Source organism: Antiquaquibacter oligotrophicus, assembly GCF_020535405.1.
Classification (GTDB): domain Bacteria; phylum Actinomycetota; class Actinomycetes; order Actinomycetales; family Microbacteriaceae; genus Rhodoglobus; species Rhodoglobus oligotrophicus.
Map to the genome: position 1 here is coordinate 1,764,983 of NZ_CP085036.1, position 57,671 is coordinate 1,822,653.

The window sequence follows — 57,671 nt, forward strand, 5'->3', positions numbered from 1 at the left end:
CCCTCGGCCCGACGATGGCGCTGCCGATTGCGATTCCGGGCGAGCGTGGCGGGGTGCTCACGGTCTCTCGCGCCGCGGGTCGACCGCGGTTCGCGACGAGTGATCTCACGCTCGCCGCGGATTTTGCCGCGCAAGCGAGTGTGGGGCTTCGGCTTGCGAGCGCGCAGGCCGACCGCCGCACGATCGCGATGCTCGAGGACCGTTCGCGCATCGCGCGCGATCTCCACGACAACGTCATTCAGCGCCTCTTTGCTGCCGGACTTTCGCTACAGGCGCTCGCCGGGAGTGTCGACGGCGCGACTCGCGCGCGACTCGCCGAGCAAGTGGATGCCCTCGATGCCGCTATTGCCGACATCCGCACGGCGATCTTCACCATGACCTCGAGCAACGCCGACGAGCGTCCGTCGCTGCGCCACCGCGTCATCGACCTCATGGGGGAGTTGGGGGAGGCCTTTCCCGAATCACCGCGTCTGACGTTCTCCGGTGCGGTTGATCTTCTGGTCACGCAGGACCTCGCAGACGATATGGTCGCCGTTCTGCGGGAAGCGCTGAGCAATGCGGCGCGCCACGCAGAGGCGAACGACGTGTGGGTGCGTATCTCTGCCCTCGATGGCGTCGCGAGTGTTGTGGTCGAGGACGACGGAGTTGGAATACCCGCGACCTTGCAACGTTCCAGCGGTACGGCGAACCTCGATGCTCGTGCGCGTTCGCGCGGCGGAGAGTTCACGCTGGGCACGCGGGAGCCGCGCGGTAGCGTGGTGCGATGGGCAGTCCCCCTGGAGGGCGAATGATTCGTGTGTTCCTCGTCGACGATCACGAGATCGTGCGTCGCGGTGTCGCCGACCTCATCAACGCAGGGAACGACCTCGAGGTGGTTGGCGAGGCCTCGACCGTGCGCGAGGCGAAGGGGCGGATCGCGGCGACAAGGCCCGACGTCGCCGTTCTCGATGTGCAGCTCCCCGACGGCAACGGGGTCGACCTCTGCCGAGACGTCCGTTCGGCAGACCCGACCGTGCAGTGCCTCATGCTCACAGCCTTTGCCGACGACGAAGCGAGCCGCACCGCCGTCCTTGCCGGTGCTGCTGGCTACGTTTTGAAGGACATCCGAGGTCAGGGTCTTCTCGATGGCATCAGGCGTGTCGCTCGAGGCGAACGTCTCGTGACGGCGGCGACCACCAAACGTGTTGTCGAGCACGCGACCGAGAAGGCGGCGGCGACAACGGTCGATCTCAGTTTGCGCGAACAGCAGGTGCTCCGGCTCATCGCCGATGGCCTCACCAACCGGCAGATCGGCGAGCGGCTGGAGTTGGCGGAGAAAACCGTCAAGAACTACGTGTCGGGGCTCCTCGCCAAGCTGGGGATGGAGCGCCGCACCCAGGCCGCCGTCTACGGTGCACGGCAGCGCAGCGACGACGCACGGTAACCGTGGTCGCTCGGCACTAGCATTCGAGCATGACGAGCGAATCGGCGTGGGCCCGCACCCCCATTCAGCCGCAATCCGTTGACGCACCGCTCTCCCGTTCGGCGGTCTTCCTCACCCTCACGCTGAGTGGCCACCCCGACGCGGCGGCACGGGCGCGTTCCGTGCTCGGCGATCTCGGCGGACTCGTGCGCGCGGTGGGATTCCGTGATCTCGGGGCGCACTTGTCGTGCGTCGCAGCGATCGGCTCGGAGGTGTGGGATGCCGTCACCGGCCTGCCTCGGCCGGTGCAGCTTCATCCGTTCCCCGCCGTCGTTGGGCCAGCCCACACGGCACCATCGACCCCCGGCGACCTCTTTTTTCACATCCGGGCCGAGCGCGACGACTTCTGTTTCGAACTCGAGCGCCTCATCCTCGACAAACTCGGTAATGCCGTACAGGTCGCCGACGAGACGGTGGGTTTTCGCTACTTCGACTCGCGCGACCTTCTCGGTTTCGTCGACGGTACCGAAAACCCCACGGGCTCGGGCATGCGCGAGTGGGCGCTCGTCGCCGACGGCGACCCGGATCACGCGGGCGGAAGCTACGTTGTCGTGCAGAAATACCTCCACGACCTGGCCGCGTGGAACGCGCTCAGTACCGAGACGCAGGAGAAGATCATCGGGCGCACGAAGGCCGACAACGTGGAGCTCGACGACCTCCCGCGCAAGTCGCACAAGGACCTCGCGACGATCGTCGATGACGATGGCGTCGAGCACGACATCCTGCGCGACAACATGCCGTTCGGCAGGCCGGGTGCCGGCGAGTTCGGCACCTACTTCATCGGCTACTCGAAGGACGTGTGGGTGACGGAGCGGATGATCAGCGCGATGTTCCTCGGTGACCCTCCCGGTTCGTACGATCGCATCCTCGATGTCTCGCACGCCGTCACGGGTGCGACTTTTTTCGCACCGTCGAACGACGTCCTGGAGTCCTTCGGCGACTAGTTCGCGGCTGCCCTGGTGAGGTGCTCGACCTCGACGGGAGCCGTCGAGAACGCCTTCGCCGCGGCGATGAGCTCATCGTCGGCCTCGGTCGATCGCACATCGTGCTGCGCGAGGTGTTCCCGCCAGCTGCCAAGCCAGAACGCCTCGACCACAACACCGGGTCGTTCTCGGTCGTCGAACGCCTGCCATTGCCTGGCTCCCGTCCGTCGCCTGCTGCGTCCCAGGCGTTCGAGCGCGGAGAAGAACTCCCGGCGCGAGGCGGCGGGCACCGTGTAGCGCACGAGAACGAGGGTCGGGGCATCCTCGTCGATCGGCTCCTGATCGACCATGGGCACGTCGGTGAGCGGCAGGGGCACCGATGCCCTGCCCTTGTCTGCGGTGGAGAGGAACGGCCAGAACACCTGGCTGAGCGCAACCAGCAGCACGAGACCACCCGCGACGAGGGACGCCGTCGTCACCCCGATGAGAGCCGCCCCGGCACCCGCGAGCGCAGACCCCGCTGCCGTCGACCCAAAGAGCACGATCTGGTAGATCGAGAGTCCTCGAGTACGCACCCACACCGGGAGGAAGGACTGCACCGCGCCGTTGAGGCTCGCGAGCACGGCGATCCACGCGAGACCCATGATGACGAGCACCACCACCGTGATAGCCAGCACGTCCACCGCGGCGATCGCCGCGAGGCCGAGTCCGAAGACGACGGATGCCACGAGCACGGTGCTGTTTATGCCTATCCGCCGCACCACCGGCGTGAGCACAAATGCACCAGCGATCGATCCGCCACCGATCGCGGTCAGAAGCAGGCCGTACCCACCGGAGTCGAGGCCCAGCGGTCCACTCGCGATGAGCGGAAGGAGGGCGAACAACGCCGAGGCGGGCACGATGAACAGTCCGAGTCTCAGGAGGATGCGCCGCACCACCCCCGAGTTCGCCACATACCGCAGTCCCGCCCGGAGGCCATCGACGAACGGCTCGACCCGCTGCTCCGGCGGATGGTAGCCACGCCAGAACACAACAACGAGCAGGAAAAAGGCAAACGTAGCGGCGTTCAGTGCGAAGACGAAGGGAACACCGAGACCAGCGATGGCGACGCCCGCAATGGCGGGACCGAGAGCCCGCGCGATGTTGACGGAGATCGAGCTGAGGCTCGCGGCCTGCGGGATGAGGGCACGCGGCACGATGTCCGGCACGATCGCCTGATACGCGGGCAGCTGCACCGCAGACGCGGCGCCGAGAAGAAAGGTGAGCCCCAAGAGCAGAGCGGGTGTCATCGCGCCCGTGGCGGTGAGCACGGTGAGCACGAGACCGATCACCACCTGCGCGGCCTGGACGACGATGAGCAGACTGCGGCGGTTCACGAACTCCCCGAGCACACCGGCAGGGATGCCGAGCAAGAGGATGGGAGCCGCGGACGCGCTCTGAACGAGTGCGATCACGATCGGCGAACTGTTGTTCTCGACGAGGAACCATTGCGCTCCGACCGTCTGCATCCAACTGCCGATGTTGGAGACAAGTGCCGCGATCCACAGGGCTCGGAACGCCGAGACACGCAGCGGAGCGAACGCCGAACCGGCCTGCTCGGAGCTCGTGCTCGTCATCGTCCCAGTATGCGCGATGGGGGGTTCGTGGCGCGGGCCTGACGCCCAGGCGTCGGCACCTAGCATGGGGGGATGACCACCCCCTTCCTCCTCTCCGACGAGGTGTCCGCAGCCCTCGACGCCGGCCGACCGGTCGTGGCACTCGAATCGACGATCATCTCGCACGGCCTGCCGCGCCCGCGCAACCACGAGGCCGCCATCGAGTTTGAAAACATCCTCCGTGAGGCGGATGTCACACCAGCGACGATCGCGGTGCTCGACGGGGTTCCCCGCATCGGCCTCGACGCCGTCGGTGTCCGCCGCATCGCGGAGGAGGAACTCGCCAAGGCGAGTGTGCGCGACCTGCCCATCATCGCGGCGGCGCGCTCGAGTGCCGCCACGACGGTGGCTGCCACCTCCCACCTGGCCTCGCTCGCGGGCATCCGTGTCTTCGCAACGGGAGGGCTCGGCGGTGTTCACCGTGGCGCGTCGGAGAGCTTCGACGAGTCGGCCGATATCTCCACCCTCGCGGTGACCCCCATCACGGTCGTGAGTGCGGGGGTGAAATCGGTGCTCGATATCGCCGCGACACTCGAGCGCCTCGAAACCCTGAGTGTCCCCGTGATCGGATTCGGCACACGGATCTTCCCGAGCTTCTGGTTGCGAGAGTCCGAGTTCGAACTGGACTGGGCGGTCAACGATGCAGCAGAGGTTGCCGCGATCATGAAAGCGCAGGATGAGCTCGGCCACGGTCAGGGCATCGTTGTCGCCAACCCGATCCCGCTCGACCAGCAGTGGGACCCGGCAGAGCACGACCGTATCCTCGCGGACGCCCTCGCCCTCGCCGACGAGGCAGGTGTCACGGGCAAGGCGGTGACCCCGTTCCTCCTGTTGAAGATCGTGGAACTCTCGGAGGGTCGCAGCCTCGAGGTCAACCTCGATCTCGCCCGCAACAACGTGCGGGTCGCCGGTCAGATCGCCACGGCCTGGTCCGCGCTCCGCTGACATGGCAACCCGTTCGCGGATCATCTGCTTCGGCGATGTGATCGACGATGTCGTGGTGATCCCGAACGGTGCGCTGCGCGAAGACACCGACACACCGTCGACCATTCGTTTTGTGGCTGGCGGTTCAGCGGCGAACACGGCGGCGTGGCTCGGCGAACTCGGAGCAGACGTCGACCTCGTCGCGAGTGTCGGCGAGGGCGACGCGGCCCGCCACGCTGCCGCACTGGGCGGAGTGAGAACTCATCTCACCGAGCGGGCGGGGCTTCCCACGGGCACCATCGTTGTGCTCGTCGACGGGGAACGGCGTCACATGCTCACCGAGCGGGGAGCCAATACCGCCCTCGATCCCGCGACGGTCACGGATGCCCTCCTCGACGACGCGGCTGTGCTCCACATCACCGGCCACACCCTCCTCAATCCGCTCGCCCTCGGCGACCTCGTGGACCGCGCGGGTCGCGCCGGCGTCGCGGTCTCGGTGTCACCCGGTTCTGCCGGGTTTCTTCAGGACATCGGGGTGGCGCGGTTTCTCGAGGCGTTTGCCGGAGCATCCATCGTGTTCGCGAGCCTCGATGAGGGTCGCGTCATCACCGGACTCGTGGAGCCGGCCGAGGTCGCTGCGGCACTCCCGTTCCCTCACGTCGTGCTGACCCTCGGCAGGGACGGGGTTCTGGCAGGGGTCGACGAGCACCTCCGAGTGCCGGCGGTGCGGGCATCCGCCGTCGACCCGACGGGCGCCGGTGACGCATTTTGCGCCGGGTACCTCGCCGAGTGGGTCGCGTCGGGGAATGTGCACGCTGCGGCGATCGCGGGTACACAAACGGCGGCTCGAGCCGTCGAGACGGTGGGGGCGAGGCCGCTCAGTTCGCGGCCTTGACCGCCTCGTAGGCCGCAAGCGCGTCCTTGCGGCTCTCCTTCAGATCCACGATGGGATCCGGGTAGTCCGGTGTGCCGTATTCCGGCACCCAGCGGCGAATGTAGTCGGCATCCGGGTCGAACTTGGCGGCCTGGAGTTCGGGATTGAACACGCGGAAATACGGCGCGGCATCCGCGCCAGACCCCGCAACCCACTGCCAGCTCCCCGGGTTGTTGGCCTCGTCGGCGTCGACGAGGGTGTCCCAGAACCACTCCTCACCGATGCGCCAATCGACGAGCAGATTCTTGATGAGCAGGCTCGCGGCGACCATCCGGACACGGTTGTGCATATAGCCGGTGTGCCAGAGTTCGCGCATACCGGCGTCGACGAGCGGGATGCCCGTCCTGCCGTGATGCCACGCGTCGAGGGTCTCGTCGTCGGGCTCCGACCACCCGAAGGCGTCGAACGCTGGCCGGAAATTCTTCGTCGCGAGGTCTGGCCAGTGGTACAGGAGGTTCCAGTTGAACTCGCGCCAACCGACCTCGCGCAGATACCCGGCCGACTTCGGGGAGCGACCCTTCACGCTGTGCCACAACTGGTAGGGGCTGATCTCCCCGAAGCGAAGGTGCGGCGAGAGCCGACTCGTCGCGGGAACGGCGGGTTCGTCACGTCGGTCGTACTGATCGAGGCCGTTCTCGAGGAAGTCGGCGAGGCGCGCCTGGGCACCGAGCTCACCGGGCGTCCAGGTCTCGCGTAGACCGCCGGCCCAATCGGGACGGGTCGGGAGCAGGCGCCATTCGTCGAGGTCCTCAGACAGGATGCCGAGACCGACGTCGGCGGGTCCCCTGATCGCGCTCAGATCGGGCTCGGGGAGGGGCATCCTCACGTCCCGTTCCAGACTCGCGCGCCAGAACGGCGTGAAGACGCGGTAGGGGGAGCCGTCCGAGGTCGTGATCGTCCACGGCTCGACGAGGAGATTCGCGGCGAAGCTCGTCGCCTCGCGACCGCCCTCGCGGAGTCGGGCCTTGAGGCGGGCATCCACCTCCCTGCTGGAGGAATAGCGCCGGTTCCAGAAGACGGCTTCCGCATCGACCTCGTCGGCGAGTGTCGCGAGAACCTCGTCTCCGGCTCCGCGTCGCAACACGAGTGAACCGCCAAGGCGCTCGTTGATGGCAGCAAGAGAATGGTGCAACCACCATGTGCTGGCGGCCCCGAGGGTGCGGACTTCGGGGCTGACCTCGTCCAAGACGTACACCACGATGACGTCGCCGCCGTGGCCGACCGCGGCGTCGAGCGCGGGGTTGTCGGCGAGCCGAAGGTCGTCACGTAGCCAGACGATCGAGGTGCCCGTCACGAGGGGGCGCCCCCGTTGCGGAGCTTGTCGCACAGCTGTGTGAGCGTCTCGAGTTCGTCGGACGAGAGTGAACTGCCCACCCGGCGCTGGATGGAGTCGGCATGCTGGACGGCCACCGAGAGGAAGAGCTCATATCCCGCGTCCGTGAGATGTGCCACCGTCCCGCGGCCGTCGCCCGGATCGGATTCCTTGCTCACGAGGCCGCGCGCCGCGAGGCGGTCGACCAGTCGGCTGACGCTCGGCTGGGAGAGGAGCAGATGTTTGTTGAGATCACGGATGCGCAACCGGCGTCCCGGCCACCGGCTCAGGTTGAACAGTACGTCGTACTCGGTGAACGAGATTTCATCGGACGGAAACTCGGCGTTCAGTTCACGTAGCACCGCGACTTGCGCGCGGAAGAGCGCTTCCCACGCAGCGACGGATGCGGCTCGTTCGCTCACCCTCACCACTCTAGATTGCGCCGGTGTCACTGGAGTAGACAGCTCGCGCTAAAGTATTCATGTTTTCGGCCGTAGGGGACGCGGTCACCGCCATCAAGGGGGTGATATGCGTCTGCGCCCGCAGAACGAGTACATGGCACGACCCGAGCTCGACGCGGTCTTCGACCGGGTGAAGTCCTTCGCGGTCCTGGAAGCGTCCCGCGGGAGTGGCAAGACCGCCGCCATCCGCGAGTGGACATCGCGTCGACCGGACCACGTGTTCGTCGAGGATGCCGCGGATCAGGCTGTCGCACTTCGTGCCGAACGAGCGCTCTCGAACGGCGCGACCATCGTCATCGATCAATTCGAGCGAGCTCCGCTGGGCCTCGCTCACGAGCTGCTTGACCTCCGCGCGCGCCATCCGCGAGGGCGAGTTATCGTCGCGGGGCGGTCCGTCGGTGTACTCGCGGATCGTGTCATCCGGGTCCGACACGGCATCGAACGCATCCCGCCAGAAGTCCTCGATCTCACCGATGCTCAGATCGAGGTGATCGTGGGCTTGCGTCCGGCGGCCGCTCAGGCGGACGCTCTTCGGCTTCCCCTCGTCTGCCTCACCGCTGGCAGTCTCGTGGCCGAAGAGGGAATGGACATCCTCGAGGCGACCGATCTCGCAACCGACGCCGCCCTGCGTGAAGCGCTCGACGGGTTCGGCGCCGTCGTGCAGCGCGCCGTCGAGCGAGCGGCAATCCCCGTCGAACTCCCCGAGCAACCGCAGCACCCGCCAGGAGGATTCGACTTCGCCGACTATCGCGAACTCATCAACGAACTCACGCGACGTGGCCTCGGCACGCGACAGGATGCCACGTTCCGTTTCGCGCCGGCCTGGCGTAGGGCGCTCAACACGCGCCTGCGCCGTGCCGCGCCCGTTGAGTTCCGTCGTGCTCATGCCGCTGCGGCCACCTCCGTCGCTTCCGCGCATCCTCTCCGCGCTCTCGACCACTACCTCGCGGCTGGGCAACTCGAGGAAGCGGCAGCGCACGCGCGTGAGCATTGGCTGGAACTCTCTGTTCTTCGCCCCATCGACACACTCGGTGTGCTGGACGGCGCGGCGCGACCGGCCGTCCTGCGCTCGACAACACTCGCAGCGCTCGCCGCGAGTGCCACAGAAGCCAGCGGCGACCACCCCGGGGCGGAAGCGTGGTGGCGGGCGGCTATCCAGCTCGGAGGCCGAGCGAAGCCGCCGGGCACTCGCCGTGGATCCCGCCGAGACCGAGCGTGGGCGATATTCGTCCGGGCGAGAGCGCTGCGCGGGCTCTCCGCATTCTCGGCCGCCGCGACGGCGGCGCGCGAGGGGATGACACTACTGGACCCCTCGCGATTGCTTCCGTCGCGGGGCTCCACGGCTGCAGTGATGATGACCGAATTCGCGCTCGCGCTTCTTCACGATGGCCACGTCGATGCGGCCCGCTCTTCACTGCATCTCGCAGCCACCCTCGCTCCAACGGGCTCTGCTGGCTGGTACTCGGCCCGAGCTCTCGGAGCGGCCCTCGTTGCCTTCTGCGGCGACACCCGACGCGCACGCCGTGACCTTGATGAGATCGATAGTCATCTGATCGACCGCACACTGTCGACGACGTCCATCGGTGGTTGGGAGAGATTCGCGCGAGCCGTGATGCTCGCTGACGACGGAGATCGCGAGGCCGCTCTGGTCGAGATGGCGCGCGCTCGCGCGTTGGCGACACCCGATGCGGCTGCCTTCATCGAGGTCGGTCGAATGCTCGTGCAGTACGTGAGCGGGCATCCCGAACACGCCACCGACATCGGATCCGCGGAAAGGTTCCGTTCTGATTTCGTGGAGGCGGCCTATCGCTGGAATCGAGCCTGGGCCTTCCTCGCTACCGGCCGCGTGAGACTCGCCCGGGCCATGATCGACGGATTCGACCCTCGACTGGTGTCCACCGTTCTCCTTCGCGCGGTCGACCTGAGGATCGCCGGGCGTGATGGTGACGCACTCGCGCGCCTGACTCCGCTGCTCACTCAGCCTCAGGACGAGATGCTGCTTCGCCCCCTTGCTGCGGGCCTTGCGCTCCTCGTTGCGGTCGCTGTCGATCTCGACGAGGAGGACGTGGCAGCCAGCGCTCTGAATCGACTCGACGAACTCCACACCGTATTCGGTTCTGGCGTGCCCGGCCATCTGCTTCGCGAGCGGGATGTACACGCCGTCACGGCGCGGATTCCGCGGAGCCGGAGCATTCTCGAACGTATGCTCCCGGCTGGAGCGCGACCGGTCTCGGTGATCGTCGCGCCGGCGGCCCTCACCACCGCCCAAGAACGCGTTCTGAGTGCGCTCGCCGAGGAGTCTTCTGTGCCCGAGATCGCCTCACGCCTTTCCCTCTCCCGCAACACCGTGAAGTCTCATTTGCGCGCGATCTATCGATCCCTCGGCGCACGCGATCGTCAGGATGCCCTGAGACGCGCAGCACGAATCGGCCTTCTCACGCTTCCCGTCGACTGATTTGCCAAAACTTCACCCCGGCTTTCACCCCGGGTGGCGTCGGTCGCGACGTACCGCGAACATCCCCGTCACTTCGCGGAATTTTGCCACCCCGTTACCACCTAACACCCCGCACCACGCAGCCTGGTTCCCCCGACTGGGGGGTTTCAAAGTCGTCTCCCAGGCATCGCCCACTGACGCCTGCTTGAGGTTCATTCGCATCCCCCGGACACTTCTCACGTCCGCACCCGACAAGCGGACCGACCTCGCGCGATCCGACGCGCAGCGAGGCGTGTGAGGAGTTCACCATGTCCAGACAATCCGCCAACTTGAGCCGCCGCGTTCGTGTGCGCGCCGCCGTCGCAACGATCGTGTCGGCCGCGCTCGTCTTCGCTGTGCCAAGCGTCGCCAGCGCCGATCCGGTCATCACGAGTCTGTCCGGCACCGTGACCCTCGACACCAACGCGAACGGCGCCATAGACGCGACAACCGCCGAGGGCACCGCCGAGCCTGGCCTCGGTGGAGTGCAGATCGATGTCGTGTGCGTTGCGACCGGCACGAGCATCCTCACGACGACGTCGGATGCCGCGGGCGCGTGGTCTTTCGCTGACATCGACCTCGGCCCCACGTGCGCCGATGGCAATGTGCGCGTGAAGGCGGAGGTCGCGGACACTCGCTACTCCATCACCGACGCTGCGGGCAGCAACCAGACACCACGCACGGCCGACGAGCAGGTCGGCCTCTCCGCGCCGATGACCCTCGCATCCGGCAGCACAACCGTGGTCGACACCCTTGTGCGCCCCGATTGGTACCTGAACCTCACACTCCCCGCCGACTCCGCACTGGGCGGCCCCGCCGTCTACACCGGCACAACCCCGTTCGACTCGGTATGTCCCCAGGCCGGCAACGACTGCGCCATCGATGACGACGTCGTGCGTACGGCCGACCTCGTGACCTTCACGTGGGCAGTGGCGGGTTCCAGTCTCGATGACCTGTCGGAGAACCTCGAGGCGGTCATCCTCGAGCAGACCATCGAGCTGCACGACGGCGCCCTCGCCAACTTCGTCCGTATCCCCGCACGCTGCAAGCCCGCCGGTGGCGGTGGCGCGTCACCCGTGAGTGTCATCATCGATCAGGACGGCACCGTCATCCCCGAGGGCCAGCCAGCCCCCGCAGGCACGACCTCGGTGACCCTCCGTTGCAACCTCGGCGAGTGGACCCAGACTGGGGACGCCGTCACGATCCAGCCGGTCGTCAAGATCTCCGCGGAGTCGCCCAACGGCTCCTCCTTCGACACGATCGCGCGCGCCTACGCGGTCGACCCCGAGGCAACGGATGTCCCGACCGCCGTTCCCACGGCCGAGTACCCGTACGGACCCATCGACATCACCGCCGCCCCGGCGTACGAGATCGAGAAGAAGGGCTTCTTCAACCAGGACGAGGGCACCGGAGATATTGGTCGCGGGCCAGAGCCCGGCTACTACACGTATGCGGTCATCCAGATCAAGACCAACAAACGCGTGGGAGTCGAGGCGTTCGAGCAGCCGGTCACCATGACCGAGGATGTTTTCGCGCTCCTCGGCGACGGCATCAATCCGTACCCCGGATTCGAATACGCCATCACGAACTGCATGCCCAACCCGAACGGGTGGTACGGCACGGTGGGCGGCAATGCCCCGTCGTGGGGTGACTTCGGCCCCGGCTGGACTGTCTCGAACTCGGGCTCCTGCACCATGGCCCGCACGGACCCGTCCGACCTTACGAGCGACTACTCGATGACGCTCGACAACATCGACCTCAGCGGCACGACCTACCCTCAGTGGGCTGCCGGCAACATCGATCTGTCGGCGGGGCCGTACTACGTGGCCTCCTATCGCATCCAGATCTTCATCCCCCTCGCCTCCATCGAGAACGCGGACGGCGACCCGGACAACGAGTCCGGGAGCCTTGCCCTCTTCAATCGTGTCGGCGACTTCGATCCCGACGGCATCTCGGGAGCGAGCAACTTCGGCGACGGACGCGAACCGGGATGGTGCGAACCGGAGTCGGTGGATGGCATCGCGATCACCGATCCCGAGATGCCCTTCTGCGACCCGTCCGGGACGAACACGTCGACGCCGACCAAGTCTGACAACGTCATCGGCCCGACGTACTTCCAAAAGCTGCCACCGGGCTACGGCTTCACGAAGTATTTCCTCAACCACAGCGACCTTTATGCACCGCAGTGGAATCTCCTTCCCGGATTGACGTCGCCGCACGCGGGCGACGCGCAGATGCAGCCGGGGCAAGTGGTCGACACCCACTTTGACTTCGTGCCAACGCAGGGACTTGCCCCCGCTACGAACGGCCGCATGTGCGACGTTTTCGACAACTCGATGGCCGTCCTGGTGCCCTCGGAGGAGACCGTCAACGGAGGAACGGGAGACATTTGGGCTTGGCTCTCGCCCGATGATGGAAAGGTTCCGGACCGCGCGGCCTGGAATGCCAAGTGGATCATCGAGTTCGCACACTTCGACATTGCCACCGACGATCCTCTTTCCGGCGGTTTCGATTCGACTACGGGCCGCTACGTCGGAAACTGGGCCGCTCAGGCCGCCGTTCGCTGCGACGACGACGCACCGGAAGACGGATGGTTCGTCGACCCCACCGCCGTTCCTGGCGGCATCGACGAGGTAAACGCGATTCGAGTGCGCCCCGGAATCGACCCGGACACGGGCGAAGAGACGCTGCTCCCTGTCGGCTTCAACAACCGCCTGGACTTCGGTATCCGTATCCGATCGCAGTTCCACGGGGGTCCGAACGACGGAGAAGACCTCCCGTCGGGTGCTGTTCTCGCGAACTTCGGCGCCGTCCGTTCTGACGAAGTGAACGGAGGGGCCTGGACTGGCAGGGCTTACTCGCCGTCACCGGAGAACGGCCACGGGGACGGGGATCGCGTCACCATTTCGCGGGCGACCCTCGCCTTGCAGAAGCAGACCATCACGGTCGACGGCATCGGCGACGGAGCCGCAGCGGCTGGCAACACGGGCAACGCGGTCGCTGGCAATCCGATCGTGTGGGAGATCCTCGCGAGCGTCAACGGCACGAGCGAAGAGCCTGCACCCGTCGACAACCTCCAGATCGTCGATGTGTTACCGAACTACGCTGACTACGACCCCGATTGCACTGCGGACATCGCCGGGGGAACTCCCGCGGATATCGTCCAGTACGACACCCCGTCGGCCGGTCAGACCACACTCACCTGGAACCTCGGCGAGTGGCTCCCGAATACCCCCGTGCCGAACCGTCGCATTTGCACGGTGAGCGATCCGCTGGCACCGCAAGGCACCGCTCTCGTGAACACCGCGACCATCCAGTACCAGGGGTCTCCGACGCGACCGAGCGACCAGCACACGGTCACACTCGAGCAGACCGGCGAGCTCAAGCTGCGCAAGACGGTGGATGCCCCGCTCGACGTTCTCAACGACGATCAGCGCTACACGATGTCGCTGCAGAACTTCAGCCAGACGCTCACGGTGGGCGCACCGACGTTCATCGAGGTCTTCCCGTTCAACGGTGACGCCACCCCGCTCGGTGGGGTGAACCGCTCGCCGGCCTCCGACTTCGAAGGCTCGCTCGAGCTCATCGAGGCGCCGACGGCGGAGAACATGACGGGCGGTGCCTACTCCGGCACGTTCTACTACTCGATCCAGAACCCGGCGACCATTCACCAGGATCTGAACCAGGATGCCCAGAACACCTGGCTCACCGAAGGTGAACTGCTCGGCGACTTCTCGAATGTCACCGCGATCAAGTTCGTCGGCGACGCGGACCTCACCCCGATCTCGGGGCTTGCCACGAGCGGCGTCACGATCAGGTTCGGGCTGCAGGCCGGCGACACGAGTAACCCGTTCTCGGAGGATGCGAACGCCGCCGGTGATCTCTACTCCGACCGCTTCACAGCGTTCACCGAAAGCTTCCAGTCGGCGGGTGGCGACTACCAGATCCTCGCCTCGAACCGCGTGACCGTTCGTACGGTCTCGCATTCGGTGGGCGACCTCGTTTTCGAGGATCGCGACGGTGACGGCGCGTACACGGAGGAGCGCGATCGACTCGTGCCCGACGGCGTCACGGTGAACCTCTACTACGAGGGAATGGACGGTGACGTGCTCGTGGCCACAACGACCACGACCGACGGCACGTACCTCTTCACCGAGCTTCCCCCGGGCGATTACCACGTCGAGATCCCGGCAAGCGAGTTTGGTGCCGGAGGCCTCCTCGAGGGCTACTCGATCACGAGTGCCCCTGCCGCTGGTGCTGGCGAAGTCGCAGTCGATGAGAACGACGACGTCTCGCACGACGCTATCGGAGGTCCGGGAGGCTCGATCGTCTCGAACACGTTCACGCTCTCGGCATCCGTCGATCCGCAGACGTCCGCCGTTAGCGGGGACGAACCGACGGGCGAGAACATCCACGGCATCGTCGACCCGACGACAACCGACCCGTTCTCTAACCTCTCCATCGATCTCGCCCTCCAGCAGGCGCCGGGCATCGACATCGAGAAAGAGGTATGCACCCTGGCCGACAACTCGTGCGACCCGGAAGCAGCACTCGGCGAGGGCGGCTGGTCGGTCGACGGCGTCGCAGGCGTCGGGCCGGACACGGAGACGACCCAGCGCCCCTACGGTTCGGCCGTGCTCTGGCGCATCATCGTCACCAACACGGGAGACCAGTACCTCGAGGGTGTCGAAGTCACGGACGAAGTGACGCCGGAGTGCGCGGCGACGGAGGAGGATGTCGCGGCCTTCGCGGACTTCGCCCCCGGAGCATCCGAGAGTTGGACGTGCGAGACCGCGTCAATCACGGCCAACATCACGCCCAACACCGCGACCGTGGAAGGCACTCCGACCGGCGGTGGTACAACCCTCACCGATGTCGACACCGCCAACGCGACCACAGCGGGATCGCTCGTGATCAACAAGGTCGTCACCGGCCCGGGTCTCGAGGAGTTCGGTTCCGGACCGTTCACATTTGACGTGGTCTGCACGTTCAACGGCGGCACCGTCTACGACGATCAACTCACGCTCTCGCTCGAGGGGGAGGCGACAACCGTCACGAGCGACCCGATCACGGGTCTGCCGCTCGGCTCCTCGTGTGTGGTCACCGAGACGGACAACGGCGGTGCGGATGCCACTCCTGCGCCGGTGACCGTGGAGATCGTCGACAACGACCAGCAGAACACGGTGATCGCCGAGCTCACGAACGCCTTCTCCGTTGGCTACCTCGAGCTCGCCAAGGTGCTCGACGGCACGGCGGCCGAATGGGATTACGTCGCGGACCTCGAGTTCGAGGTTCTCGTCACGTGCCAACTCGAGTCGACCGACGATGAAGGGGAACCGGTGCTCGGCACCGTCCACTCGGGCACCGTGGTCATCCGGGGCGGCGAGACCATCGCCATCGAGGATGCCGAGGGTAATCCGATTCCGCTTCCCATCGGCACGCACTGTTTCGCCGAGGAGACCTCGACGGGTGGTGCGACGGAGGTGAACGTCGATGCTGATTCCTACGAGAGTGCTGTTGTCGTCGGCGCGAGTGAAGACGAGCAGCAGCTCGAGATCACGGCAACCAACACCTTCGACATCGCCGAGATCCGAGTGACCAAGCGCGTGACCGGCAACGGAGCTGCTGGACCGTACTCGTTCGAGCTCACCTGCCTCACGGCTGACGGGGAACCGTTCCCGCTCGATCCGGCGGATGCGGAGTTCACGCTGTCCCACGGTCAGACGCGGGTCATCGAGGTCTTGCACGGCGTCGAGTGCATGGCGGCGGAGCTGGACGCGCCGACGGATGCCACGGTCATCCTGCACGACACGGATGCCGAGAGCTCGGGCGGCGACAGCGACGGAATCGTCCTCGCCGATTCGGAGAAGCCCCACGAGATCACGATCACCAACCGCTTCCCGGCGTTGTCGGCCGATGGCCCCCAGCACGAGCTGGGCCACACCGGTGGGGGAGTGAACCCGACGCTCCTCCTGGGGGGTGTCGCGCTTCTTCTCGGTGCGCTCATCGTGTTCATCGGAAGGCGTCGTCGCGGGGAGGTCGGCGGTATGCGGAACTAGCCGACCAGGCGGGCCGTTCGATTATCGGGATCGGACGGCCCGCTGTTCCGTTCAGCCGGCGGCAACCGGCCCAGGGTTGGACGCCGCACGAGCTCGTGATGCCGCGTTGAGGATCATCCGCTCGGAGAGCGGCAGCAGGGCGAGGAGTCGTGCCATGGCCCGGTTCCTTGGGCCGGAGATGGCCACGAGCGGCGTGCGGCGTCGATCGAGCGCGGTCAGGGCCGTCGCCACAACATCCGCCGGGGTCTCGAAGGACGTTCCGGTCTCGACCATCCCCGCCGTCTGCCAGAACTCGGTGCGTGTTGCCCCCGGCACGAGGGTGAGCACCTTGACGGGTTCGTCGCGCACCTCGTAGGCAATCGCCGACGTGAAACGGTGCACGAAGGTTTTCGATGCTGCGTAGACGGCAAGGCCGGGGATGGGCTGCAGAGCTGCCATACTCGCCACGTTCACGAGCACCCCGTTGCCGGAGGCGATGAGGTCGGGGAGGAACTCGCGCGTGAGGTCTACGAGCGCGCTGATGTTGACGGCGATCTGATCGTGGACAACATCCGGGGCGGCAGAGAGCAGTGATGAGCTAGACCCGAGTCCGGCGTTGTTGACAAGCATGGTGATGCGGATGCCGCGCTCCTCGAGAGCGCGACGCAGCGCCGCAGCGGGGTGCGGTTCGGCCAGGTCGAGCGGCACGATCGTGACCTTGCTCCCGTGGTCGCTCTCCAGTCGATGGCGGAGTTCCTCGAGTCGATCGTGACGTCGGGCAACGAGCACGAGATCTGCTCCCCGCGCGGCAAGGTCGACGGCGAACTGGGCCCCTACTCCTGAACTCGCCCCCGTGATCAGGGCGGTCGATGTGCTGTAGTCCATAGGTCTCCTCGTATCTGGTCGATTGGTGAACACATGTTAACCACACCTGGTTAACATGTGTCAACCGGGGGTACGATGGGGGTGATGAATGCAACAGCGGGTCAGGCTGCCCGCCGTGAGGGCGACCAGCTACGCGGTGAGTTGCTCGCCGCGGCGGCGGCGCTCGCATCCGGCCCCCATCCCGTCGCGATCCCCTCGCTGAGAGCGGTGGCTCGGGCGTGTTCGGTCTCGGCGGCTGCCGTCTATCGGCACTTTCCCTCTCAGCACGCGCTCATGCACGCGGTGCTGCAGGAAGAGTACGGACGATTCGAGCGGGTTGTTCTCGCGCAGGACGACCCCAACGGGAGCCCCCGCGCGCGGTTGAGAGCACTGTCTCTCGCGTACGTGCGGTGGGGCCTAGACAATCCCGGCATGTACCAGCTGCTCTTCGAGAGCGCGGACCAGTTGCCCCCAGAAGCGGCGTTCCACAGTGCTTCCACAGAACTCTACGATCGGATGTTCGCGCTCATCGATGCGCTTGACCTGAGCATCCGGACCGCACACAGGACGCCCCGCGATGTCGCGGTTGATCGCCTCGCGATCGGCCTCCACGGGATTGTGTCGCTCGCCATTCACAAGGCGGGCACACGCTGGACGGTGCCGATCGAGGAGCTGGTGGAGGACTTTCTCCCGGCGTCATAGGCCCCGGACGGATGCGGAGCCGTTAACAGGATTGAGGGTCGGTTTCCGAGGCGGGAAACCGACCCTCTCCCTTGCACCAAGAGTGTCCTGCAATCACATTCCGCTGAAGCTGCCACAGCAAACAACTTCTGCTCTATGAATGTATAACGGAACGGTAACGCTGTCTAGTTACCATTCCGTTATTTTTCCTGCGAGTTCGCCGAGTGGCTGACTCGCGAAATTTTTCCTCGCATATCGCGTCATGGATCGCGCTTCTATGCCTCTCATCTCTGTCCCCACTTTTGCGGACTCGAGTACCGACCGCTACGGAAGCACCTCATGAACATCACCTCTCTCACAACCATTTCTCCCTCGCGATGGGCCGCCGCGCTCCTCTCCCTTGCCCTCGCCACCGGCTTCGTAGCGGCTACGGCCGCTCCCGTTTCGGCCGCCACGGGCTCCGTCGACAGCCCGTCGATAACAGTGGCTTCGGACGGCGACAAGACGGTGTCGCCCGTCCTCGACAACGACCTCCACAACGGCATCGTCGGCACAAACGACTCCGTGTGCTTCACGTGGGCAGTCTCGTCGGCGGGGCTCACGGACGGTACGTTCGCGCAGGCCCTTCCCGCGGGCTGGGCCTGGACCGAGGCATCCCTCGTCACACTCGTGAGCGACAGCGACCTCTACACGAGTAGCTATGCGATCACCGGTGACGTGGCCACGGGGCAGACCCTCACCGCCACGATCACGATCCCGCCGGGTTCGACCATCCTTCAGCTGGGACCGTTGTGTGCTGTGCCGACATCCAATGCGACGGTCGGAAACTACACGCCCACCCTCGTGGTGACCGACGGGGTGGGAGAGACGACGGTGACGGCGGACCCGATCGAGGTCGTCGGCACGCCGAAGATGGATGTGTCGAAGTTCCTCTATCGCAGCCAGGGCAACGCCCAACACGACTTCGGCTCGGGTCAAGAACTCGGGTCGTACATCGACTTCCGCATCGTCATCCAACAGCCGCTCGGGGCGCCGAGCTACGGCTCCCTTGCGACGGACTTTCCGGATCCCTTCACGATCAACGACGATTTCACGCTCTCCCTCCCGCTCTCAGCTCCGCACATCGAGCTGATCGAGGCGACGAACGGCACACCGACGCTCTCGGGCACCGACATCGTGGTGACCGGTGCCACCGGTGTGGGTGACGTGCCGTGGGGTGTCACGGTCCGCATGTGGTTCCGCGCCTCCGAGCTTCCCGCGCCCACCGATGAGCCGGCCTTCGTGAGCGTCGACAACACGGCGTCGGTTGATGAAGGATTCACCGACGAAGATCCATCGAACAACACGGGCACGGGAAGCCTTCAGGAGCCGATTGTCGGTGGTATCAACGCGACGACCGGCAAGGAAATCTACGTCGCGCTCGACGCCGACAATCCCGTCCTCGGTGTTGACCCTTCCGGCTCGGCTGCGCATGCGAACGTGACGAGCGGAATCGTGAGCCCCGGAGCTGTGATCTTCTCGCGGTCCTACCTCCAGCTCACGACGCGCCTCACCGGCGAGGTTGTTCCCGCCACCAACGCGATCAACTACGACTTCTGGGATCCGACCCAGCAGCAGCTCCACGGAACCGACGGCGACATCTACGTCGGCGGTGCCGGGGGCCCGGAGCTTCCGGCATCCGAGGTCGAGATCACCTACACCACGCAGGATGGAACCTCCGTGGATCCCGCCACACTGACATGGTTCTCACGAAGCGACCCCGCCTTCGACGTCACGACCGTGCGGGGCATTCGGATTCGATACATCGGTGACGGCACGAGTCACCAGTACACCCAGCCCTGGTATGTGGCGAGTGTCCCCTTCGATGTTGTGGAGTTGCCGAATCGAACGGTGCCCGACACGGCGAAGTTCTACGCCGACGAGGCGGAGAACCCGCCATTCTGGACCCGCTTCGTGACGACCTCCACCAATGTGTTGAGCCTCGCGAAGTCGGTCGACAAGCCGGCGATCGCTTCCGGCAGCTCCCTGACCTACACAATGAACCCTGCGGTCAACACTCCCCTCGGGGGCCAGCCGTCCGAGGTCACGGGGCTTATCGTCACCGACACACTGCCCACGTCGATCGTGTCCGTCGACGTCTCCGGCGTTGACCCCGACTGGAGTGTTTCGCAGACGCCCGGCGACCCAGGGCCCGATGGCATCCCCGGCACGAGCGACGACGTCTCGGGCATTGTTCTCGTCTTCAGCTACCTCCCCGGCGGCGGCGCGGTCACCACGGGCCAGTCCCTCGCACCGATCGTGTTCTCGGCGACGAGCTCGGCGCTTCGTCCCGCGTCCGGCACGATCATCAACTCCGCGGTGATCTTCGCGAACGAGACAGCTCAGGCCGAGATCGCTCGTACCGCCACCGCCGTCACGACGGTCGGCCAGGCAGATGTGCTCGGTAAATCGAAGGTCGCCGACGACCCGCAGATCGAGGTTCGCGACCCGCAGGTCTCGTGGACGAACTCGTGGTTCAACTTCCAGTCAGAGGCGCAGGGTCTCACCCACTTTGTTGACGTTCTGCCGTACAACGGCGATGGACGCGGCACCTCGTTCACGGGGACGGCGACACTCGCAAGCGCCACGATCCTCGGAGCCGACGCGGCGAGCTACACCCTCGAGTACACAACCGACGCGCCGGGCTCGATCGGTGCGGCACCCGCAACCGGGACCACGTGGCTCCCGGCACCGGCTGGCGGTGATTTCAGCGGAATCTCGGGCGTGACTGCGCTCCGAGCGAGTGTTCCGGTGTTCCTCAACGGTGAAGCCGGTCTCGGCGGCATGCGCGTTGTTCTTGACGTCGTAGGTCAGTCCGACGGCGACATCTACGCCAATACCCTCACCGGGCGCGTGAACATCGACCTGGCGGACCCCGTCGCGGGCAACCCGTTCCCGGAGGGCAACCCGGTGATCGTTGAGGTGGTCGCGAGCGACATCTCGGGAACGGTGTGGAGCGACGAGAACGGCAACGGCGCGGATGACGGCGAGCCCGGCATCCCCGGTGTGACGGTCTCGCTTCTCAACGCCGACGGCACTCCCGTTCTCGCCGCCGACGGCACCACCCCGGTCACGACCGTGACAGACGCGAATGGCTACTACGTCTTCGAGGACTACCACTCCGGCCAGTACCGCGTTGTAGTGCAGCCGCCGACCGGGGGCACCAACACCTACGACCTCGACGGCACTCTCGACAGCGACTCGGGTGATGTCGAACTCGGAGTCGACACCGTGCTCACCGACGTCGACTTCGGGTACCAGTTCTTCGGTGGTCTCGTCATCAACAAGGTGATTGCTGGGCCAGGAGGCGAGGCGTTCGGCGCCGGGCCCTTCGTGTTCGAGGTGGTGTGCACCTTCGACGGTGAGATCGTTCTCACCGACACAGTCACCCTGACACCCGCCGAGGGTGCCGCCGCGGTGACGAGCGAGATCATCGACGGCCTTCCGGCCGGCGCGAGCTGCACGGTCACCGAGACCGACAACGGCGGAGCGGATGCGACCCCAGCCCCTGTCATCGTCGAGATCGGGGCGACGAGCACCGTGACCGCAGAACTCACCAACCACTTCTCGCAGGGAATCGTCGAGGTCACCAAGGTCCTCGAGGGGGATGCTGCGGAATCGGATGCCGTGGCAGACCTCGAGTTCGAGGTGCTCGTCACCTGTCAGATCGAGACCACGAACGACGGCGGTGAGACGATCATCGGAACGCTGTACTCCGGCACGGCAACCCTTCGAGGTGGAGAGACGGTGCCCGTCGTTGATGCCGACGGTGACCCGGTCCTCCTGCCGCTCGGCGCGCACTGCTTCGGCGAGGAGACCGAGACACGCGGGGCAGACAGTGCCGTTGTCGATTACACGTCCTTCGATGACGCGGCGATCGTCGGGTCGAGTGACACCGAGCAGACCCTCACGATCACGGCGACCAACACGTTCGACTTCGTCGACATCACCGTTCGCAAGATCGTGAAGGGCGCCGGTTTGCCCGGACCGTTCACGTTCGAACTCGACTGCACGCGGGAAGGTGACCCCTATCCGTTGGCTGCGGATGACGCGGCGTTCACACTCTCGCACGGTCAGTCACGCACCATCCAGGTCCTCGCGGGCACCGTGTGTGCGGTGACGGAGACCAATGTGCCGTCGGGAGTCATCGTTACGACCGTGGACACCGACGACACCACGACCGGCGGAACCACCGACGGTGTTGTCATCGCGAACCCCCAGGGGCACACGATCACCGTCACCAACACCTACCCGGTCGTGTCCGGAACCGGCGGCAACGGTCTCGCGTTCACGGGAAGCTCACTCATCGTCGGGCCGCTCGTCATTGGCGGCATCGTCATGGTTGTCGGCACTGCGCTGGTGTTGCTCGCTCTGAGAGGGCGTCGAGCGCGCGACGCGCAGTAGCGACCGCGGGAGGGTAATCCCGCGCACCGGGGTCGACCTCCATCGGGGTGAGGTCGATCCCGGTGTCGTGTCGCGCGGGCGACATTCGCGCTGAGCGGGAAGAATCGAGCGTCATGGGCAAGCACGTCATAGCGGTCCCCGACGGGGGGATGCGGGAGCGTCTCAGCGCCGTCGACTCGAGCGCGACCTACATCGTGTGGGAGGCGGGGGGCGAGCAGCCACCGACGACTCCGGACCTCCTCGTGCTGCCCTACCTCATCACCGCCGACTACCTGTCCAGACTCGATGGCGCAGGGGTCGCCCTCGTCCAGTCCCAGATGCTCGGCTTCGACGGAATCGCCTCGTACCTTCCGCCGGGAGTCACCTACTGCAACGCCGTGGGGGTGCACGAGGCATCCACGGCGGAACTCGCGCTCGCACTCGTGCTTGCGGCGCAGCGCGGGATCCCCGAGGCCCTCTCCGACCAGTCGGACGGCCTCTGGAACCACGTTCGCACCCCGGGTCTGGCGGGCAAATCCGTTGTACTCGTCGGCGTGGGTGGTGTCGGCCGCGCGATCACGACGCGACTCGCACCGTTCGACCCGGAGTTGCACCGCTTCGCCCGCACCGAACGCACGGACGAGTTCGGCCTCGTGCAGCCCATGGGCAAGCTGCCGGATGCCCTCGCCTCCGCTGACATCGTCATCCTCGCCATGCCCCTCGACGACACGACCCGGGGTCTCGCCGATGCGGCGTTCCTTGCGCGGATGAAGGATGGGGCGCTACTCGTCAACGTCTCCCGCGGCCCCGTCGTCGTGACCGACGACCTCGTGCGCGAGACCTCGGAGGGCAGGTTGCGGGCGGCGCTCGACGTTGTTGATCCCGAGCCACTTCCTGTCGGGCATCCATTGTGGGCATCCCCGGGTGTCATCATCACTCCGCATGGCGGCGGCGACACCGACGCCATGACGGCGCGAATAGACCGCGTGGTGCTCGAGCAATCACGACGCCTCGCCGCCGGTGAACCTCCGGCGAACGCAGTGCTCGGCCCAGGGGCCGAACACGCGCGGCGAGCCTAGAAGAAGTCGGGACTCGGAGTGGAGGCCTGACGGATCGACACGTCCGCGTGGCGGTCGAAGCGGTATCCGACCCCGCGAACGGTGCGCACGATGTCTTCGTAGTCGCCGAGCTTCGCGCGGAGGCGACGAACGTGGACGTCGATCGTGCGCTCGTTGGGGATCTCGTCGTCGCCGACAGCCCAGAGCGAGGAGATGAGCTCCGAGCGGTCGATCGTACGACCTTCGCGCAGCACGAGGTACTGCAGAAGCTCGAACTCCTTGTAGGTGAGGGCAGCGACGTCCCCGTCGAGCACAACACGCTTGCGGGAGATGTCGATGACAACTCCTGTGCGGTGCTTGGGACTCGGTGCCTCTTCCTCCGTGTGGCGGTGGCGTGCGAGCGCGGCCGGGTCGTGGAGGGCGAGCCGAACGACATCGACGTCGCGACCACCGGCACCGACGGGTGCGAGGGCGACGGCGGCGTGCGTCTCGATCGTGGGGACGGCCTCGTGGAGGACCCCCTTGATCTTCTCGACGAGGGCGCCGAGCGAGGTTCCGGCAGCTGCTGCCGTCGCCTCGTCGATGCCGACGTAGACGACGAAGCCTCGTGCCTCGGTGCCGGAGGGCACGGCGCGCAGTCGGGGTGCGGCAGGCACGGTGGGGGTGGTGATCGCCTCGGGGGCGCGGTCAATGGTGGCAATAGACATGTGCTTGTGATCCTTGAGCTGGAGGTGAAGGGCCCCTGATGATGGGGTTGTGATCCTTCGGGGTACTGCGGGTGGAGCTACAGGTCTGGCCGTGATGAGGGCGCAGACCCGGGAGTCACGTCGATGGTGACTCGGCGGCGGGCTTTTTTAAGCCCCAGAGCCGATTACGCACACATTCGACAACACATGGACGCGCTGAAACCCATCACCTCGGAGGTGGTCAGGGCATACGCGCGAACAGTCATGCAGAGAACTATTGCACAGAGTCGCCGCTAGAACAAGAATCAGACGGTGCCGTAGAGGCGGTCTCCTGCATCCCCGAGCCCCGGCACGATGTATCCGACCTCGTTGAGCTTCTCGTCGAGTGCTCCGAGAACGATCGTGACATCGCGACCTTCTGTGGCTTTCTCGACAGCGGCGAGGCCCTCGGGGGCTCCGAGCAGGCAGACGGCCGTGACATCCACCGCGCCACGCTCGAAGAGGTACTCGATCGCGGCAATGAGTGAGCCGCCCGTCGCGAGCATGGGATCGAGCACGAAGCACTGACGGTTCGAGAGGTCATCGGGGAGTCGCTCGGCGTAGATGTCAGGTTGGAGGGTCTCCTCGTTGCGCACCATCCCGAGGAATCCGACCTCGGCTGTCGGGATGAGCTTCACCATTCCCTCGAGCATGCCGAGCCCGGCGCGAAGGATGGGGACGACGAGCGGGCGGGGGTCGCTGATGGCGAGACCCGTGGTCTGAGCCACGGGTGTCTGGATCGTCACCTCCGTGGTGCGCACACCGCGCGTCGCCTCGTAGGCGAGGAGGGTGACGAGTTCCTCCGCGAGAGCACGGAAGGTAGGCGACGGCGTGGTTCGATCCCGCAGCACCGTGAGCTTGTGCGTGATGAGCGGGTGGTCGGCAACGTGGACTCGCATAGGCTCAATCTACTGTGAACGCGCTCTACGCCGACTGGATGGGCCTCGCCATCGCCGAGGCGGAACTCACGCGCGGCACCGGGGACGTGCCCGTCGGGGCTGTTGTGGTGGATGCCGCGGGCACCGTGCTCGGCGCGGGTCGCAACAGACGCGAACTCGACGCCGACCCCACAGCGCACGCCGAACTCGTTGCGATTCGTGCCGCGGCAGCGCGACTCGGTTCCTGGCGGCTCGACGAGGCAACCCTTGTTGTCACGCTCGAGCCGTGCACCATGTGCGCGGGAGCGATTCTCCAGTCACGCATCCCGCGAGTGGTGTTCGGCGCGTGGGACGAGAAGGCGGGTGCTGCCGGCAGCACCTACGACCTCCTGAGGGACCGCCGCCTACCGCACCGTGTCGAGGTGGTGCCGGGCATCCGTGCCGCCGAGGCCGCCGACCTGCTCGCGACGTTTTTCGAGGAGCGCCGTTAGACGGACGCCGGATGCTCGGCGCGCTCCGTGACCTCCGGGTGGATGTGTCGGATGAGGGGAACCGCTCGCTCGACAACGCGCTCCACACGCTCGCGCAACGAATCGCTTGCGATGCGGTAGTCGACAAAGTCGCTCTCCACGCCGTACACACCGAGTGGCAGGGTCACCGCCTGGAAGAACGAGAACAGCGGTCGCAGGTGGTGCTCAAGGATGAGGGAATGGCGTTCACTGCCGCCCGTGGCGGCGAGAAGCACGGGTGTGCCCTCGAGCGCTCGCTGGTCGACGAGATCGAACAGGTGCTTGAACAGGCCGGAGAACGCCGCACGGTAGACCGGACTCACAACGACCAGCAGCTCGGCCGATTCGATCTCGCGCAGAGCGGTCTCGAGCTGTGGGCCAACGGTGGATCGCGACAGCGATCCGGCGAGCGTCGGTGCCAGATCGGTGAGGGAGATCGAGGTCGTGGTGATGTCGAGCTTCTCGCCGAGCTCCTCGACGATGGCGTCGAGGAGCGCCTGCGACTTCGACGGCAGCTGCAGGCTGCCGCACACCGCGACAACTTTGAGTGGTCTGGCGCTCATCGTGGTGTGTCGCTCGCGACGAGATCCGATTCGCCCTGCAGCTGTGCGAGGACATCGTCCTCGGCGGCGAAGGGTGATGGGAGGCTCCCGGTCGCCGCCGAGGCGCCGTCTGTGTGCGCGCCGCGGTACTGGGCTGCGGGATGGTCATCGGCGACGAGTCCCGTCGGAGCGCCCGAGAGGTGCGAACGCAGCGTGCCATCCGACTCGACGGGGTAGTCGTCCCACACCCGTCCCCGGCGTTGCAGCTCCGGCACGACGTACTCGACAAAGTCCTCGAAGGTGCCGGGCGTGATGGCGTAGGCGAGGTTGAAGCCGTCGAGACCGCCCACCTCGATCCAGCGCTCGAGCTCGTCGGCGATCGTTTCGGGTCCCCCCACGATCACCTTGCCGAGCCCGCCGATCGCGAGATACGCCGCGACGTCGCGCGGCGTCCACTTCTTGTCGGGGTCTGCCGTAGTGAACATGGCGAGCACGCTGCGCAGCGAGTCGTTGTCCACGTACTCGAGCGGAACGTCGGGGTCGAGCGTCGAGAAGTCGATACCCGTCCACCCGCCCGCGAGGGCAAGGCCCCCCTCGAGGCTCGCGTAGGAAGCCAACTCGTCGTACTTGGCCCGAGCCGCGTCATCCGTCTCCGCCGTGACGACCGTGAGCAGGGTGAGGATCTTGACCGAATCGCGCGAGCGGCCCTGCGCCTCCGCGCGGTCCCGGATGTCATCGGTGATCGGCCGCGCCTGCTCCGGGCTCGTCGCGATGATAAAGAGCGCCTCGCCGTGTTTGGCGGCGAAATCACGGCCGCGGCTCGACGCACCCGCCTGGTAGATGACCGGCGTGCGTTGCGGCGACGGTTCGCTCAGATGGATGCCCGGCACGGTGAAGTACTCCCCGTCGTGCTGGATCGGGTGCACCTTGGTGGGGTCGGTGTAGACGCCGCGCTCGCGGTCCTTAACAACGGCGCCGTCCTCCCACGATCCCTCCCATAGCTTGTAGGTCACGTCGAGGAACTCGTCGGCGAGGCCGTAACGGTCATCGTGTTTGATCTGCTTCTGCAGGCCGAGGTTGCGTGCGGCGCTGTCGAGGTAACTCGTCACGACGTTGATACCGACTCGCCCTCCCGTGAGCTGATCGAGGGTGCTGAACTTGCGCGCGAGGAGGTAGGGCTGCTCGTAGGTGACGGCGACCGTGACGCCGAATCCGAGTCTGTTCGTGACGGCCGCCATCGCTGGCACCTGGAACAGCGGGTCGTTCACGGGAACCTGATCCGCGTCGATGAACGACGCTGCCGCCGTGCCGCGGTAAAGGTCGTAGAGCCCGACGACGTCGGCGATGAACACGGCGTCGAACTTGCCGCGCTCGAGCGTGCGTGCGAGGTCCTGCCAGTAGCCGAGCGTGTTGTACTGGTCGGCACGATTGTCGGGGTGGCGCCAGAGCCCCGGATTCTGGTGTGTAACGCACGTCATGTCGAATGCGTTGAGAACGATGCGCGAAGAAGTCATGCGACCACTGTCGGCGCGGGCATCCGCACCCGCAAGGTCTCCCGTCACACAGCAACACGGGGCGTCATCGTGTTACGACAAGCGACGAAGTGTTACCCCCAGAACACGGCAACAAGCACGTTGATGAGTGCGAGCCCTCCTGCGGCGTGGAAGAACGGCTTGACCCGCCTACCGCGCTTCTGAGCCCGATAGGCGAGGATCGCCGCGACGAGAACGGCGAGTGCGATGACGAGCTTGACGGCGATCTTCACGTACACGAGCTCGAAGTTTCGGTCGACGCCGTAGTACGGGATGAAGCCGGCCAGAGCGATACCGGAAACGAGTTGCACGATCGCGCCGACGAGCACGGGCACGACAGCGAAGTCCGAGTTCTTACGCATCTGCACGAGGAACGTGCCGACGATGACCGCCATGCCCAGAAGGTGTGCGGTCAGGAGGATCGAGTGGAGGATGTCCATACCCCCATGGTGCCCGCTCGTGGGGCCGCGCCGCCAGGGGCTTTAGTCGATGCCCTTGATGACGATCGCGTCCGTCGACGGGTTGCCCTCGCCGGGGGCGTGGTAGACGTCCGGCTCGAGGTAGATGACGCGGGCGACGGGAACCGCGGAGCGGATGGCCGTCTCCAGGTCGTCGATGGCGTGCGCGACGTCACTGAGTCGATCCTTGGGCGAGAAGGCGATCTTCGCGGCGACCATGAGCTCGTCGGGTCCGAGGTAGAGCGTCTTCATGTGGATGAGTGACTCCACGCGGGAGTCGGAGTTGATGACCTCGCGGATGCGGGTGTCGTCCTCCGGGTTCGCGCCCTCGCCGACCAGGAGACTCTTCGTCTCGATGCCGAGGATGATCGCGACCGCGACCAGCAGAGCACCAATTGCCAGCGTGCCGATGGCGTCCCACGTGCCGTCGCCCGTGAGGATCGTCAACCCGACGCCGATGAACGCGAAGGTCAGACCGAGGAGGGCAGCGACATCCTCGAGCAGCACAACGGGGAGTTCCGGTTGTTTCGCGCGTCGTACGAACTGCACCCAGCTCTGCCGTCCGCGAGTGCGGTTGGACTCACGAACGGCGGTGCGGAGGGAGAAGGACTCGAGCACGATCGCGATCGAGAGCACGAGGATGGGCAGCCACGGCACCTCTAGCGGGTGCGGATGCTGAAGCTTCTCGATTCCCTCGTAAATAGAGAACACACCACCGACCGAGAAGAGGATGATCGCGACGACGAACGCGTAGACGTACCGCTCACGCCCGTAGCCGAAGGGGTGCTCTTTGTCGGCGCGGCGCCGCGACTGACGGCCGCCGAGGAGGAGAAGCAACTGGTTGCCTGAGTCGGCGACGGAGTGGACACCCTCTGCGAGCATGGCGCTCGAGCCGGAGAAGGCGAACGCGACAAATTTGGTGATCGCGATGCCCGTGTTGGCCAGTAGCGCGGCGATGACTGCGCGTGTTCCGCCTTCGGTGCTCATGCCCCTGATCCCGTCATGAGCCAATCCTAGGATGGTGCCATGAGCTCTCTCCCCTCGATCGCGATTATCGGTGCAGGTTCGATGGGGGGCGCCATTCTCGGTGGACTTGTCGCCCCGACGGTGACGGTGGACGGCGGCATCCGGGTGACCAATCGTACCGAGGCGAAAGCGGCGACCGTGCGCCACGAGGGTGTTGAGTCGTTTGCGCTCGAGACGGATGCCGACGCCAACCTCCGGGCCGTGCGCGGGGCACGCGTGGTGCTTGTCGGGGTGAAGCCCGCGATGGTGCGCGACACCCTCATCGAGATCGCTCCGGCTCTCGAGCCCGACGCGATCGTGGTGAGTGTCGCGGCGGGGGTGACGACGGCGACGATGGAGTCGGTTGTGCCTGGCTCGGTTATCAGAGCGATGCCGAACACGCCGGCCCTCGTTGGGCGGGCCGTGACCGGGCTCTCACACGGCTCACGGTCGTCCGACGACGATATGGCTCTCGTGCGGGCCGTTTTTGAGACGGTCGGCACCGTGGTGGAAGTGCCGGAGGCGAAGATCGACGCGCTCAGCACGGTGTCTGGGTCTGGGCCGGCCTACGTGTTCCTGCTCGTGGAGGAGTTCACGCGCGCGGCGGAGGGGCTCGGGTTCTCCCCGGAACAGGCATCACTCCTGGTGAGCGAAACTTTCCTCGGAGCGATGCAGCTGCTCGCCGCGTCGGATGACACCCCCGAGGAGCTGCGTCGCAAGGTGACGAGCCCGAAGGGCACAACCGAGCGCGCCATCGCCGTGCTGCAGGAGGCGGACCTCGAGTCGTTGTTCGCTCGCGCCACGGCGGCAGCCCTCGCTCGCGCCAAAGAACTCGCTGCGAGCTAGCCGCGACCGGGCCCGGCTAGCTCGATTGCGAGGCGAACTTCTCGATCTGCGCCGACTGCCCGCTCACGATGATGAGGTCGTGGTTGGAGACGATCGTGTCGGGTGTCGCGTACGTGAAGTCCTGCCCGGGCGATTTCACGCCGACGACCGTAATACCGAACTTCTTGCGCACGTGTGACTCGGCGAGGCTCATGCCGCGGATTGACTTCGGCGGGTACATCTTGACGATCGCGAAGTCGTTTTCGAACTCGATGAAGTCGAGCATCCGGCCGCTGACAAGGTGCGCGACGCGCTCGCCGGCCTCCGCTTCGGGGTAGATGACGTGGTTCGCTCCGATGCGGGCGAGGATCTTGCCGTGTGACTGGCTGATCGCCTTCGCCCAGATCTGCGGGATCTTGAGATCGACGAGGTTCGCGGTGATGAGCACACTCGCCTCGACGGACGATCCGACCGCGACAACGGCGATCGCGAAATCCTGCGCACCCACCTGACGGAGGGCGTCGATGCTCCTGGCGTCCGTTTGGACGGCGTGTGTCACACGTTCTGACCACTTCTGCACGAGACCCAGGTCCTCATCGATGGCGAGGACCTCTCGATCCAGCCGCTGCAGTTGGCCCGCTGTCGCAGCGCCGAAACGTCCGAGTCCGATGACGAGCACCGGTGCGTCGTGGGGGATCTTCTCAACCAACGATGGGCCTCTCTTCCGGTCGTCTGAACAACCTCGGGTGCTGGCTCGCGGCAAGCGCCGCGGCCAGAGTCACGGTGCCGATGCGACCGAAAAACATGGTCGCGGCTAGGATGTACTGCGCTGAATCCGTCGTCGACGCTGTGAACCCGGTCGTGAGACCACACGTAGCGAACGCGCTGATCACGTCGAAGAGCACATAGTCGAGGGTCGAGTCGGTGAGCAGCAGGATGAGGATGCACGATGCCGCAACGGTCGTCGCACCCCACAGCACAACACTCACCGCGAGTCGTAGCACGTCGCCCGGAATGCGGCGGTCGTACGCCTCCATGTCGCTGTGTCCGCGAGCTTCGGCGAAAGCGGCGAGGAAGAGTATCGCGAGGGTTGTGACCTTGATGCCGCCTGCCGTGGAGGCAGACCCTCCGCCGATGAACATGAGCATGTCGGTGACGAGAAGGCTTGCGGAGTCGAGTTGAGCGATGTCGACGGTGGAGAAACCGCCGGATCTGGCCATCGATGACAGGAAGAAGCTCTGGAGCACCCGTTGGCCCGGGTCCATCGGCCCAAACGTTCTCGGGTTGTTGTACTCCAGTACGAAGTAGGCGAAGGCGCCGAGCACGAGCAGCAACGCGAAGGTAAGGATGGTGATCTTGACGTGGAGGGACCAACGCCGGGGGTGGCGCAGGTTTTTGGTCAGAACGTAGATCACCGGGAATCCGATCGCGCCGAGAACCACGCCGAGCATCAGAACGGTCAGAAACCACGGGTCATCGGCGTAGGGCGTGAGACCGTCCGATGTCGGCAGGAAGCCCGTATTCGTGAACGCCATCGCCGACAGGTACACGGACTGCCACGCCGCGTCGAGCACGGGGACACCCTGGATGAGCATCCGAGGGAACAGGAGGAGCGCGACGGCTAGCTCGATGATGAGCGCGCTCACGGCGACCGTGAGGAGGAGGCTGCCGGTCTCGCCGAGTCGCACCGCCTGGCCCTCAGAGATCGGCCCCTTGTGAATCCGGAGGGGGTTCGCGTCCCCCGCGGCGAGCAACTTCTGTCGCAGGCCCAAGCGGCGGCTGATCACGAGACCGAGGATGCTCGCGAGCGTGAGAACACCGATGCCACCGATCTCCACGCCAATGAAGACGAGAACGTGGCCGAAGGGGGACCAGTATGTCGCCATGTCGACCGTCGAGAGTCCCGTGACGCAAATAACGGACACGGCCGTGAAGAGAGCGTCAACGAGGGGAGCGGGGCGCCCCGTGCTCGTCGCGATCGGAAGTGAGAAGAGGAGAGTGAAGATGAGCACGAAGCTCGTGAAGATTGTGATGGCGAAGCGTGCAGGGGTCGCGGCGGCGAACGAATCGATGCCGTCGCGAAGGCGCGCATAGATGCTCGTCCGCATCGCGGGCTCAACTCGCATGTCGGTGCCCTTCTCGCACGAGTGGCAATGGTACTCGCGTGAGTGCGCCGCTAGCCTGATCCAATGGCGGATATCTTCGACGTGATTTCGGATGCGACCAGACGCGACATCCTCGGAGCGCTTCTCGCGCGCTACGTCTCGAGCGATTCGGAGACGGGTGAGATCAGTGTCGGCGATCTCGTCGAGGTGCTGGGTCTCAGCCAACCCACGGTGTCCAAGCACCTCAAAGTCTTGCGCGACCACGGACTGGTGTCAGTGCGGGAAGAAGGACAGCACCGCTACTACCGCCTTGACTCCACTCCTCTCGAGATCGTCGAAGACTGGCTCATCCCCTATTTGAGCGCCGACTTCGACGACGAGATCGACGCGGAGGAGCTCGGTGCTGCGACCGCCTACACGGCATGGGCGGGGTCCGAAGTGGGGTCAACACTCGGTCGCCGGGCCGCCGAGGGGGCTCATCGTGCACGCCAGGTCGTTGATCAGGTCGGCAAGCGCCTTCCCGCGCCTCCGTGGCGCGGCCGCGATCGCGCCTGAAAACGGCTCAGGCGTGGGGTGGACAGCGGGTAACACCAGCCCCTAGTGTTACCGATTAGCACTCCAGTCACACGGGGCGCAGGAGTCAGAAGGATCACAGCCGATGTCACAGGACCTGTCCGACGTGCGTTTTCTCACGGTCGCCGAGGTGGCCGAGATGATGCGCGTCTCGAACATGACCGTGTACCGGCTCGTTCACGCCGGCGAACTGCCAGCTGTGCGTTTCGGTCGGTCCTTCCGCATCCCGGAGTCTGCTGTCGCCGCGGCGATCGAAACGCCCATAGCCGACGTCGGCTGAACGGCCCGGGCACTCCCACCGGCGAAACCCGGTACACTAAACGCTTGTCCTGTCCACGGTTCTGAAGCGAACCGTCACAAGTTCACTCAGAACGGTAGAGGTTCCTTATGGGTTCAGTCATCAAGAAGCGCCGCAAGCGGATGGCCAAGAAGAAGCACCGCAAGCTGCTGCGCAAGACGCGTCACCAGCGTCGCAACAAGAAGTAATTCAGCGGCTCTGCCGCTTCACGTAACGTTTCGCCTCTCGGATGCTCGACCGCTTGAGCGGCAGCACCTCCCAGCCCTTCTCGCGCGCGTGCGCAAGGAGCTTCGCGTCCGCGTTGATGACGATGCGATTACCGACCGCCGTGAGCAAGGGAATGTCGTTGCTCGAATCCGAGTAGGCCCAACAGAGTTCGAGGTCGGCACCCCGGGCATCCGCGAAGGCCGTCGCTACGACCGCCTTCTCTTCGCCGTGAAGGACATGGCCGTCGAGGTCCCCCGTGAAGACGCCATCGAGCGCTTCGACCTTGGTGCCGATCGCGCCGGTCAACCCCAAGCGTGACGCAATCACGTCGGCGACCAACTGCGGAGTCGCCGTGATGAGCCACACCTCGTGGCCCTTGGCGAGATGCTCACGCGCGAGCGCGACGGTCTCCGGCCAGAGCTTGGGGGCGATGTCGCGATCGTAAATATCGTGGGCGAGGGTGACGAGTCCCTCCTCGGTGTGACCCGTCACCAGACCGAGCGCCCGCTCCTTCGCCGTGACGAGATGATTCCGGTTCTCTCCGACGGCGAGAAAGCGGAACTGATGCCACGCGAATACGGCGATGTCACGCCACGAGATGAGACCGCGCCGCCACGCCTCACGGCCGACGTAGAAGACACTCGCGCCCCTCATGAGTGTGTTGTCGACGTCGAAGAATGCGATCACAGGGGTGTCGCTGGCGTCGTTGTCGGCGAGATCGGGCATCCCTACCAGTCTGACAGATGGGGGCGGGTGCGCCCGCGCCGCGGCTAGGGTTGAGGTCGTGCCCGTACGTGTGACGCTGCTCTCCAAGCCCGGTTGTCACCTGTGCGATGCGGCCCGGGATGCCGTGAACGAGGTCATCGCGCGGGCGGGGGTCGAGGCATCCGTCGACGAGGTCAACATCCTCGACGACGCGGCACTCAACCAACGTTATTGGGACGAGATCCCCGTGGTTCTCATCGAGGATCGCGTGCACACCATTTGGCGAGTGGACCCCGATCGCTTCGCCGCAGCACTCAAGGAGCACTCAGAATGATCAAGCACATCGTCGTGTGGAAGCTCGCCGCAACCGATGACTCGGCCAAAGCCGAAGCGACCGAGGAAATCCGCGCTGTTCTCACCCCACTCGTCGACGTCATCGAGGGACTGCGGACGCTCACGGTGCACGCCAACGAGGCCTACTTCGACATGAACTGGGACGTCGTGCTGCTCTCGGAGTTCGACTCCTTCGAGGCGCTCGCCGAATACCAGGTTCACCCGCAGCACGTGGCTGCGGCAGCGGTTGTGCACAGCCACACGACGCAGCGCGCCGGCGTCGATATCGAGGTCTGAGGCTCAGCTCGCGATGTCGATGGGGCCGGTGAGCCGGTTCTTGAGGGCGTCGCGCTCCGCAGCCAGCGACGCGATCGTCGAGGCCTCGAGCGTTTCCATACCCGTGAACGGGTTGGGCATCCCGCTCTTTTCGAGCACGGCGGCCGCGTAAGCGTCCGCTGCCGCCGCCACCTTCGCGCTTGCTCGCTGCGACTTCTTGAGTGAGACCGCGGGACCCCCGACGACCTCGGCGTGCTTCTTCAGAGCCTTCTTGAGCTCTTTGAGTGCCGAATCGATCTTCTTGGACATGCGCCCATCATGCACCACCCGAGTGAACGACCACGAGGGTGAACTTTCAGGTGCGTGCCCTAACTTTCGTCGACGACCTCGGCGGAGGCAGCTGCGGTGCGAACGGCATCAATGCCGCCCATGGCGCTCGCCTTCGCCGTGTAGCCCTCGGACGTTGCGATGACCTCGCCGTTGCCGGCCTTGAGAACGAAGCGGAACTCGCCCCGAGCGTCCTTCGAAATCACAAACTTTGCGGCCATGATGGATCCCTTTCACCTGCGGATGGTGCCGCCAGGCTAGGGTTGCCGGAGTCCCGAAATCTACGGGTGAGTGTCCTCTATTTCGCGGGTTCGTCCGCCATGATCGCGAGGATCTGCGACGCGTCGCCCCACACGCCGGGGGAGTCGTACGGGCGGTCGGGGAAGGCACCGTACTCGAGGGTGATCGGCAGATTGTTGTCGGTGATGAAAGTCTCCACCCGCTCGGCGAGGGTGAGCGGTACGCCGCTACTGCAGTTGATGATTCCCGTGACGTCCGAACGCGCGCTCACGGTCGCGATCTGATCGCCCAACTCGCTCACGTCGATGAAGTCGTAGCGGTTTTTGCCCGTGGTGAAGGGGAAAGTTGTTTTGCCCTCCGCAGCGGCCGTGAGGATGCGCGTGAAGATCGACTGGTTGTTGAGGTCGTCCCCGAGGATGTAGTAGCAGCGCAACCACTGCAGCGGTACGCGCGGGGCGAGGTGCACGAAGCTCGCCCGGCGGAGGGCATCCTTGGCGATGCCGTACAGCGAGAGAGGGTTGGTGGGGGTGTCGGCGTCGATAGCGCCCTCCCAGTAACCGACCTCGTGCATCGTTCCGAGGACGGCGAGACGCCCGACGCCCCAGTCGGTGAGGGCCTCGAGAAAGCGGAAGTGCGACGACAGCTGCTCCATGTGCGACGGAGCGTTGTGGGCGAACCCGTCCTGCCATGCCAGATGCACAACCCCGTCGAACGGGGTGTCGCTGAGCGTGTTTACGTCGAAGTCGGGAGCGAGGATGTCCGCCGCGACGATCGTCGCGCGGAGGTCGACCTCGGCCCGCGACGATGGACGCACCGTAGCGACTACCTCGTGGCCCCGGTCGAGGAGGGATCGGACGACGTGTCGGCCGACATAACCGCCGGCACCGGTGACGAGAACACGATCAGGCATGGCCGCAATCCTACGGGCAGGGAACATCCAGGCCGGGCAGGGGCGGGCGCACCTATAATTGCAAGGCTTGCTGTCGACGAGAGGGCGTAGTGGAACAGTCCAACGAGCAGCGCGCACTAGCCGCGGGGGCACGACGCGCGATCTTCTACCTCTTCTACGATCCGAGGGGGATCGTCGACGACTACATCCCGTACAAGTTGGAGCGGCTGCGCCCGCACGCCGATCACATCACGGTGATCGTCAACGGCGCGCTCGACGAGGCAGGCCGAGTCGCCCTCGAAGCCGTGTCCGACGACGTGTGGCAGCGCGAAAACATCGGTTTCGACGTCGAGGGTTACAAGGACGCCATCGAACGTTTCGGGGAGCGTGCCAGCGAGTTCGACGAACTCCTGCTCATGAACTACACGTTCTTCGGGCCGATCGGAGACTTCGCCCCGCTCTTTGAGCGGATGGATGCCGCCAACGTCGACTTCTGGGGAATGACCGACCACACCGAGGTCACCCCCAACCCGATCACGCTCGACGGCACCATGCCCCGGCACCTGCAATCGCACTGGATTGCGGTTCGACGACCCGTCTTCGAGTCGGAGGCGTGGCGCGACTACTGGCGTCAGATGCCCCCCATCCGCTCCTACTCCGACTCGATCCTCAACCACGAGTCGCGCTTCACCAGCCACTTCGAGTCCCTCGGCTTTGTCTCGGCTGCGGCCTACCCGCACGAGAACTACCCCGGAACACCGCATCCGGCCTTCGAACGAGCCCAGCAGCTGTTGGAGGACGGATGCCCGGTGCTCAAGCGCCGCCCGTTCTTCCACGATCCGCTCTACCTCGACCGCGAGGGTGTCATCGGCAGGTACCTCCTCGACGAGGTGGAGCAGCGCGGTTACCCCGTCGAGTTTGTGCTGCGCAACATGTCGCGCACGTCGATGCCGCGTGTTCTCAATACCGCGGCTTCCCTTCTCGAGATCCTTCCCGACCAGCAGGTCGGTTACGACCCCGAGAAGCCGTTCCGCATCCTGGCGGCGGTCCACATCTTCTACGAAGACCTCACCGACGAACTGCTCGACAGGCTCGAATCATTGCCGAATTCCTACGACCTGGTCGCCACCACCACCGATGAGGCCAAGGCCGAGTACATCCGCGAACGTATTGCCGCACGGTCGGATGCCCGGCTCGCCGCCTCGGAAGTGCGTGTGCTGCCGTCTAACCGCGGCCGCGACCTGAGCGCATTTTTTGTCGCAACACGCGACAAGCTCGTGAGCGACGAGTACGACCTCGTCGTCAAGGTTCACTCGAAGAAGACGGTGCAGCAGGGTGCCGCGGTCGGCACACTCTTCAAACGCCAGCAGCTCGACAACCTCCTCGGAACGCCCGGCTATACGGCCAACGTCATTGGGCTCTTCCAGAAGGAACCGACCCTGGGTGCCGTCTACCCACCCACCGTTCACATCGGTTTCCCGACGATGGGTGGCGCCTGGTTCACGAATAAAGAACCCACCAAGAAGCTCGCCGATCGGCTCGGCATCCGTGTTCCGCTCGACGACCTGTCGCCCCTGGCTCCGCTCGGAGCAATGTGGATCGCGCGCCCGGAGGCTATGCGTCTGCTCTTCGAGATCGAGTACGACTACACCGACTACTCTCCGGAGACCGACCACAGCGACGGAAGTCTCGCCCACGTGCAGGAGCGCATCATCCCGTACGCGGCCGGTGAGCTCGGGTACCACGTCAAGACCGTTGCCAACACGGAGTACGCGGCCATCAGCCACACGTTCCTCGAGTACAAGCTCGACCAGCTCAGTCGCACCGTGCAGGGTTACGCGATCGAGGAGGTCGGTGTGCTCCAGCAGTGGGCCGCGACGGTCTCGCGCGTCGACTCCGGAGTGCTAGGCACGATTCGTGCCTACTTCGGGCGCCATCATCCGGGGCTTCGCGATCGCCTCTCGCCCGCGTACCACGGACTGCGTAAGGTGCTCGGACGCGCCCCCGCCAACCCCGAACAGTAGGCTGTCGGGGTGAAGGTGACCGTCGCGAGCGCATTTAACCCGCGCGCGAACAGCATTGGGTTCGTCCGATGGCTCATGGCCTTCATGGTGATCTTCTCGCACGCCGGCCCACTCGCGGGTTTCTACGGCGGCAAGGACCTCGGAACGCAGTTCAGCACCGAGCAGTCCGTCGGTGGAGTGGCCGTTGCCGGATTCTTTTTCCTCTCCGGCTTCCTCATCACCCAGAGCCGGCTCGGTAAGTCATCGACAGCCCGGTTCTTCTGGCGCCGTGTCGTTCGCATCATGCCCGCGTTCTGGCTCACGCTCATCGTGACCGCGTTTGTGCTCGCCCCCATCGCGTGGATGCGCGAGGCGGGCAGCATCAACGGGTACTTCACGGCCCCCGTCGACAGCCCGCTGACGTACTTCGTCAACAACATGTTCCTGGTCATGAACCAGCCGAGCATCGCCGAGATGGGCACAACGATCCCCTTCTACACGATGCACGGTGGCTTCGAGTGGAACGGTTCGGCCTGGACGCTCGGCTTCGAGTTCGCGGCCTACATCCTGGTGGGCATCCTCGGGATGATCGGCGCTCTGCGCAATCGCATCGTCGCTACCGCCGTCGCCCTCTTCATCATCTTTATGGCCACGCTCCAGTGGCTGTACATCTCCCTCGAGCAGGCCGGCCCGACCTTCACTGACTACCGGGTGCTCCTGCTGCTCGCGCCGTTCGCCTTTGGAATCCTGTTCGCTCTGTGGGGGGAGAAGATCCCGCTCGACGATCGCCTGGCGATCGCCGCGATCACGGTTGCGGCCTACACCTACGTGCGGGGCGGCTGGCTGGTTGTCGGCCAGTACCTCTTCCTGTACTTCCTCATGTGGTTCGCCATCAGGGTCACCCTCCTCAAACGGTGGGAGCGTTTCGGGGACTTCTCGTACGGCATCTACATCATTGCGTGGCCCCTGATGCAGTTCGCCGCCTACTTCAACCTGCAGGCCTACGGGTGGCTGGTCTACCACGCGGTGATCGTCGTCGGCTGCCACATCTACGCGTTCCTCAGCTGGCATCTCATAGAGAAGCCCGCTATGAGCCTCAAGAACTGGACACCTCGGTGGCTCGCCTGGACGATGCGCAAGATCGATCCGCTCTTCGAACCCGGGCGTAGGCTCCTCGCGCGTATCAACTTCCCCACCGGAACCGCACCGAGCGAGATCCCGTCGCTGCCGCTGCGACAGGGGCCGGGAGGTACGTCGTGAGCTTGCGGGAGCTGCCCCCGGAGCAGACGATCAGCAGCCGGTGGACACACCTGCGGTACGTGCCGCTCGTCATCCTCGTTGTCCTCGTTGTGGTTGCCACCGGTGTCGGCCTGTGGGCCCGGTCGAATCAGGCGGCCCCGCCGACTCCCGACCCGGCCGGCACCCCCGCGGCGCCCGTGGCCCAGCGTCTCCCCGATGTGTGCCGCACCCCGACCGAGGTGCCGAGCGCCGCACCGTGGTCGGCGGACAACGCCGGTGCATCCGAGGCGGTGTGGAACGAGCACGCCGAGGAGACCGCCAACGTCGTTCTCGGCCAGGATCGTTGGGTGTTCTGGGGTGACCTGCAGAACAACAACTTCTCGCAGGCCCTCGGTCGACGCACACTCTCAGCCGAAGAACTCGAGTCGTGGCGCTCCTACATCGCGAACCTCGACACCACACTCACCGAAGCGGGCATCGAGTTCTACGTTGTCATCGCACCGGCCAAGTGGGCGATCTACCCGGAGGAACTGCCCACGTGGGCGGAGAGCATCCGGGGCCCGGGGCCCCTCGACCAGTTGATGGCGGCGGGAGGGGATCTCCCGCTCATCGACCTCCGCGAGAGCCTGCGCGAAGCATCCGCCGAAACCCAGACCTTCAGCAGGTACAACAGTCACTGGACGTCGTTCGGGGCGCTCACCGGGTGGAACACCATCGCCGAATGCCTGAACGCCAACGAAGCGGACCTCGCGATCACCCCCAACCCCATCGACGGCGTCACCCTCGTCGAGGACTACAACGAGTTCGGCAACTACGGAGTCGAACTCGAGGAAGCGGACTGGACCGAACCCGTATTCACCCCGCCACTGGCCCCCATCGAACTCACGATCGCGGGAGGCGACCCGAGCACGATCGAGGGCAACCGCTGGACGACCTTCGACGACATGCCAGCCCTCAGTCGCAACGAGTCCGCGGCCACGGATGCCTCGGTGCTCTTCGCGGGCGACTCCTTCGGTATCATCATGTCGCCGTACTACCAGCAGGCGTTCCGCGAGGTGCGCACTCTCCGGCACAACCTCGACGCCGACCCGAGTGAACGCCCCGACATCGCCGAGCTGGCGCTCGCCACCCGCCCGGACATCGTGATCCTCGAGATCGCCCAGCGACACCTCAATCGCCCCCCGACCCCATGACCGAGGCCCGCGCAGGGCGCTTCCTGCCCGAGATCCAAGCCCTGCGCGCGCTTGCCGTGGTGCTCGTTGTGCTGTACCACGTGTGGCCCGAGAGGCTCCCGGGCGGCTTCATCGGTGTCGACGTATTTTTTGTGATCTCGGGTTACCTCATCACCGATCACCTCGTCCGTGAGTACGAGGGCCGCGGCACCATTTCGCTCACACGCTTCTGGGCGCGTCGCATCCGCCGGCTCCTCCCCGCAGCGTTTGTTGTGCTCGCGGCGTGTGTGGTGCTCGTGTTTATTGTGCTCCCGGAGGTGGTGCGCCAGGAGACGTTGCGGCAGATCGCCGCGGCATCCGGCTACGTGCTCAACTGGGTGCTCGCCTTCGACGCCGTCGACTATCTCGCCGCGGGCAACGAGCCGACCGTGGTCCAGCACTACTGGACACTCTCGGTCGAGGAGCAGTTCTACCTGGGGTGGCCACTGCTTCTCGTGATAGTCGGTGCCGTGCTGCTGCGGGTACGCCGACACCGCGTGTCGGCGACGGCCCTCGCGGGGTGGAGCGCCCTCGCGGTCATCGTCGTCTCGTTCGGGTTCTCGGTCTACCTCACGTGGTTCACGCCAAAACTCGCGTTTTTTGCCACCACAACCCGCGCGTGGGAGTTCGCCGCGGGAGGCCTGCTCGCCGTGATCGTGGTGCGCTGGCCGTCGTTGGTCGAGCGCCTTCGGTCGCAGCGTCTCGTCGCGAGCACCTCGGCGCTGACGGTGCTCGGGGTTGCACTCATCGTCGCGGCATCCTTCCTCCTCGACGGCGACTCGGCCTTCCCCGGGTGGATCGCGGCCGTCCCGGTGCTCGGTGCTCTTCTCGTCATCCTCGGCGGCCGCCCACGCGCGCTCGGGCTCGGGCCGATCGTCTCGTGGCGACCCATTCAGTACCTCGGTGATATCTCCTACTCCGTGTACCTGTGGCACTGGCCGATTCTGCTGACACTCGTGGTGCTCACGGCGCGACGGCCCACCCTCCTCGAGGGTGTTGCGATCGTGGCTGCGACCCTCGTGCTCGCAGCTCTCACCAAACACTTTGTGGAGGACCCGGGTCGACGCTCGGCGCTACTGACGCGTCGCCGCGGAGCCTTCGCGCTCGCCGCGATCGGTGTTGTCGCATTCGTCGGTGTGTGGGTCGGGACGGGCGCCGTTGCCGCGAGCCAAGCGCAAGCGGATCGCGCCGCCCTCGAACGCGCAATTGCCGATACCGAAGGATGTTTCGGTGCCAACGCATTACTCGGCTCAGGCGAGTGCGCTGATCCCTTCCTGCTGACGCCCGACGTGGACCTCGCTGCCGCCGCCAACGATCTCGCCTACGAGGACTGGTGCCTCACGTGGTACGACGAGGAGTGGGTCTCGTGCGAGATCGGGGCGACGGATGGTGCCGAGACCTGGGCGCTCGTCGGGGACTCCCACGCGGCATCCATGGTCGAAGCCTTCGACGACTACTTCGCCGATCGTGACGTGACGATCGTCACGTACATGCGCTACGGCTGCGATGGTTACCGACTTCCAAATGGCGTCGAGGCGCTGACCGACGACGAGCGTCAGGACGCCGACTGCCGTGAGTGGGCCGAGCGGGTGCAACGGGAACTCGCGTCGCGCGACGACATCAGCACCGTCATGTTCCTCAATCGCACGAGCCTGTACGCGAGCGAGGGCAGGCCGGACGACCGCCGACTCACCGTCGAGAACATCACCGCAACGTGGGAGCCCCTCATCGGGGGTGGCAAACGGGTTGTCGCGATCAAGGACTGGCCGGTCACGGAGGGTGACAGCATCCCCGTATGCCTCTCGGCGCATGTAGGCGAGCAGGGGCCGTGTAGCGTGCCGCGAGATGTCGGTATGCCCTACGACCCCCAGGACGATGCCGCGGCAGAGACCGGGGCCGAGTTGATCGACCTCACCGATGCCTTCTGCGATGACGAACGCTGCTACTCCGTGATCGGAGGGGTCGTCGTCTACCCCGATCACAACCACATCACCGGCACGTACTCACGCACCCTCATGCCGTACCTCGGGTCACTTCTGACGGGCCGCTAGCGCGCGCACGGCCAGCCTTGCGCCTTCGATAGGCTCGGTGCGTGAGCGATGAAGAGACGCCGCAGTCCTTCGACCCGAATCCGCGCATCGTCGACGAGTACACGGCACTCGTTGAGGGACGGTACGCCGACGGGTCTCTCGGTCGACTCCTCATCGTCGTCTCGACGGCCGATCTCGGGATGTCACGGGGCGACCTGTACGTCGCGATGGGGCTCGCCAAATACCTACGCCGACGGGGCTGGGGCATCACCCTGTGGCCGACCGAACGCTGGACCGAGCAGACCCCGGAGGGTTACCACGCCGCGATCGTCATGATCGAGACGTTCGTTCCCGGGCTCATTCACCCCGACACTCACGTCATCGCCTGGGTGCGCAACTGGACCGAGCGTTGGGCTGCGCTTCCCTACCTCGACACTTTCTCGCAAGTGTGGTGCAGCTCCCCGGCCTCGGCCGACCGCATCAGAGAGGTCTACCGGGGTCGAGTCGAGGTGGTGCCGCTGGCAACCGACCACGAACTCTTCTCGCCCCAACCGGTCGAGCGAGCCGATGCCGTGGTGACCACCGCGAACTTCTGGGGTGTCAATCGTGGGCTGGGGGATGCCCTCGCGCGCATCGCCGAACACGAGACGGTCACCTGGTATGGCAAAAATGCGCGCTTCCTCGACCTGCCGGAGGGCATCGACCACCGGCACACCATGGACTACTTTGCACTGCCCTGGGTGTACTCCGCGTGGCGCTTTGTTGTGGACGACGTCATCGAAGCGGCATCCGTTTACGGAACCCTCAACAGCCGGCTTTTTGACGCGCTCGCGTGCGGCGCGATCGTGGTCACCAACACTCGATCGGGCCTCGCCGAACTGGGTCTCGATGAGGTGCCGGTCTACGAGAACGCCGACGACCTCGTGGGTCTCATCGCCCGGCTTCGCGAGGATGCCGACGCCGGGGTTGCGCTCAGCGAGAGGCTTCGCGCTATCGTCCTGGAGCGCCACACGTACGAGCTTCGTGCAGAGGCGGTATCCGCGTACCTGGAGGAGTGTGTTCCCGGCGCCGACCGGACGGCGCTCCTCGCGTGGTCGACGGAACTTCGTGAGGCGTTCCGTTCCGAAGAATTCGAGCATGCGCGACTCCGCACCGCCTACCACGACCTGTACGACGAGGTGCTACACCGCCGTAAGCACATCGAGCAGCTCGAGGCCGCAGTGCACGCGTACCAGAACAGTCGGGTACGCCGGTACTGGGGGTACGTGCGGCGTGTGTTCGGCCGCTGACTCGGGTTGCCGCTGAGCGTCACCGGCCGCTGAACGTTACGGGCCCGCTGAGCCTTACGGCGTCAGGCGCGTCGGTCCGCGGAAGAGGTACGTTGCCTCGCGGATGTTCGGCAGGTGCAGCATGAGCATGACAACACGCGACAACCCCATACCGAAACCGCCGTGCGGGGGTACTCCGTAGCGGAAGAAGTCGAGGTAGAAGTCGAGCTCCTCCGGGTCGAGGCCCTTGTCCTTCGCCTGCTCGATGAGCACGTCGACGCGGTGCTCACGCTGTGCTCCGGTGGAGATCTCAACGCCGTTAAAGATGAGGTCGTAGCTGTTCGTCAGGCCCGCGTCATCCGCGTGCCGCATGTGGTAGAACGGCCGGATGCTGGAGGCGTAGTCGGTGAGGAACACGAACTCACTGCCGTACTTCTCGAGTGCGTACGCCGCGATTTGGCGTTCGCCCTCCGGGTCCATGTCGGCGTCGGTGCGCGGCACCGTGTAGCCGCGCTCGGCGACGATCTGCTTCGCCTCCGCGAGCGGGATGCGCGGGAACGGGGCCGTCGGCACCGTGATGTCGAGGTCGAAGAGTGCCTTGATCTCCTCGCCGTGCTTGTCCTTGACGGCCTGGAAACCGGCGATGAGGAGCTCCTCGTGGAGCTTCATGACATCCTCGTGCGAATCGATCCAGCTGATCTCCGCGTCAACACTCGTGAACTCGGTCGCGTGGCGGCTCGTGAAGCTCGGGTCGGCACGGAAAGCCGGGCCGATTTCGAAGATCTTGCCGAAGCCGGCAGGCTGCGCCATTTGCTTGAAGAACTGCGGGCTCTGTGCGAGATACGCCTTGCCCTCGAAGTACTCGACCTCGAAAAGCTCGGCCTTCGATTCGCTCGCGCTCGCCATGAGCTTGGGGGTGTGCAGCTCGATGAAGTCGTTCTCGACCCAGTAGGTGCGCCAAGCGTGCTCGAGGGTCGTCTGGATGCGGAAGATCAGGTTGTTCTTCGGCTGGCGGAGGTCGAGGAAGCGCCAGTCCATGCGCTTGTCGACACCCGTGTCATCCGCGATCGGAGTCTCCGGGATGGCCGCTGCCGCAATGTCCATGCCCTCGAGCTTGATCTCGACACCGCCGAGCTTGACACGCTCGTCGTGCTTGAGCTCGCCCGTTGCGGTGAGGAACGTGCCCTGGGCGAGGCCCGAGATGGCGTCGGCGAGGGCATCCTCGGCGGGTGTTCCGTCTTCGGCGAACGCTCGCGGGTGCACCAGTTGCACGGCGCCGGACTCATCGCGCAGCACAACGAACTGCACCTTCTTCTGATCGCGCACCGTATCAACCCACCCGGAGACGGACACCGGTCCGTCGGTAGCAGCGGCGAGGTTCTTGATGAGGGTGCGTTCGGTCACCGTACGAGTGTAGTTCTGCCCGGGGGACGCGTACGCCGCGGGAAGGCCCCGTCGTGCGCTCAGCCGCGCAGGGACGCAACGAGCGGTGCCACAAAGAGGAGGGCGGGCGGCACGAGCACGAGGGCCGCGGCGAGGGCGAGAACCGCCGTCTCCGCGGGGCGCGGGAGCGGGGGTTCGGCGAGCCTCGCGAGGCGTGTGGTGAGGGCATCCGTGGGGGTCGCCTCGTCATCGATCGAGGTGACGGATGCCCCGGCCCCCACTCGCACGATGGCGTCGGCGAGTACCTCGTCGTCGACCACACGGCGCGCTTCGTCATCGGCGAGCAGCTCGATGAGCAGGCCAACCTCTTCTTGCGCGCGGTAGGCGATGGGAAACCAGGGCAGGGACGCGCGCCAGGCGCGGAAAAACACCAGGACGATGTCGTGCCGTTGTTTGACGTGGGCGCGCTCGTGTTCGATGACGGCGAGCATCTGTTGTTCGTCGAGGAGCTCGATGAGTCCCGCCGAGACGACGGTGACCGACGAGATCGCGCCGGGGAGGCAATAGGCGACCGGGGCCGGGGTGTCGATGAGTCGCGTGCCCGAGTCATGGGGCTGGCTGAGCAGCATGAGTAGGCCCGCGTGACGACGGCGCTGGCGCTCGGCTCGCACGACGGTCACGAGCAGGTTGAGGAGGAGGTGCCCGGTGAGGAGGGCGGCACCGGCGAGGGCGAGCACGTTCCAGAACTCGAGCGGGCGGAGTGGGGCTTCGCCGAGGAGCACACCCGGGAGGGCGAGTGCGCCAGCGAGGAGGTTATCTCCGAAGGGCAACAGGCCGAAGGTCAGCAGTGCACCGATCATGGAGAGCCCACCGGCGACGGCGATCGCCTGCCACAACACGAGGGCGGTGGCAGGGCTCCGTCGTGTCCAGCGCGCTCCCGCGAGTAACAGCGGTACCGGCCATGCGAGGGCCAGCGCGAGCGCGGCGAGAAGCGCGGGTGCGACGAGGGCTCCCGTCATCCGTCACCACCCCACCCTTGGTAATTCACTCTTCTCCGGAGGTTTTGCCTGACACGCCGGGCAACCACGTAACCAGTGTGACTCAACACCAAAAGCTCCGGAAAAGTGCGCGAGAACACACTCCGGGGAGAGTGGCCAGGTTCTAGCGCCCGGCGAGGAGTCGCCGCAGTGCTTCGGCGTCTTCCGGGCCTACCTGGCCGACGAAGCGCTCGAGCACGGCAGTGCGGTTGGATGCCCCACCCAGAACTTCGTGCATGAGGTCGGCCATATGGTCCTCGCGGCTCGCCGCTGCACGGTAGCGGTGCGGGCGGACCGACCGCTCGCGCTGCACAAACCCTTTGGCCTCCAACCGCGACAGAACGGTGAGGACGGTGGTGGCGGCGAGAGCTTTGCTTCCGTCGGTCTGTTCGGCGAGGGTCGCCTGAATGTCGTAGGCCGAAAGGGTGTCGTCGGTTGCCCACAGGAGGTCCATGACCTGCCGCTCGAGCTCTCCCAGTGTCGCCATGTCCAGAATTCTACCCCCGAGTAGAAATAACTTCTACAGAGGTGTAGAAATGAGTTCTACGACAAGTAGAAAAGACCGGCGGGACCTTCGACCTTAGGGGCGGGGCATCCGATCTGGCCAACTTGGCGAGGGGCGCCGACCGACGACCCGACACAGCCGCGCGAGAGCGCCGTCCCAGAAGGGGCCACCGTGGATCCGCTTGAGATTGCCCGCTGGCAGTTCGGCATCACAACCGTCTACCACTTCGTCATGGTGCCGTTGACGCTCGGCCTCGGCCCGCTCGTCTTCGTCATGCAGCTGCAGTGGGTGCGCACGGGCGACGAAAAGTGGCTCAGAATGACCAAGTTCTGGGGCAAGCTCTACCTGATCAACTTCATCATGGGTGTCGCCACCGGTCTCGTGCAGGAGTTCCAGTTCGGCATGGCGTGGAGCGAGTACGCCCGATTCGTGGGCGACGTCTTCGGCGCACCGTTGGCCATGGAGGGGTTGCTCGCGTTCTTCGTCGAATCGACCTTCCTCGGCCTGTGGATCTTCGGCTGGGATCGACTTCCCAAAAAGGTGCACCTCGCGACCCTCGGGCTCGCCGTGTTCGGTTCGATCGTGTCGGCGTTCTTCATCATTGTCGCCAACTCGTGGATGCAGCATCCGGTCGGTGTCGAACTCGTCGACGGTCGCCCCGTCATGAACGACATCTGGGCCGTGCTGACCAACAACACGGCGCTCGCCGCCTACAGTCACACTCTCTTCGGTGCGATCGCGGTCGGCGGTGCCCTCCTCATCGGCATCGCGTGGTACCAGCTCTGGCAGCGCCGTCGCGATGGAATCGACACGACGGATGCCCGGGGCAGGGTCGTTGTTGGCGAGAACCTCAGCATCCCCGGCCGCGACAAGGCAGACCACACCGTGTGGTTGCGGAGCCTGCGTATCGGCGCGCTCGTAGCCATCGTCGGCTTCGGTGGTGTCGCGATCACCGGCGACCTGCAGGCCAAGCTCATGTTCGAGCAGCAGCCGCTCAAGATGGCGGCGGCGGAGGCCGCCTGCCACGACGGCACGAGCTTTTCGGTGCTCTCGATCGGTCCGCTCGGGGGTCAGGACTGCAACCAGGTGGTCGGCATCATCGAGATCCCCGGTGTGCTGTCGTTCCTCGCGCACGGCGACTTCGACACCGAGATCAAGGGTGTGAACACGCTCATCCCCGAGTACCAGGAGGCGTACGGCACCCACCTGCCAGACAACCCCATCTACGGGGAGCGCGCGGGGCAGGAGATCCAGTACCTGCCGCTCATGGAGGTCACCTACTGGGGCTTCCGTCTCATGATCGGCTTCGGGGCGCTCGCCGCCGGTGCCGCCGTCCTGGCACTGTGGCTCACCCGCAAGGGAACGGTTCCCGCGTCCAAGCCGCTCATGTGGGTGGCGGTCGCGAGCATCGCGGCACCGTTCGCGGCGAATATCGCGGGATGGGTGTTCACGGAGATGGGACGCCAACCGTTTGTTGTCGCCCCCAATCCGACCCCCGGTGGTGTTGACGGTGTGTTCATGTTCACGGCGGCCGCCGTCTCGCCGGGCGTGAGCGGCGAGGAGGTCATCTTCTCGCTCGTGAGTCTCGGCCTCATCTACGGTGCGCTGTTGGTTGTCGAGCTCACCCTCATCGTGAAGTACGTGCGGGCGGGTGTTGCGGGGGTCATGCCCGCCGAGGAGACCCCGAGCGATGACAACCCGACCGACCCCGACAGGCGAGACGACGTGCTCGCGTTCGCCTACTGAGCCCGGATAGACAGGAGCAACCGCCATGGAATTCCTTCCCACCGTCTGGTTCATCGCCATCGCCGTGCTCTGGATCGGCTACCTCCTCCTCGAGGGATTCGATCTGGGTGTCGGGATGCACGTGCTCACCTCGACACGGAGCGACAAGCAGCGCCGCCTCATGCTCAACACCATCGGCCCCGTATGGGACGGCAACGAGGTGTGGCTCATCACGGCGGGTGCCGCGACCTTCGCGGCGTTCCCGCTCTGGTACGCGTCGCTCTTCTCGGCGCTCTACATCCCCCTGGTGATCGTGTTGGCTTCGCTCATCTTCCGGGCGGTCGCCATCGAATACCGCGGCAAGCGCAACGACGACGCGTGGCGTCGCCGCTGGGACCTCGCCCTCGGCCTCGGGTCCTTCGGTGCAGCCTTCGGTGTCGGTGCCGCCCTCGCCCTCACGACCACCGGGTTGCCGCTCAACGAGAACGGCGACCGAGTTGGTGGTGCGTTCGCATGGCTCACCCCCTACGCGGTGCTCGGCGGGCTCGCGGTTGTCGGCTTCTGCCTCGTGCACGGTGCCGCCTTCCTCGCGCTCAAAACCGATGGCGAGGTGCGCGAGCGTGCGCGGCGTTTTGTGGTCCGCTGGTCGCCGGTGGCGTTGTTGCCCATCGTCGCGTGGGTGTTGGTTGTGCAGTTCCAGTCGGGAGGCGCGGCGAGCTGGGTGCTCGTCGTGCTCGCGGTGGTCGCGATCGTCGGTGGGTGGTTGGCCGCGCGGGCAGGGCGCGAAGGGTGGAGCTTCATCGGCATCGCCGCCTTCGTGGTTGCGGGAGCGGCATCCATCTTCACGGCGGTCTTTCCCGTGGTGCTGCCCTCGACGATCGACCCCGCGTTCAACCTGACGATCTCGAACGCGTCGAGCGGTGAGTACACCCTCGGGGTGATGTCGGTTGTCGCCCTTATCGGCCTGCCCATCGTGCTCGCCTATCAGGCGTGGACGTACTGGGTGTTCCGTAAGCGCATCAGTGAGGGGAGCATCCCCGACGCCCACACGATCGTCGCGGCCGTCGGCCGGCGCGCCACACCATGAGACGCGGCCCGCTCGAGGGTGTTGCGCCCCGGCACGTGCTGGTGCTCGGGTTGCTGGCTGCCGTCAAGGCTGCGGCGCTCGTCGGCATCGCCCAGGCGGTCGCGAGCGGGGTTGTCGCGGTCATCGCGGGCACCGACACGTGGCGCGACGCCGTGGTGCTCGGCATCGTGAGCGGGCTTGTGCGCGCCGCCGTCACGTGGGCGAGCACAAGTTACGCCACCCGTGCGGCGATCGGTGCCAAGGAGGCGCTCCGGAGCGACCTCGCGCGCCGGCTGCTCGGCACGGGGGAAGCCCGGGTCGGCTCGAGCGCGATCGTCGGCAGCGTAGGCCTCGACGCGCTCGACACCTACTACCGCACGGCCTTGCCCGCCACAATCACGGCGGCGGTCGTGCCGCTTCTCATCGGTGCTCGCATCCTGTTCGCCGACCCCGTGAGCGCCATCATCATCGTGCTCACCGTGCCACTCGTGCCCGTGTTCATGGTGCTCGTCGGCCTGCACTCGAAGGAACGGGCGGATGCCGCATCCGCCAGCCTGCAGCGGTTGAGCGACAACCTCGCGGAGCTCGCGCGTGGCCTCCCCGTGCTCGTCGGGCTCGGCAGAGTGCGGGAACAATCGGAGGCGCTGCGCGAGGTCTCGGAGCGCAACCGCGCCGCGACGATGAGCACACTCCGGTCGGCGTTCCTGTCATCGCTAGTGCTCGAACTCATCGCCACGATCTCGGTTGCCGTTGTCGCCGTATTTGTGGGGGTGCGGCTCGTAGGCGGGGACCTGCCGCTCGAGGTGGGCCTCCTCGCGCTGGTGCTCGCGCCGGAATGCTTCACACCCTTCCGCGAGGTCGGTGCCGCGTTCCACTCGTCGCAGGACGGTCTCGCGGCGATGCGTCGCGCACGCGAAGTGATCGATGCGCCCGCCGCTGGCGATGACCGTCGCCCTGGGCGTGACCTCGAGGTGCGTGACCTCGTGGTCACACGCGACGACAGGTCGGCGCCGATCGTTGACGGACTAACCTTTCGTGTTCCCCGCGGCACCATTGCCGCAGTGGAGGGCGCGAGTGGTGCGGGCAAGTCAACGATCCTGGGTGTGCTCGCGGGGGTGGTGCCCTGGCAGGGCGGCACCGTGAGCGGGGTGCCAGCGGGTTTGGTGGCGTGGGTGCCGCAGCATCCGCACACCGTCGCAGCGACGGTTCGCGACGAGGTGCGGCTGTACGCCGACACCGATGAGTCGACGGATGCCGCGCTCGAGCAGCTCGCGTTGACGGGTATCGCTGCCGACGACCCTCAGCGCGTGAGTCCCGGGGAACTGCGGCGCCTTGCCGTCGCCCGCGCGCTCGTGAGGGTTGATGCTGGCGCCACCGTGGTGCTGTTGGACGAACCGACGGCGCACCTCGACGCTGCCAGCGCCGCGCTCGTGGAGGGCGCCATCGAGGGGCTTCGCGGCAGGGCGACCGTGGTGCTCGCCTCGCACGAGGCCGGGGTCGCTTCCCTTGCCGACCAGCGCATCGTGCTCACGCGCCAGGGCGGACTGCGCGACGACGAGTCGGGCGGAGCCCAGCGCGAGAAGTACGAGCAGAGCGAATCGGCGGCACGCACAAGCCGTGGCGCGCTCGCGGAACTCGGCGCGTTCCTGCGCCCGACCGCGTGGCGTATGGTCGCCGCGGTGCTCCTGGGGTCGGCGGCCGCGCTCGCCGCTGTATCCCTCACCGCCGTGAGCGGGTGGCTCATCGTTCGCGCGAGCGAGCAACCGCCCATCATGTACCTGCTCGTCGCGATTGTCGGGGTGCGGTTCTTCGGAATCGCGCGTGCCGGCCTGCGCTATGCCGAACGGCTCGCGACCCACGACGGAGTGCTCGGCTCGGTCACCGACCTGCGGTCGCGGCTGTGGAACGGACTCGCCGCCCGCGGTCTCGGCTCACGGGTGCTCACCACGGGTGGCGCAGCCCTCGACTACCTCGTGGGGGCGGCCGATCGTGTGCGCGATCTTGTGCCCCGCGTTGTGCTCCCGCCCGCGGTGGCCATCGTCACGGGGATCGCGGCTCTCGTCGCCGTCGGCCTCCTGCACTCCGCGGCAGTCCCGGTGCTGCTCGCCGGCATCGTGGTGAGCCTCGTTGTCGGGCCCGCGGTGGCCGTACTCGCAGATCGTCGGGCGTCGGTGGGGGCGGCCGCGGTGCGCACGTCGGTACTTCGCGAATTCGCGGCGATGGTCGCGGCATCCGGAGATCTCAGCGCCAACGGTGTCGGGGACCGGATGGTCGACCGGCTGGTTGCCCTCGACGCGCGTGCGAGCAGACTGGCGCGCGGTACCGCGTGGGCCCTGGGCCTCGGAAACGCGGTTGTTGTTCTCGCGGGTGTCGTCACGGCCATGCTCATGCTGCCGGCGACCGTGGATGCCGTCGCTGCTGGAACCCTTCCCCCCGCGGTTGTCGCCGTGCTCGTGCTGCTGCCGCTCGCCCTCGTCGAGCCGCTCACGGGTCTCGTCGACGCCGTGCAGCAGTGGCCGGCGCTCGCCGCAGCGCTGCGGCGGGTGCACGACGTCGCGGCGACGGATGCACCGCGCCGGGGCACACGAGAAGTGACACGTATCGACGAGCTCGAGCTCGACGGACTTGCCGCCACCTGGGCGGGTGCCGAACGCCCCGCGTTCCACGACCTGACCGCGCGCGTGACGCGCGGGGAATGGCTTGTGGTTGAGGGGCCGTCGGGGGCGGGCAAGTCGACGCTTCTCGCGACCCTCCTCGGAGACGTCCCCGTGACCGCTGGCAGGGTTCTGCTCGATGGAGTCGATGCTCGGGAGTTCGCGCCGGATGCCCTCCGCCGTCGCATGGCGTGGTGCCCGCAGGAGGCGCACCTCTTCGACTCGACGATCCGCGGCAATCTCCTCCTGGCCCGCGGCCGCGAGAATCGCCCCAGTGACGTCGACCTGGAGCTTGTGCTCATCAGAGTTGGTCTCGGTGACCTCCTCGAGACGCTCGAGAACGGGCTCGACACCCGGGTCGGGCCGTCGGGGTCGCGGCTATCGGGCGGTGAGCGTCAGCGACTCGCCGTCGCGAGAACGCTCCTGACCGATGCCGACATCGTGCTCCTCGACGAACCAACGGCGCACCTCGACGCCGACGCGGCGGAGGGCCTCATGGACGACCTCCGTTTTGCGCTCCGCGACCGCATCGTGGTGCTCGTCACCCACCACGCCTCGGAACGCCGTACGGGCGACGAGCTACTGAGCCTGGCCCGGGCATCCGTCACCACTTCGTGAGGTGCCCACTTCGGTGGCTTCTGTGTTCGAAATACCCACCGAACTGGGCACCTCACGGGCTGGACGCGGTGCTAGACGCGGGCGGGGGTGCCCCAGCGCTGACCCCAGGCCGCGAGGGGTTGGAGGGCGCGCATGAGGTCGGTGCCGCGCTCGGTGAGGGCGTAGCGGATCTGCACGGGAACGGTCGGGATGACGTCGCGCTCCACGAGCCCTTCCGCCTCCAGTTCGCGCAGGCGTTGGGCGAGCATCCGGTCGGAGAGGCCCTCCACACGCCCGAGGATTTCGCTGAAGCGGGTTGACCCGAGATAGAGGGCCATGAGGATGCCCCCGCTCCACCGTTTGCCGACCGTTTCGGCGGAGGCCTGGAAGCGGCGGCACTCCTCGTCATAGATGTGTTCAGTCACTTACCTATAGTAAGTCACTTACGAGCAACTTTGATTGTGGGCGGACCACGAGCATGCTGGTCTCATGCCCGACTATGGCCACTCCCTCGAATTCGGGGTCTTCATCACCCCGACCGCAGCCGCACCCCAGCAGCCCGTCGCTCTGGCACAACTCGCCGAGCAGCTCGGGTACGACGTAGCGACGTTCCAAGATCACCCCTACCAGCCGTCCTTCCTCGACACGTGGACCCTCATGTCGTGGGTCGGGGCGAGCACCGAGAGCATCACCATCTCGGCGAACGTGCACAGCCTGCCGCTGCGCCCGCCCGCCGTGCTCGCGCGGTCGGCCGCGAGCCTCGACCTTCTCTCCGGTGGACGGGTCGCGCTCGGTCTCGGCGCCGGAGCGTTCTGGGACGCGATTGAGGCGATGGGTGTGCCGAGGCTCACCGCCGGCCAGGCCGTCACGGCGCTCGACGAGGGAATCGACATCATCCGTGGCATCTGGGATGCCGCGAACCGAACACCGCTGCGCGTGAGCGGCGAGTTCCACTCTGTCGATGGCGCCAAGCGCGGCCCAGCACCGGCCCACGACATCCCGATCTGGATCGGCGCGTACAAACCCCGCATGCTGAAGCTCACGGGCGCCAAGGGCGACGGATGGAGTGTGTCACTCCCGTACCTGCAGCCGGGCGACCTCGAGGCCGGAAACGCCACCATCGACGAAGCGGCGACCGCGGCGGGTCGAGATCCTCGCGAGATCCGACGGCTCCTGAACGTGTCCGGCGAGCTCTCCGTCTCGCAGCTCGTCGACTTCGCACTCGACAAGGGGATCGGCACGTTCATCCTCGCCGCCGACGACCCACGCGTGATGCAGTCCTTCTCCGAACTCATCCCCGAGGTGCGCGAGCAGGTGGCCGCCGAGCGCGCGACACGGGGAACCGAGCAGGGCCGTGTGCGTAACGCCGTCGCCCTCTCCAAGCGCCGCGAGGGAGTCGACTACGACGGAGTGCCCGCCTCCCTCGCGGCTGACGCCGTCGAACCCGGTGACGCGCGCTACGAGCGGATCCGCAACGGCTACATGCGCGGTGGTTCGCCCGGCATCATCCTGCGGCCCGGCACCACAGAGGAGGTGACGGATGCCCTCGCCTACGCCGCGCGCCACCGTGACCTGCCGCTCGGCATCCGCAGCGGCGGGCACGGCATCAGCGGGCGCTCCACCAATGACGGCGGCGTCGTCATCGACTTGCGCAAGTTCGACAGGATCGAGGTGCTCGACGAGTCGAAGCGTCTCGTGCGTATTGGTGCCGGTGCACGCTGGGGTGACGTTGCCGCACGCCTCTCGCAGCACGGCTGGGCGCTCTCCTCCGGCGACTACGGCGGTGTGGGTGTCGGCGGTCTCGCGACGGCTGGCGGCGTCGGGTACCTCGGTCGTGAGCACGGGCTCACGATCGACCACGTGCGCGCAGCCGATGTGGTGCTCGCCGACGGCACTGCGGTGCGGGCATCCGCCACCGAGAACCCGGACCTGTTCTGGGCTCTACGGGGTGCCGGTGCCAACTTCGGTGTCGTCACGTCGTTCGACTTCGAGGTCGACGAGGTGGGCGAGGTCGGCTGGGTGCAGCTCGCCTACGACGCGAGCGACCTGGAGGGGTTCCTCGAGCGCTGGGGCGCCGCGCAGGAGGCCGCGCCACGGGATGTCACGACCTTCCTGCTCGTCGGCCGTTCGACCGGGAGCCAGATCGTGGCCCAGCTCATGGGGGTGGTCGACAGCGACGACCCGGACACGATCATCGAACGCCTGCAACCGTTCGCGAACCTCGGTCCGCTCCTCCAGCAAGAGGTGCAACTGAAGCCGTACGCGGCCGTCATGGGCAACACGGTGCCGGGCGACCAGCAGGGTCAGGGCGAACCGAAGGCCCGGTCGGGCCTCGTGCGGCACCTCACGCCGGAGGTGTCCGCGGCGTTGGCGCGGTTCATCCGGAGCGGGGTTCCGTACTTCTTCCAGATCCGCTCGGTGGGTGGCGCGGTCGCCGATGTGGCTCCGGATGCCACGGCCTACGCGCACCGCGATGCGAACTTCGCCATCACGGCACTCGGCACGGGGCGTGAGCGCCTCGACGAGGCGTGGGACACCGAGGTGTACCCGCACCTCGAGGGCCTCTACCTGAGCTTCGAAACCGACCAGCGGCCGGAGCGCATCGCAGACGCGTTCCCGCCGGCGACCCTCACGCGGCTTCGCGAACTGAAGAAGCGGTACGACCCGACGGGGTTGTTCCGCGACAACTTCCCGCTCGCGGGGTGATCCATCCCCCGTGAGGTGCCGACTTCGGCGGGTGCACAGCCCTCAACACCCACCGAACTCGGCACCTCACGGGAGGAAAAGCCGCACTCAGGTGCCCGTTGTCTACGCAACGTAGAATTACCGGGTGCCCGCCGATCTCATCCACCTCGTCCGCCACGGTGAGGTGCACAACCCGGAGCGCATCCTGTACGGGCGCATCGCCGGGTACCACCTGAGCACCCTCGGCCACGAGATGGCGGCGGTGGCGGCCACGAGCTTCGAAGGCCGCGACATCCGCCGCCTCATCGCGAGCCCGCTGCAGCGCACGCAGGAGTCCGCGAAGCCCTGGGCCGACCTCTTCGAGCTACCCATCGAGACGGATGAGCGCATCATCGAACCCCACAACTGGTTCGAGGGCACCCGGATGCGCGAGCGCCTCCGCAACCCGATCTCCTGGCCGCGCCTCATCAACCCGATGCGCCCGAGTTGGGGCGAGTCGTACCGGAGTGTGCTCACACGCATGTTCTCGGCCATCGATGACGCGTGGGCCGAAACGGTGTCCGGCGAGGTGGTGCTCGTGAGCCACCAGATGCCCATCGTGACCGTTGCGCGCAACGTGGCGGGGCGTGTTCCGTTCCACGACCCGCGCAAACGCCGCTGCACACTCTCGAGCATCACGACCCTGCAGCGCGAAGGGGACCGCTTCGTCGAGGTCGACTATCGCGAACCGGCCCGCGAGCTGCTCGAGAACTCGATCGATCTGGGCGCAGTGTGAGGCGCGCAGCGGTGGCCGCGGTGGCGGCCGTACTCCTCCTCGCCGGTTGTTCGAGCAACGACAGTCTCGCGCAGCAATACTCCGAGGGTTCCGGTCAGGGCTACATCTCCGGAGACGGTGCCTACACGGAGATCCCCGCCGACCAGCGCGACGAGCCCATCGTCTTCGAGGGCACGGATGAACGGGGCGAGACGATCTCGAGCGAGCAACTCGCCGGTACCCCCTACGTTGTCAACTTCTGGTACGCGAGCTGCCCGCCGTGTCGGGTGGAAGCCCCCGACCTTGCCGACCTGTCCCTCGAGTACGCGGACGTGCCGTTTGTCGGTGTGAACATCAGCGACTCAGCCGATGTCGCCCTCACCTTCGCCGACGAGTTCGGTGTGCCGTACCCGAGCATCATGGATGCCCAGACCGCGGGTGTTCAGTTGGCGTTCGCCGGTTCCGTTGCACCCAACGCGGTGCCGACCACGATCGTGGTGGACGCGGAGGGCCGTGTGGCGGCGCGCATCAGCGGGTTGCTGCGGGAGCCCGGCATCCTCGCGTCCATGATCGACACCGTGCTCGCCGAAGGTACGCGCTAGTGGGTCCGGGGGAACTGGTCAGCGAGGGCAGCCTGCTCGTCGCCCTGCCGATCGCGCTCGCTGCCGGTCTGCTCGCCTTCCTCTCGCCCTGCGTGCTGCCGCTCGTGCCCGGGTACCTCGGCTACGTGAGTGGCATCACGGATGCCGCGGATGCCCGCCGCTCGCGCACGGTGCTGGGTGCCGCGCTTTTTGTGCTCGGGTTCAGCGTCATCTTCCTCGGGGTTGTTGTGCTCGGCAGCACCGTCGGGGTGTTTTTCCTCCAGTACGGCGGACTCATCGAGCGCATCGCCGGTGTGCTCGTGATCCTCATGGGGCTCGTGTTCATCGGGCAGGTGACGTTCTTCCAGCGCACCCTCAAGCCGACGTGGCGGCCGGCGACAGGCCTCGCGGGTGCGCCGCTGCTCGGTGCGGTCTTCGCGATCGGTTGGACACCCTGCATCGGGCCGACCCTCGTGGCCGTCACCTCCCTGGCCAGTTACCAGGGCGACCCCGGTCGCGCCGCGATCATCGGGCTCTTCTACTGCCTCGGGCTCGGCATCCCGTTTGTGCTGGTCGCACTCGGCCTCGGCTGGGTGACCAACTCGGTGGCGTGGGTGAAGAAGCACATTCGGGCGATCAACATCGTGGGTGGTTCGCTACTCATCGTCATCGGTGTGCTCATGGTGACCGGACTCTGGGGTCTTGCGATGTCGCACCTGGGGGTGATGATCAGTGGATTCCTCCCGGCCCTCTGACCACATCGACGCTGACCACATCGACGCTGACGCCCCCGCCGACAGCAAGATCACCCAACCGAAACTCGGATTCGTCGGCTATGTGCGTTTCTTCTGGCGCCAGCTGACCAGTATGCGCACGGCGCTCTTCCTGCTGCTCCTGCTCGCCATCGCCGCGATCCCCGGATCGCTCGTGCCGCAAAAGTCCTCCGACCCGAACGGTGTCATCCAGTACCGCGCGGCCAACCCCGAACTCTCCGACGTGCTCGACGCCCTCGGGGTCTTCAACACCTACACCTCGGTGTGGTTCTCGGCGATCTACCTCCTGCTGTTCTTGTCGCTCATCGGCTGTGTCATCCCGCGCACCAAACACCACCTGGAGGCGTTGCGCGCGAAGCCGCCCAAGACCCCAGCAGACCTCAGCCGGCTGCCCGCTTACGTCTCGCGCGAGACGACAACGGATGCGGGGCTCGCGCTCGACGAGGCCGAGAGGATGCTCCGCTCGCAGCGTTACCGGGTGCAGCGTTTCGACGGCTCCATCAGTGCCGAGCGCGGGTATCTGCGC

General features: G+C 66.2%; 50 protein-coding genes (2 of these 50 running past the window's edge). 30 read left to right on the forward strand and 20 right to left on the reverse strand.

All coding sequences use genetic code 11. The features are described from left to right. The 3 genes in view from LH407_RS08795 to LH407_RS08805 are tightly spaced (at most 29 nt apart) and all read left to right on the forward strand, a layout consistent with a single transcriptional unit that may run on beyond the window. On the forward strand, positions 1–791 hold the 3' portion of the coding sequence (locus LH407_RS08795; protein ID WP_322134364.1) for a sensor histidine kinase. Its footprint begins 892 nt before the window's first position; 791 of the gene's 1,683 nt are visible here — the last part of the coding sequence; its start codon lies off the left edge, out of view; it ends in the stop codon at positions 789–791. Then, entirely contained in the window at positions 764–1,423 is a 660-nt protein-coding gene (locus LH407_RS08800; protein ID WP_322134363.1) for a response regulator transcription factor, read from the forward strand. The genes LH407_RS08795 and LH407_RS08800 overlap by 28 nt, the downstream gene beginning before the upstream one ends. A 29-nt stretch (positions 1,424–1,452) precedes the next feature. Next, entirely contained in the window at positions 1,453–2,406 is a 954-nt protein-coding gene (locus tag LH407_RS08805; protein WP_322134362.1) for a Dyp-type peroxidase, read from the forward strand. Here LH407_RS08805 and LH407_RS08810 read toward each other — a convergent pair. After that, complete coding sequence (locus LH407_RS08810) at positions 2,403–4,001, reverse strand: MFS transporter (RefSeq protein ID WP_322134361.1); 1,599 nt, start codon at positions 3,999–4,001, stop codon at positions 2,403–2,405. The genes LH407_RS08805 and LH407_RS08810 overlap by 4 nt on opposite strands. Before the next feature lie 72 nt (positions 4,002–4,073). Between LH407_RS08810 and LH407_RS08815 the strand changes: the two genes are divergently transcribed. Both LH407_RS08815 and LH407_RS08820 read left to right on the forward strand, forming a co-directional pair. Further along, positions 4,074–4,985: a pseudouridine-5'-phosphate glycosidase gene (locus tag LH407_RS08815; protein ID WP_322134360.1), complete on the forward strand. Its 912-nt coding sequence runs from the start codon at positions 4,074–4,076 to the stop codon at positions 4,983–4,985. 1 nt (position 4,986) lies between these two features. Then, a complete protein-coding gene (locus tag LH407_RS08820) occupies positions 4,987–5,859 on the forward strand; it encodes a carbohydrate kinase family protein (protein ID WP_322134359.1) in 873 nt (290 codons plus the stop codon). Here the strand turns inward: LH407_RS08820 and LH407_RS08825 are convergent. Continuing rightward, positions 5,843–7,192: a cryptochrome/photolyase family protein gene (locus LH407_RS08825; protein ID WP_322134358.1), complete on the reverse strand. Its 1,350-nt coding sequence runs from the start codon at positions 7,190–7,192 to the stop codon at positions 5,843–5,845. The genes LH407_RS08820 and LH407_RS08825 overlap by 17 nt on opposite strands. Then, on the reverse strand, positions 7,189–7,632 hold the full coding sequence (locus LH407_RS08830) for a MarR family winged helix-turn-helix transcriptional regulator (RefSeq protein WP_322134357.1): 444 nt from the start codon (positions 7,630–7,632) through the stop codon (positions 7,189–7,191). The genes LH407_RS08825 and LH407_RS08830 overlap by 4 nt, the downstream gene beginning before the upstream one ends. Before the next feature lie 133 nt (positions 7,633–7,765). Between LH407_RS08830 and LH407_RS08835 the strand changes: the two genes are divergently transcribed. Then, on the forward strand, positions 7,766–10,126 hold the full coding sequence (locus tag LH407_RS08835; RefSeq protein ID WP_322134356.1) for a LuxR C-terminal-related transcriptional regulator: 2,361 nt from the start codon (positions 7,766–7,768) through the stop codon (positions 10,124–10,126). Between the two features lie 287 nt (positions 10,127–10,413). After that, positions 10,414–16,203, forward strand: coding sequence for a DUF5979 domain-containing protein (locus tag LH407_RS08840; protein ID WP_322134355.1), 5,790 nt, complete (start codon positions 10,414–10,416; stop codon positions 16,201–16,203). A gap of 51 nt (positions 16,204–16,254) precedes the next feature. Here LH407_RS08840 and LH407_RS08845 read toward each other — a convergent pair whose 3' ends face one another. Beyond that, positions 16,255–17,067, reverse strand: a complete 813-nt coding sequence (locus LH407_RS08845) for an SDR family NAD(P)-dependent oxidoreductase (protein WP_322134354.1) — start codon at positions 17,065–17,067, stop codon at positions 16,255–16,257. Between the two features lie 84 nt (positions 17,068–17,151). Between LH407_RS08845 and LH407_RS08850 the strand changes: the two genes are divergently transcribed. The 3 genes from LH407_RS08850 (at position 17,152) to LH407_RS08860 (ending at position 23,228) form a co-directional block, all read left to right on the forward strand. Beyond that, positions 17,152–17,748: a TetR/AcrR family transcriptional regulator gene (locus LH407_RS08850; protein ID WP_322134353.1), complete on the forward strand. Its 597-nt coding sequence runs from the start codon at positions 17,152–17,154 to the stop codon at positions 17,746–17,748. 318 nt (positions 17,749–18,066) lie between these two features. Next, positions 18,067–22,170 carry a DUF5979 domain-containing protein gene (locus LH407_RS08855; RefSeq protein WP_322134352.1) on the forward strand — a complete coding sequence of 1,368 codons (4,104 nt, stop codon included), beginning with the start codon at positions 18,067–18,069 and terminating at the stop codon, positions 22,168–22,170. A 113-nt stretch (positions 22,171–22,283) separates the two neighbouring features. Continuing rightward, positions 22,284–23,228: an NAD(P)-dependent oxidoreductase gene (locus tag LH407_RS08860; protein ID WP_322134351.1), complete on the forward strand. Its 945-nt coding sequence runs from the start codon at positions 22,284–22,286 to the stop codon at positions 23,226–23,228. Here the strand turns inward: LH407_RS08860 and LH407_RS08865 are convergent. Next, positions 23,225–23,914, reverse strand: coding sequence for a winged helix-turn-helix domain-containing protein (locus tag LH407_RS08865; protein ID WP_322134350.1), 690 nt, complete (start codon positions 23,912–23,914; stop codon positions 23,225–23,227). The two genes, LH407_RS08860 and LH407_RS08865, sit on opposite strands and share 4 nt — an antisense overlap. 284 nt (positions 23,915–24,198) lie before the next feature. Then, positions 24,199–24,831, reverse strand: a complete 633-nt coding sequence (gene upp, locus LH407_RS08870; protein ID WP_322134349.1) for a uracil phosphoribosyltransferase — start codon at positions 24,829–24,831, stop codon at positions 24,199–24,201. Between the two features lie 38 nt (positions 24,832–24,869). Here upp and LH407_RS08875 point away from each other — a divergent pair, with 38 nt between their 5' ends. Beyond that, complete coding sequence (locus LH407_RS08875) at positions 24,870–25,301, forward strand: nucleoside deaminase (protein ID WP_322134948.1); 432 nt, start codon at positions 24,870–24,872, stop codon at positions 25,299–25,301. Here the strand turns inward: LH407_RS08875 and msuE are convergent. The 4 genes from msuE to LH407_RS08895 form a co-directional block, all read right to left on the reverse strand. Further along, positions 25,298–25,882 (reverse strand): FMN reductase, encoded by a 585-nt coding sequence (gene msuE / locus LH407_RS08880; RefSeq protein ID WP_322134348.1) that lies wholly within the window; start codon positions 25,880–25,882, stop codon positions 25,298–25,300. The two genes, LH407_RS08875 and msuE, sit on opposite strands and share 4 nt — an antisense overlap. Further along, positions 25,879–27,375, reverse strand: a complete 1,497-nt coding sequence (locus tag LH407_RS08885) for an LLM class flavin-dependent oxidoreductase (protein WP_322134347.1) — start codon at positions 27,373–27,375, stop codon at positions 25,879–25,881. Before LH407_RS08885 ends, msuE begins: the two co-directional genes overlap by 4 nt. Positions 27,376–27,467: 92 nt before the next feature. Then, positions 27,468–27,833 carry a hypothetical protein gene (locus LH407_RS08890; RefSeq protein WP_322134346.1) on the reverse strand — a complete coding sequence of 122 codons (366 nt, stop codon included), beginning with the start codon at positions 27,831–27,833 and terminating at the stop codon, positions 27,468–27,470. A gap of 42 nt (positions 27,834–27,875) precedes the next feature. Next, positions 27,876–28,838 carry a cation diffusion facilitator family transporter gene (locus tag LH407_RS08895; RefSeq protein WP_322134345.1) on the reverse strand — a complete coding sequence of 321 codons (963 nt, stop codon included), beginning with the start codon at positions 28,836–28,838 and terminating at the stop codon, positions 27,876–27,878. A 39-nt stretch (positions 28,839–28,877) separates the two neighbouring features. On the opposite strand from LH407_RS08895, the gene proC reads away from it, so the two are divergent. Then, positions 28,878–29,702 carry a pyrroline-5-carboxylate reductase gene (gene proC / locus LH407_RS08900; RefSeq protein ID WP_322134344.1) on the forward strand — a complete coding sequence of 275 codons (825 nt, stop codon included), beginning with the start codon at positions 28,878–28,880 and terminating at the stop codon, positions 29,700–29,702. Between the two features lie 16 nt (positions 29,703–29,718). On the opposite strand, the gene LH407_RS08905 is transcribed toward proC, so the two are convergent. Together LH407_RS08905 and LH407_RS08910 are read right to left on the reverse strand one after the other, a co-directional pair. Continuing rightward, positions 29,719–30,390, reverse strand: a complete 672-nt coding sequence (locus LH407_RS08905) for a potassium channel family protein (protein WP_322134343.1) — start codon at positions 30,388–30,390, stop codon at positions 29,719–29,721. Next, a complete protein-coding gene (locus LH407_RS08910; protein ID WP_322134342.1) occupies positions 30,383–31,807 on the reverse strand; it encodes a TrkH family potassium uptake protein in 1,425 nt (474 codons plus the stop codon). Before LH407_RS08910 ends, LH407_RS08905 begins: the two co-directional genes overlap by 8 nt. Positions 31,808–31,870: 63 nt before the next feature. Here LH407_RS08910 and LH407_RS08915 point away from each other — a divergent pair, with 63 nt between their 5' ends. From LH407_RS08915 to LH407_RS08925, 3 genes are all read left to right on the forward strand, one after another. Continuing rightward, the gene (locus LH407_RS08915) at positions 31,871–32,341 is read left to right on the forward strand and encodes an ArsR/SmtB family transcription factor (RefSeq protein WP_322134341.1); all 471 of its coding nucleotides are present in this window, start codon (positions 31,871–31,873) and stop codon (positions 32,339–32,341) included. A gap of 103 nt (positions 32,342–32,444) precedes the next feature. Then, positions 32,445–32,639, forward strand: coding sequence for a helix-turn-helix domain-containing protein (locus tag LH407_RS08920; RefSeq protein WP_179493937.1), 195 nt, complete (start codon positions 32,445–32,447; stop codon positions 32,637–32,639). A gap of 107 nt (positions 32,640–32,746) precedes the next feature. Continuing rightward, on the forward strand, positions 32,747–32,845 hold the full coding sequence (locus LH407_RS08925) for a 30S ribosomal protein bS22 (RefSeq protein ID WP_003792170.1): 99 nt from the start codon (positions 32,747–32,749) through the stop codon (positions 32,843–32,845). 1 nt (position 32,846) lies between these two features. Here the strand turns inward: LH407_RS08925 and LH407_RS08930 are convergent, their stop codons facing one another. Next, entirely contained in the window at positions 32,847–33,590 is a 744-nt protein-coding gene (locus LH407_RS08930) for an HAD family hydrolase (RefSeq protein WP_322134340.1), read from the reverse strand. A 58-nt stretch (positions 33,591–33,648) separates the two neighbouring features. Between LH407_RS08930 and LH407_RS08935 the strand changes: the two genes are divergently transcribed. Together LH407_RS08935 and LH407_RS08940 are read left to right on the forward strand one after the other, a co-directional pair. After that, positions 33,649–33,903 carry a glutaredoxin family protein gene (locus tag LH407_RS08935; protein WP_322134339.1) on the forward strand — a complete coding sequence of 85 codons (255 nt, stop codon included), beginning with the start codon at positions 33,649–33,651 and terminating at the stop codon, positions 33,901–33,903. After that, the gene (locus LH407_RS08940) at positions 33,900–34,199 is read left to right on the forward strand and encodes a Dabb family protein (RefSeq protein WP_322134338.1); all 300 of its coding nucleotides are present in this window, start codon (positions 33,900–33,902) and stop codon (positions 34,197–34,199) included. Before LH407_RS08935 ends, LH407_RS08940 begins: the two co-directional genes overlap by 4 nt. 3 nt (positions 34,200–34,202) lie before the next feature. Here the strand turns inward: LH407_RS08940 and LH407_RS08945 are convergent, their stop codons facing one another. The 3 genes from LH407_RS08945 to LH407_RS08955 all read right to left on the reverse strand — a co-directional run bounded on the left by LH407_RS08945 (position 34,203) and on the right by LH407_RS08955 (position 35,655). Beyond that, positions 34,203–34,487, reverse strand: a complete 285-nt coding sequence (locus tag LH407_RS08945) for a hypothetical protein (RefSeq protein WP_322134337.1) — start codon at positions 34,485–34,487, stop codon at positions 34,203–34,205. A gap of 59 nt (positions 34,488–34,546) precedes the next feature. Beyond that, positions 34,547–34,726, reverse strand: a complete 180-nt coding sequence (locus LH407_RS08950; protein WP_322134336.1) for a YegP family protein — start codon at positions 34,724–34,726, stop codon at positions 34,547–34,549. A gap of 77 nt (positions 34,727–34,803) precedes the next feature. Beyond that, a complete protein-coding gene (locus tag LH407_RS08955; RefSeq protein WP_322134335.1) occupies positions 34,804–35,655 on the reverse strand; it encodes an NAD-dependent epimerase/dehydratase family protein in 852 nt (283 codons plus the stop codon). 89 nt (positions 35,656–35,744) lie between these two features. On the opposite strand from LH407_RS08955, the gene LH407_RS08960 reads away from it, so the two are divergent. The 5 genes from LH407_RS08960 to LH407_RS08980 are packed head-to-tail and all read left to right on the forward strand — an operon-like array spanning position 35,745 to position 43,406. Next, complete coding sequence (locus LH407_RS08960) at positions 35,745–37,658, forward strand: rhamnan synthesis F family protein (protein ID WP_322134334.1); 1,914 nt, start codon at positions 35,745–35,747, stop codon at positions 37,656–37,658. Between the two features lie 9 nt (positions 37,659–37,667). After that, positions 37,668–38,897, forward strand: coding sequence for an acyltransferase family protein (locus LH407_RS08965; RefSeq protein WP_322134333.1), 1,230 nt, complete (start codon positions 37,668–37,670; stop codon positions 38,895–38,897). Further along, complete coding sequence (locus LH407_RS08970) at positions 38,894–40,069, forward strand: alginate O-acetyltransferase AlgX-related protein (RefSeq protein WP_322134332.1); 1,176 nt, start codon at positions 38,894–38,896, stop codon at positions 40,067–40,069. Before LH407_RS08965 ends, LH407_RS08970 begins: the two co-directional genes overlap by 4 nt. Beyond that, positions 40,066–42,138, forward strand: a complete 2,073-nt coding sequence (locus tag LH407_RS08975) for an acyltransferase family protein (protein ID WP_322134331.1) — start codon at positions 40,066–40,068, stop codon at positions 42,136–42,138. Before LH407_RS08970 ends, LH407_RS08975 begins: the two co-directional genes overlap by 4 nt. 41 nt (positions 42,139–42,179) lie before the next feature. After that, the gene (locus LH407_RS08980) at positions 42,180–43,406 is read left to right on the forward strand and encodes a glycosyltransferase family protein (RefSeq protein ID WP_322134330.1); all 1,227 of its coding nucleotides are present in this window, start codon (positions 42,180–42,182) and stop codon (positions 43,404–43,406) included. A gap of 54 nt (positions 43,407–43,460) precedes the next feature. Here the strand turns inward: LH407_RS08980 and aspS are convergent, their stop codons facing one another. The 3 genes from aspS to LH407_RS08995 all read right to left on the reverse strand — a co-directional run bounded on the left by aspS (position 43,461) and on the right by LH407_RS08995 (position 46,292). Further along, entirely contained in the window at positions 43,461–44,789 is a 1,329-nt protein-coding gene (gene aspS / locus LH407_RS08985) for an aspartate--tRNA(Asn) ligase (RefSeq protein WP_322134329.1), read from the reverse strand. A 59-nt stretch (positions 44,790–44,848) separates the two neighbouring features. Next, positions 44,849–45,787 carry a M56 family metallopeptidase gene (locus LH407_RS08990; RefSeq protein ID WP_322134328.1) on the reverse strand — a complete coding sequence of 313 codons (939 nt, stop codon included), beginning with the start codon at positions 45,785–45,787 and terminating at the stop codon, positions 44,849–44,851. A gap of 142 nt (positions 45,788–45,929) precedes the next feature. After that, positions 45,930–46,292, reverse strand: coding sequence for a BlaI/MecI/CopY family transcriptional regulator (locus tag LH407_RS08995; protein ID WP_322134327.1), 363 nt, complete (start codon positions 46,290–46,292; stop codon positions 45,930–45,932). Between the two features lie 189 nt (positions 46,293–46,481). On the opposite strand from LH407_RS08995, the gene LH407_RS09000 reads away from it, so the two are divergent. From LH407_RS09000 to cydC, 3 genes are read left to right on the forward strand one after another with little or no spacing between them, the layout of a single operon-like run. Further along, entirely contained in the window at positions 46,482–48,056 is a 1,575-nt protein-coding gene (locus LH407_RS09000; RefSeq protein ID WP_322134326.1) for a cytochrome ubiquinol oxidase subunit I, read from the forward strand. Between the two features lie 25 nt (positions 48,057–48,081). Beyond that, complete coding sequence (cydB, locus tag LH407_RS09005; RefSeq protein ID WP_322134325.1) at positions 48,082–49,122, forward strand: cytochrome d ubiquinol oxidase subunit II; 1,041 nt, start codon at positions 48,082–48,084, stop codon at positions 49,120–49,122. Beyond that, on the forward strand, positions 49,119–52,373 hold the full coding sequence (cydC, locus tag LH407_RS09010) for a thiol reductant ABC exporter subunit CydC (protein ID WP_322134324.1): 3,255 nt from the start codon (positions 49,119–49,121) through the stop codon (positions 52,371–52,373). The genes cydB and cydC overlap by 4 nt, the downstream gene beginning before the upstream one ends. A gap of 71 nt (positions 52,374–52,444) precedes the next feature. Here cydC and LH407_RS09015 read toward each other — a convergent pair whose 3' ends face one another. Next, positions 52,445–52,777 (reverse strand): winged helix-turn-helix transcriptional regulator, encoded by a 333-nt coding sequence (locus tag LH407_RS09015; RefSeq protein WP_322134323.1) that lies wholly within the window; start codon positions 52,775–52,777, stop codon positions 52,445–52,447. A 64-nt stretch (positions 52,778–52,841) separates the two neighbouring features. Here LH407_RS09015 and LH407_RS09020 point away from each other — a divergent pair, with 64 nt between their 5' ends. From LH407_RS09020 to resB, 5 genes are all read left to right on the forward strand, one after another. Then, positions 52,842–55,058, forward strand: a complete 2,217-nt coding sequence (locus LH407_RS09020) for an LLM class flavin-dependent oxidoreductase (RefSeq protein WP_322134322.1) — start codon at positions 52,842–52,844, stop codon at positions 55,056–55,058. A 124-nt stretch (positions 55,059–55,182) separates the two neighbouring features. Further along, positions 55,183–55,812, forward strand: coding sequence for a histidine phosphatase family protein (locus LH407_RS09025; protein WP_322134321.1), 630 nt, complete (start codon positions 55,183–55,185; stop codon positions 55,810–55,812). Between the two features lie 11 nt (positions 55,813–55,823). Continuing rightward, positions 55,824–56,393: a TlpA family protein disulfide reductase gene (locus tag LH407_RS09030; protein WP_322134320.1), complete on the forward strand. Its 570-nt coding sequence runs from the start codon at positions 55,824–55,826 to the stop codon at positions 56,391–56,393. Then, the gene (locus LH407_RS09035; RefSeq protein ID WP_322134319.1) at positions 56,393–57,127 is read left to right on the forward strand and encodes a cytochrome c biogenesis CcdA family protein; all 735 of its coding nucleotides are present in this window, start codon (positions 56,393–56,395) and stop codon (positions 57,125–57,127) included. Before LH407_RS09030 ends, LH407_RS09035 begins: the two co-directional genes overlap by 1 nt. Further along, positions 57,105–57,671, forward strand: the beginning of a protein-coding gene (resB, locus tag LH407_RS09040; RefSeq protein ID WP_322134318.1) for a cytochrome c biogenesis protein ResB. Its footprint extends 1,038 nt past the window's final position; the window shows 567 of its 1,605 coding nt (coding positions 1–567); its start codon is at positions 57,105–57,107; its stop codon lies off the right edge, out of view. Before LH407_RS09035 ends, resB begins: the two co-directional genes overlap by 23 nt.

Coding starts and splice junctions, on each gene's coding strand:
- LH407_RS08800 (WP_322134363.1), top strand. CDS start 764: ATGGGCAGTCCCCCTGGAGGGCGAATGATTCGTGTGTTCCTCGTCGAC.
- LH407_RS08805 (WP_322134362.1), top strand. CDS start 1,453: ATGACGAGCGAATCGGCGTGGGCCCGCACCCCCATTCAGCCGCAATCC.
- LH407_RS08810 (WP_322134361.1), bottom strand. CDS start 4,001: ATGACGAGCACGAGCTCCGAGCAGGCCGGTTCGGCGTTCGCTCCGCTG.
- LH407_RS08815 (WP_322134360.1), top strand. CDS start 4,074: ATGACCACCCCCTTCCTCCTCTCCGACGAGGTGTCCGCAGCCCTCGAC.
- LH407_RS08820 (WP_322134359.1), top strand. CDS start 4,987: ATGGCAACCCGTTCGCGGATCATCTGCTTCGGCGATGTGATCGACGAT.
- LH407_RS08835 (WP_322134356.1), top strand. CDS start 7,766: ATGGCACGACCCGAGCTCGACGCGGTCTTCGACCGGGTGAAGTCCTTC.
- LH407_RS08840 (WP_322134355.1), top strand. CDS start 10,414: ATGTCCAGACAATCCGCCAACTTGAGCCGCCGCGTTCGTGTGCGCGCC.
- LH407_RS08845 (WP_322134354.1), bottom strand. CDS start 17,067: ATGGACTACAGCACATCGACCGCCCTGATCACGGGGGCGAGTTCAGGA.
- LH407_RS08850 (WP_322134353.1), top strand. CDS start 17,152: ATGAATGCAACAGCGGGTCAGGCTGCCCGCCGTGAGGGCGACCAGCTA.
- LH407_RS08855 (WP_322134352.1), top strand. CDS start 18,067: ATGAACATCACCTCTCTCACAACCATTTCTCCCTCGCGATGGGCCGCC.
- LH407_RS08860 (WP_322134351.1), top strand. CDS start 22,284: ATGGGCAAGCACGTCATAGCGGTCCCCGACGGGGGGATGCGGGAGCGT.
- LH407_RS08865 (WP_322134350.1), bottom strand. CDS start 23,914: ATGTCTATTGCCACCATTGACCGCGCCCCCGAGGCGATCACCACCCCC.
- upp (WP_322134349.1), bottom strand. CDS start 24,831: ATGCGAGTCCACGTTGCCGACCACCCGCTCATCACGCACAAGCTCACG.
- LH407_RS08875 (WP_322134948.1), top strand. CDS start 24,870: ATGGGCCTCGCCATCGCCGAGGCGGAACTCACGCGCGGCACCGGGGAC.
- msuE (WP_322134348.1), bottom strand. CDS start 25,882: ATGAGCGCCAGACCACTCAAAGTTGTCGCGGTGTGCGGCAGCCTGCAG.
- LH407_RS08885 (WP_322134347.1), bottom strand. CDS start 27,375: ATGACTTCTTCGCGCATCGTTCTCAACGCATTCGACATGACGTGCGTT.
- LH407_RS08890 (WP_322134346.1), bottom strand. CDS start 27,833: ATGGACATCCTCCACTCGATCCTCCTGACCGCACACCTTCTGGGCATG.
- LH407_RS08895 (WP_322134345.1), bottom strand. CDS start 28,838: ATGAGCACCGAAGGCGGAACACGCGCAGTCATCGCCGCGCTACTGGCC.
- proC (WP_322134344.1), top strand. CDS start 28,878: ATGAGCTCTCTCCCCTCGATCGCGATTATCGGTGCAGGTTCGATGGGG.
- LH407_RS08910 (WP_322134342.1), bottom strand. CDS start 31,807: ATGCGAGTTGAGCCCGCGATGCGGACGAGCATCTATGCGCGCCTTCGC.
- LH407_RS08915 (WP_322134341.1), top strand. CDS start 31,871: ATGGCGGATATCTTCGACGTGATTTCGGATGCGACCAGACGCGACATC.
- LH407_RS08920 (WP_179493937.1), top strand. CDS start 32,445: ATGTCACAGGACCTGTCCGACGTGCGTTTTCTCACGGTCGCCGAGGTG.
- LH407_RS08925 (WP_003792170.1), top strand. CDS start 32,747: ATGGGTTCAGTCATCAAGAAGCGCCGCAAGCGGATGGCCAAGAAGAAG.
- LH407_RS08930 (WP_322134340.1), bottom strand. CDS start 33,590: ATGCCCGATCTCGCCGACAACGACGCCAGCGACACCCCTGTGATCGCA.
- LH407_RS08940 (WP_322134338.1), top strand. CDS start 33,900: ATGATCAAGCACATCGTCGTGTGGAAGCTCGCCGCAACCGATGACTCG.
- LH407_RS08945 (WP_322134337.1), bottom strand. CDS start 34,487: ATGTCCAAGAAGATCGATTCGGCACTCAAAGAGCTCAAGAAGGCTCTG.
- LH407_RS08950 (WP_322134336.1), bottom strand. CDS start 34,726: ATGGCCGCAAAGTTTGTGATTTCGAAGGACGCTCGGGGCGAGTTCCGC.
- LH407_RS08955 (WP_322134335.1), bottom strand. CDS start 35,655: ATGCCTGATCGTGTTCTCGTCACCGGTGCCGGCGGTTATGTCGGCCGA.
- LH407_RS08975 (WP_322134331.1), top strand. CDS start 40,066: ATGACCGAGGCCCGCGCAGGGCGCTTCCTGCCCGAGATCCAAGCCCTG.
- LH407_RS08990 (WP_322134328.1), bottom strand. CDS start 45,787: ATGACGGGAGCCCTCGTCGCACCCGCGCTTCTCGCCGCGCTCGCGCTG.
- LH407_RS08995 (WP_322134327.1), bottom strand. CDS start 46,292: ATGGCGACACTGGGAGAGCTCGAGCGGCAGGTCATGGACCTCCTGTGG.
- cydB (WP_322134325.1), top strand. CDS start 48,082: ATGGAATTCCTTCCCACCGTCTGGTTCATCGCCATCGCCGTGCTCTGG.
- cydC (WP_322134324.1), top strand. CDS start 49,119: ATGAGACGCGGCCCGCTCGAGGGTGTTGCGCCCCGGCACGTGCTGGTG.
- LH407_RS09020 (WP_322134322.1), top strand. CDS start 52,842: ATGCCCGACTATGGCCACTCCCTCGAATTCGGGGTCTTCATCACCCCG.